Raw genomic sequence first — 57671 nt, forward strand, 5'->3', positions numbered from 1 at the left:
GGCGATGGTGCCCGCAAGACCGCCATCGCCGGCAAGCCGGCTCCTACAATTCATTCAACCACCAGCCGCCCCAACCGCTGCTTGAGCATGCGGTTCTCCGCCCGCAGTTGCTGGACTTCTTCGAGCAGGTCCAGCGCCAGGGCGACGCCCTCCCATTCCAGGTCAAGGTCGCGCCGCAGCTTGGCGGCGCGCTTGGCCAGGGTCAGCTCGTAGTCGTTGAAAACCCAGTCCCCGGGCTGAGCGCCCTGAGGTTCGAGGATGCCGTGTTCGACGATTTCGATCACGTAGACGTCCGACAGCTCGGCCGCCTCACAGAATTCTGCCATGTCCAGTTGAACGATCAGGGGACTGCTCATAGTCAGTGACTCCTTGGTTCTAAGGGATCAAAAATGCTCACGCGGATCGAACGCGGCTTTTTTCGCCAGTTCCTGCCACAGGGCCTTGATGTCATCGTCCGACTTCTTCGGCATCACGGCCTTCAGTTGCACGAACAGGTAGCCGCGCTCACCGGCCTTGTTCATCAGCCCATGGCCCTTGGCGCGCATGCGCTGGCCGTTCTGGCTGCCGGCCGGCACCTTGAGGTTGATCTTGCCGGTCAGGGTCGGCACGGCGACCTCGGCGCCCAGCGCCAACTCCCACGGTGCCAATGGCAAGGTGATGATCAGGTTCTCGCCTTCGACGTCGAATTTCGGGTGCGGTGCGAAACGGATCGTCAGGTACAGGTCGCCATTGGCCCCGCCACCCACACCCGGAGCGCCCTGGCCCTTGAGGCGAATGCGCTCGCCGTCGGTCACGCCGGCGGGGATCTTCACGTTCAGGCTTTTGCTGGTGTTGCTCACATGCTGCCCGGCCGCGTTGTACTGCGGCACCTGGAAGGTGACCTTCTTCGATTCGGTCGACAGTGTTTCTTCGAGAAAAACCCCGAGCTCCATTTCCACGTCCTGCCCTCGACGCCCGGTGCTGCGACGCGACTGTTCTCCACCACCAAAGCCTGGCCCACGGTTGCCGAATATCGAACTGAAAAAGTCCGAGAAATCGCCCGTGTCCTGGCCGCCACCACCGAAACCGCCACGGCTCTGCCAGCCCGGCGGCCCCTGGAACGGCTGGCCATGCTGGCCATAGCGGCGCAAATCATCGTACTCGGCGCGCTTGTCGGCGCTTTTCAGCGCTTCATAGGCTTCCGAGGCGTCCTTGAACCTGGACTCGGCGTCCTTTTCCTTGCTGACATCGGGGTGGTATTTGCGCGCCAGCTTGCGATAAGCGGCCTTGATCGCCTTGTCGTCTGCGGTCGGTTCCACACCGAGAATCTTGTAATAGTCTTTGAAGTCCATCGCGGGAATCACCATCCGTTATCAAGTCGCGCCACAGGCCACAGCATGCGCTTGTTTGCAGCCATTGGTCTTGCCGATCTCAAGTTTGTGACCGGGCGGCGCAGCAGAAGTTTATCGGCAGCAGGCGGGGCTTCTTGCGAGCACTCCCGCGGCTGTCCGGTTGATGCAGGGTAGTTTGGGGAGGATGTGCCATCTTTCAAGGCATTGCCTGCGAAGAATTAGCAGATAACCGGCCTTCGAATCTGGCGCGCACTGACATACACTGCGCGGCCGTTTTTTAACCGGAACCTGAAAGACATGAACAACGCATCTCCAGCCCGTGCCGTGGGTATCGACTTTGGCACGTCCAACTCCACTGTCGGCTGGCTGCGCCCCGGCGTGGAAACGCTGATCGCGCTGGAGGACGACAAGATCACCCTGCCGTCGGTGGTCTTCTTCAATATCGAAGAGCGCCGCCCGGTGTACGGCCGGCTGGCGCTGCACGAGTACCTGGAAGGCTACGAAGGTCGCCTGATGCGCTCGCTCAAGAGCCTGCTGGGTTCCAAGCTGATCAAGCACGACACCAGCGTCCTGGGCACGGCGATGCCGTTCAAGGACCTGCTCGGGCTGTTCATCGGCCAGCTCAAGAACCGCGCCGAAGCCGCCGCCGGTCGGGAATTCGAAGAAGTGGTGCTGGGCCGCCCGGTGTTCTTTGTCGATGACGATCCGATGGCCGACAAGGAAGCCGAAGACACCCTGGTCGACGTGGCGCGCAAGATCGGCTTCAAGGAAGTCTCCTTCCAGTTCGAACCGATCGCCGCGGCATTCGACTACGAGTCGACCATCGAGAAAGAAGAGCTGGTACTGATCGTCGACATCGGCGGTGGTACCTCCGACTTCTCCCTGGTGCGCCTGTCGCCAGAGCGTCGTGGCCTGGATAACCGCCAGGACGACATCCTCGCCACCGGCGGCGTGCACATCGGCGGGACCGACTTCGACAAACAGTTGAGCTTGCAAGGCCTGATGCCCCTGTTCGGCTACGGCAGCCGGATGAAGAGCGGCGCCTACATGCCCACCAGCCACCACATGAACCTGGCCACCTGGCACACGATCAACTCGGTGTACTCGCAGAAATCCCAGCTGGCCCTGGGCAGCATGCGCTACGACATCGAAGACACCGGCGGTATCGATCGCCTGTTCAAGCTGATCGAGCAGCGCGCCGGCCACTGGCTGGCGATGGAAGTGGAAGAAACCAAGATCCAGCTGACCCACGCCGACAACCGCCATGTGCCGCTGGACCGCATTGAAGCGGGCCTGAGCGTGGACTTGAGCCGTGCGCTGTTCGAGTCGGCCATCGACAACCTGCTCGAGCGGGTGCGCAACAGCGTCACCCAATTGCTGACAGACGCCGATGTACGGGTCGATCAGGTCGATACGGTGTTCTTTACCGGTGGTTCGAGCGGGATTCCGGCGCTGCGCAACAGCGTCTCGGCGATGCTGCCGAATGCGCGGCATGTGGAAGGGAACATCTTTGGCAGTATCGGCAGCGGTCTGGCGATCGAGGCTGCCAAGCGCTACGGCTCGATGGACTGATCCAGAACCGAGGTGCCTTCATCGCGGGCAAGCCACGCTCCCACAGGTCATGCGCTGTCCCTGTGGGAGCGAGCTTGCTCGCGATGGGGGCCTGCCAGGCAACAGATGCCTATCAAACCATCCCCACCTGCTTCAACTCACTCTTCAGGTACGCGTAGTAAATCGGCCCCGCCACCACCCCCGGCAGGCCGAACGCTGCCTCGAACACCAGCATCGCCAGCAGCAACTCCCACGACTTGGCACTGATCTGCCCGCCGACGATGCGCGCGTTGAGGAAGTATTCGAGCTTGTGGATGAAAATCAGGTAACCGAGCGCCGCCATGGCCACCCAGATCGACAGCGACATACCGACGATGGTGATCAGGGTATTGGACATCAGGTTGCCGATTACCGGCAGCAGGCCGAGCAGGAATGTCAGCACGATCAGGGTTTTGGTCAGCGGCAGCTTGATGCCGAACATCGGCAGGATCACCGCCAGGAAAATCCCGGTGAAAAACGTGTTGAGCAGGGAGATCTTGATCTGCGCGAACACGATGTTGCGAAACGCCTGGACCAGCAGGTGCAGGCGATCGAACAATGCGGCGGCCAGCGGTTTGCGTTTGGTCAGGTCGGGCACACGCTGCAAGGCAATGATCGCGCCCAGCACCATGCCGATCAGCAACGTCACGAACATGTGCGCTGCGTCCTTGCCCACCAGTTGCAAATCGCTGAGGTGCTTGCTGACCCATTCGCCGATCGCCACGCGAAACTCGGCTGCACTCGCCGGCAGATAGGCGTCGATGAACGGTGGCAACTGCCCGCGTGCGCGGTCGACCACGCCCATGAACTTGTCGAGGGAAGCGCCGGGGTTTTCCGCTTCGTGCAGCAGGAAGCTGATGGCGCCGGCAAAGATCAGCGACAGCACGCTGACAATCAGAGTCCCCAGCAAGGCCACTGCCAGCCAGCGCGCACGTCGCCCCTCGATCAGTCGCTGCAGTTGCGGAGTGAGCATGTTGACCAGTTCGAACACCAGCAACCCGGCGAGCAGGCTGGGCAGCAACCGCAGCGGCAGGACCAGCAGCAGCCCGCCAAAAATGATGACCCAGCTGATGACCAGCAAGACTTGACGCTGAGAAAACGTTGGCATACAGCCTCAACAACGAACGGCATAAAAAGGATTGGCAGTCTGCCAGCGATCCGGTGCGAGCACTAGGGATTGTGTGGGGCGACCTGTAGGAGCTGGCTTGTCGGGTCGCCGCATCGCAGCGATGGGCTCACCACGGTGTCCTGATACTCCGCGTCATCTTCATCGCCGGCAAGCCGGCTCCTACAGGTGCTGATTATTTTTTCTTCAGGCAGTCACTCATGAACGCCTTGCGCTCGTCACCCTTGAGGGCCTTGGTAGCGGCGTCGGCGTTGCAGGTCTTCATCTTCTCTTGCTGTGGGGTCAAGACCTTGCCGGCATCGTTTGCCGCCGGAGTGGCTTTCAGGCAGGTGCTCATGAAGGCTTTGCGCTCGTCGCCCTTGAGGCTTTTGGCCGTGGCGTCGGCGTTGCAGGTAGTCATCTTCTCTTGCTGGGCCGTGTTGGCGGCAAAGCCCTGGGAACAGAGCAGCAAACCGATCATCAACAAAGGGACGCGCATTAACTTCATGGAGTTTTCTCCTGGTCGCCACACCGAGGGGTACGGCCTTGCATTGGAGTGTAGACAACCCCTGTTACACCTTCCTGTTCTCCAGGTGACTGCGTCGATATTGCTCCGGCGTGCACCCGGCCTGGCGCTGGAACATCGCGATAAACGCCGAGCCGGTGCTATAGCCCATGTCGAAGGCGATTTCCTGAATGCTGCGCTGGCTGTCCAGCGCTTCGATCGCCGCCAGAAACCGCAGACGCTGGCGCCACTCGCCGAAACTCATGCCCAGCTCCCGCACGAACTGCCGCGCCAGGGTGCGTTCACTGACATGGATGCGTGCGGCCCATTGCGACAGGGGCCGGTTATCCCCGGGCTCGGCCTGCAACGCCTCCAGGATCCCCAGCAGTCCGGGGCTGCGGGCGTAGGGCAGATAGCACTCGTGCACCGGAGCCTGTTGCAGCTGGTCCACCAATACCTGGGCCAGACGCTGGTCGGCAACCTGCTCGGGGATTTTCACGTCGCGGGCGGCGAAGTCCTTGAGGATCGCCTTGAGGATGTCGCTGATGGCCAGGGTGCAGGCGCGCGATGGCAGATCGGCGCAGACCTTGGGTGCCAGGCAGACGGCGCGGTAGTTGACCGGCTGGTGGCTATAGAAACTATGCTCGATCTGCGGCGGCACCCACACCGCGTATTGCGGTGGCGACATGAAGCGACTGCCCTCGACGTCCATGTGCAGCACGCCGTGGGCGGCGTATTCCAGCGTCCCCCAGGGATGTCGATGGGGCGCGGCATATTCGTGGGCGTCGAAATCGGCGTAGCGGAAGTACACCGCCGAAGGCAGTTCGCTGAATTCCAGCAGGTCGATGTGTTTATTGCTCATGCTGTCCGTCATCAGGGGCCGGTTGTCTGGATCGAAGTATAGGCTTGCATCCAGACAAGCGGATAATTGCCCTTCATTAACGTTCTGGTTTTTCCCGATGCAATACGCTTATCCCCTGCTGGCCATTTTCATCTGGGCCGGCAACACCGTGATCACCAAAATGTCGGCCGGGGCGATCTTCCCCGCCGAGATCGGTTTCTACCGCTGGCTGCTGGCCGGGTTGCTGTTCACGCCCTTCATGCTCAAACCGGTGCTCGCCCATTGGCCACTGATCCGCCCGAACCTGGGCAAGGTGTTTGTCCTCGGCGTTCTCGGCATGGCGGTCTATCAAAGCCTGGCGTACTTCGCCGCCAGCCTGACCTCGGCCACCAACATGGGCATCATCCTGTCGCTGATGCCGCTGATGTCGCTCGCCATGGCGATCATCAGCCTCGGCCAGCGTCTGACCATGGGCGCGCTGGCCGGTGCGGTGCTGTCCTTCACCGGTGTCCTGGTGGTGGTGTCGTCCGGCAGCCTTGGCGCGTTGCTCGAACACGGGGTCAACCTGGGCGATGCGATGATGCTGATCGCCACCCTGGCCTACGCGGTCTACAGCACCCTGTTGAAGAAATGGCAGCTGAAACTGCCGCCGCTGGTGCTCCTGTATCTGCAAGTGCTGGTGGCGGTGGTGGTGCTGTTTCCACTGTTCCTCGCGTCACCGAAAGTCGGCCCGACCCTGCACAACATTCCGCTGGTGTTGTACGCCTGCCTGCTGGCTTCGATGGTCGCGCCACTGGCGTGGATGCAGGCCGTGGTGCGTCTGGGGCCAAGTCGGACCACGCAGTTCTTCAATCTGCTGCCGTTGATTACTGCGCTGATTGCGGCGGTGGTGCTGCATGAACAATTGGCGATGTATCACCTGGTGGGTGGGGTACTGACCCTGGGCGGGGTGATTGTTTCCGAGCGCTGGACGACGGTGTTGGGTCGTAAGGTCAATGTTGCCTGATCCGGCGCCTTCGCGAGCAGGCTCGCTCCCACAGTGGATCGCATTCCATTGTGGGAGCGTGGCTTGCCCGCGATGAACGATAACGCGGTCTAAAGCCCTGCCGCGTTCAGTCGCGCCGCATGCTCGACAAACAACCGGATCGGCTCGGCCCCCTTGCCCACCAGCCCCAGCGATTGGTTGACGATGTCGAAGTGATCCAGCGGATACTCATCGCCAATCACCGTGCCCAGATGCGAACTGTAGCGCCCGACCATGCCGTCGCAATGCCCGGCTTCACGGACGAAGGATCTGGCGAACAGCCGGCAACTGCGGTTGGTGCCGTCCAGCAGATTGCGCCCACGATCGGTAATGCCCGGTTGCAAGGTGCCGGACCAGGAGTAATAGCGCACGCCATTGACCTCTTCCGGCCCGTGACCGCCCCAGGTTTCAGGCAAGCCCTGTGGATAACGCTGGTTGAACAGCGCCACGCCGGCGGTGGTGAGGGAGTGGTGTGACGCATGGATATCCACCGGCAGCTTCGGCCCGCGGTAACCGGTATCCAGCCATCCCATCAGCGCGCCGATCACCCGCAGCAAAAAGCTCAGCAGACGACCACGCACGCTGTCATGGGGATAATGCTCGTGCAGGTAATCGGCGAGCTCCGAGCCGTGATTCGGCCCCGCCACCGACGTGACCGAAGCGATCAGGTCCGGGCGCTTGGCCGCCGCATAACGGGCGGTCAGCGAGCCCTGGCTATGGCCGATCAGGTTGACCTTGGCGGCCCCGGTCTGCCGCAGGATTTCGTCGATACGCGCCAGCAGTTGCTCGCCGCGCACTTCGTTCGAATTGAGCGGCGAGACCTGCACGGCGAACACCACCGCACCGCAGTGGCGCAGCGCCTCGACGATCCCGTACCAGTATGGATAAAGCACCAACCGGATGAACCCGAGCATTCCGGGGACCAGCACCAGCGGGTAACGCGGGGCAGAACCTTGCGACATGGGCGGACATCCTTGTGGTCGGGTGGTGACGCAAGGCGGCATGCAAGACATCCGCCAAGCATCGCCAGTGAAGATGACAAGTCTATGTCATCCACCCTACTTCAACCCCGCCACCCCCGCGACGATCAGCCCGACCGATACCAGTTTGATCACGCTGAGGCTTTCACCCAACAGCGCGAATCCGAGAAACACCGTGCCCAGCGAACCGATGGCGGTCCAGATCGGGTACGCGATGCTCACCGGCAACTCGCGCATGGCCAGGGTCAGGAAGTAGATCCCGCCCACTGCGGCCACCACCGTGATCAACGAAGGCCAGGGCCGGGTGAAGCCCTCGGCGTACTTCATGCCCATGGCGAAGGTCACTTCGAATCCGGCGGCGACCAGCAGAAACAGCCAGGCCATCTAGAACTCCCCGGCCAGCGCCAGCAAGCGCTGCTCGGCCTCGGCGGAGGATATTTCGAAGGTGCGCTCGGCGGACTCCTCACCCTCGGCAGCCACCACGGTGACATCCGTGATGCCGATGAACCCGAGCACCGTGCGCAGTAGCTTGTCGGCATGGTTCATCGCTTCCAGTTCACCTCCCGGGCCGAAACCGAAGCCGCCACGACTGGTGATGATCAGGGCTTTTTTACCCTGCACCAACGGTTGGTGCTGGGCCACGCCATTGTCCAGGGTGTGATCGAAGGTCACCCCGACCCGGACGATCTGATCGATCCAGGCCTTGAGGCCACTCGGCACGCTGAAATTGTGCATCGGCGTGGAAATCAGCAACACATCGTGGCCGAGCAGTTCGCCGACCAGTTCGTCGCTGAGCGCCAGGTCCGCCTGCATCGACAGTGGCCGAGCGTCGGGCTGCGGGTAGAACGCGGCGGCCACGAAGGCCTCGTTCACGGGCGGAATCAGCGCCCGACCGACTTCGCGCCGGGTCAACTGCGAGTGTGGATGACGGGCCTGCCAAGCCGACAGAAACACTTCCGCCAAACGCCGGGAGTGCGAACGGTCACCACGGGGGCTGGCATGAACGGCAAGAATTTTACTCATCTGTCTCTCCTCAGGGCTAGACTTAAACGGCTTGTGGCTTGCAGCTTGAAGCTCACAGCTGCTCTTATTCAAATGAGTAGAAATCAGTTTGGATGAATTGATTTCATCCATGGAGTGTTCAATGTTCGCCTCGCTGCCTCTGACCGCCCTGCGCGCCTTCGAATCCGCCTCACGCCTGTTGAGCTTCAAGGCCGCCGCCGAAGAACTGTCCGTCACGCCGACCGCGGTGTCCCATCAGATCCGCTCCCTGGAGAGTTGGCTCGGCGTGCCTTTGTTCGAGCGGCTGCCCCGCCAGGTGCGCCTGACTGATTGCGGCGAACGGCTGTTCCAGAGCCTGCACGGGGCCTTCCTCGAAGTGGCGCAAAGTGTCGATACCCTGCGCCCGCAACGCAGCAGCGCGAACTTGACGGTCTCCACCACCGCCGCCTTCGCCGCGCTGTGGCTGGTGCCACGGCTGGGACGTTTCTACGCCCGGCACCCGAACATCAGCGTGCGCCTCGATACCCATTGCGAAGTCATCGACCTGCATCAGGACGCCAGTGTCGATCTGGTGCTGCGCTACAGCCTCGACAATTACCCCAACCTGTATGGCCAGTGCCTGTTCGATGAGTCCTTCGGTGTCTACGGCTCCCCCGAGCAAGTGGCCCTGGCGTCGAGTCGCACACCGGTGCTGATCAGCGTGCGCTGGCACAATTCCAAGCTCTATGCCCACGGCTGGGAGGCCTGGTGCGCGCGATCCGGTGAAACATGGCTGAACGGCCAGCCCGCCGTGCGTGAATACGACGAAGAACACTACGCCCTGCAAGCCGCGATTGCCGGGCAGGGCCTGGTGTTGGCAAGCAATATTCTTGTGTCGGAGAGCGTGGCCAGTGGCCTGTTGTTGCCATACCGCAGGGACATCCAGGTCGATGGCGCCGGCTACAGCGCACTGTGCGTACCGGGGCGCGAGCGGCATCCGCCGGTTCGAGCGTTTTTTGCGTGGTTGCAGGAGGAGACTCAATTATCCCGCCTATTTCAAAGATAGGAACCTTCGACAACTAAGCAGAGAGTGTACTTATAAAAAACCTCTGCGCCGCCCCCGCAACTCAAACTTCTAGAGACGCCCTCAACTTTAAACCTCATTACACACCGCAGCCCTGCAAGCCAGAATACAAACCAACCAAAACATTAAAAGTAACAACATCAAAATAGACTTTATCTTTATTCAGCTTAATCTTGAGCCGCGACCAAACGATCACCAAAACTCGTTAGAAAGGATTCTATATGAACATTGAACAACGCTTGGAATTTATCAATACGCTCCCCCCTCTTAAACCAGAAGCCATTCGATCTCTTTTATCTCTCAATGAAACACCCACACCTCCACACGATAACAATGGCCCAAATGGATTTGTAACTCCCGACAGTGTGAACATATTTCTCCCGGGGTTCTCTGAAAGCCTCATATCAGATGTCAACCTCTGCAAACTGGTTATGCAGAATGCAGCCGACATAGAGTACCCGGATACCACACAACAGTTTGAATGGTATAAATACTACACAAAAGGATTAAGTGATCTGGGCTGGGTAATTCAAGCCAAAAATCTTCAGGACGTGACTATCAAGGGCATAAACCTGACAATGGACCAAGTCGCCATAGATGTAATAAAAGGACTAATTGGCAACAATGCAAACTTACTGACAAACCTCGCAAAACAAGCCATCACCGCCATCCAGGGTGATGAAAAATTGACCACGTTATTTGAATCAAATAAAAAGCTTGGAAAACAATCAAAGTTCGACATTGCCCCGGCATGGCTTGATAGCAACGGGCAAGCGAATATGGTTTTGAACACCATCGCACTGGACAATCAGGAAAGTACAACAAGCTTCCTGTTCTGGAAGACCACCAAACAATCCACCACCATAAAATCAGGAGCAATGCACACTTATCTGGACAACGCCATTTTTGACGGCTTGCGCGGAGAGCTACGCGAAGTCTTTTTGAACGACGCTAAATCGAAGATCAGGAAGCTCCCAAAACTAAAACCGGCCTAATGCCACATACAGGCCATGTTAAAGTCGACGAAACTTGTCGACTTTAACAATCGAATATATCTGGAGTCCAAAATGCCCACCTCCAATTTAGACCTCTACATTGTCAGCGGCAATATTGTTATTTTTTCTGGAGAGCACTCCGAAAAATTCAAAAATGACATTTTACATTCAAGCCTCACCGGCCATTTAGTAGCCGACACTAATAGCACCAACAGCGATGAGGTGTGGTCCACCTATACAAAAACTGTCGCAGACCTGAGCTGGGTGACCTGCAGCTTAGATCAAACCAACACTCGCTCCAGCGAAGAAAGTTTGTACACTATCTCGCTGCAAGCTTATGGCGATGTACTTTCAGAGAACGATCGACAAACACTTGACCATGCGTTTTCCGTACTGAAGGAGCAGCCCAAGGATTCGCCATCAATATTGGCCCTAACTACCCGCTTTAACGCTCACACAACTACAAGCTACCAGGATAACAAAAAAGGCGACACTTCAGAAAAAAAGACGAGCACTGGCATCCTATTGACCTTTATCAACCACGAAAAAACCGTGCACACACTGAGAATTACTATCGAGAGCGGTCAATATCTCGATATCGGCATTTTGAACAACCCTGTGCTCGATACAACCAACAAAGATGACTTTAATACCTGGCTATTATCCAGCACTTTTGACGAGTCCACGTACGAAGACCTCAGAGTTGACGTTGACGCATATCTCGATAACAGTATTACTGCCGAAATAATTCGAATCCAAGATTCTCGGTAATTTTTTGGCACCGACAAAAAGAAACCTTATACAGGCAGCACAGCACTTCGAGATACTTAGTGAAGTGCTGTAGGATCATAGAATTGGCGTCAGTACTCCACAGTCTTCGGCGCCTTGCCCGCCTTCATCTGCTCCAACAATGGCGCACATTGATTCGGCTCGCCCCCACTCGGAGCCACCAGCGCCAGCAACCCTGCCGCTGGTGCGGCGATCACGCCCAGCGCCACCATCCCGGCGCCGCGCAGTATCAGCGGCACGGCCTTGACCCCGGCATCGGGCTTGATGAACTTGCCGCGCACATACAGCGGCGAGCGCAATGAAATCAGGCGCCAGCCCTTGGATTCCGGGGTGATGGTCAGGTCCAGTTGTTCGGTCGCCATGTTCGCGGTGCCGTCGATGTAGACGATGGCGTTCTCGGTGTCGAACACAAACAGGCGAGTAGTTGCCAGGCCGGACTGGATACCGAAGTCGGCCGCCGCGCAGTTGATCTTCACTTCCTTGTCGCCAAAGATCTTGCCGACCACATAGTTGCCGACGTTCAGCCCCGCCAGTTCCATCAGTTCGCGACTGATGGCGCCATCGTTGATGATCATCTTCAAATTGCCATTGGCGCTGCCCAGCAGCTTGGCCACCGAGTTGCCGCGTCCGGTGATATCCGCGTCGCCATTGAGTTCGCCAAAACTGGTTTTCATCGGCTCAAAACCGGGGAACAGCTGTTTGAGCTTGAAACCTCGCGCCGTGAGCCTGGCCTTGCCTTCCAGGGGATCGGTATGGCCATTCAGGCGAATCTGCGCATCCAGCTTGCCGCCGGCCACGCCGAAGCGCAGCGGCTCGAGGCTGAGCACGCCATCGGTGAGCACCAGATGGGTATAAAGGTCGTTGAACGGCAGTTTTTCACTGTGCACGATGCGCTTGCCGGTGAACTCGACATCGGCGTCCATATCGCGCCAGCGATCGGTCTTGAACTCTTCGACCGGCAGCACTTTGTCCGTCGGTTGTTTACTTTCACCACCACGGGCCTTCTGCTCGGCGTTGGAGTCGGCGCCAATCAGCGGCGCGAGGTCCGCGAACAGCAATTGATTGGACAGCAATGAGCCGCTGAGTTTTGGCCGTGGCTGACTGGCCACATAAGTCAGATTGCCGTGGATGTCGCTCTCGCCGATCTTGCCGTTGAAGTCTTCATAGCGAAACTGCGCGCCACCGGTGTCATGCAGCTTGGCGACCAGGTGGCCGTCGGTGGCATAGGGGGGTGTATCCGGCAGGATCACGCCGGTCAGCGGGTAGAGGTTGCCCAGGCTGGTGCCGGCCAGTTTCAGGCGCAGGTCCAGAGCGCCGAGATTCAGCGGATCAGTCAGGGTGCCCGCCAGTTCGACGCTGGAATCAGCGATCTTCACCTGGGCCTGAAGCGGAAACGGCCGCGCCGAGTCCTGCAGCGCCAACAGCCCGCCAATCTTGCCCTGGCCCGCAAGTTTCTGGCCGTGGTACTGGCCGTTGACCTTGAGGGCGAACGCGTAATCCTGGGGGGACGAGCCCTTTTCCTGCGCGGTTTTCGCCGCTTTGTCGCCGACGATGTCGCTGAACGGAATCGGCTTGCCCAACGGATCGATCAGCACATCGAGTTGAGTCTTCAGGTTCTGGTCGTCGAGCATGACGCGGCCCTTGTCGAAACCGATCGCGCCGATATCCACCACCCAGCTGGAAGGCTCGGCGTTCGGATCTTTCGGGTCGAACTTGAACGTCCAGTTGGCGCGCCCGTCCGCCAGGCGTTGCAGCCGGGCATTCGGTTCGGTGAGGTCGATACGCGGAATCACCACCCGCTGCGCCAGCAATGCCAAGGGTGAAATACGCAGTTCTACCCGCTTGAGGGTGACCATCTGCGGCTGTTTCGACCAGTCCGGGTTGCCCAGGCTGAGATCCTCGGCCACCACGTGGGGCCACGGCACCCAGGCGCGCCAGCCGCTTTCATCGGGCTCGGACTGCCAGACCACCGACAGATTGCCGTTGATGGCAAAAGCACGGTGCAACTCTTCGGAAACTTTGGCATTGAGCGGCGGTTTGATCCGGTTCCAGTCGAAGAACACGAGGATCAATACCAGCACCACCAGCAAGGTCAGAAAAGTGGAAAGGGTCCAGACAAACGTCTTTTGGGTGCGCGTCATTGCACAGGGCTCCTGATACGACTGAGCGCCCCGACTGCGGCGCACATGTGAAACGGTGAACCGGAAGCGGCTCGCCATGAAGTCTACGACTGATAAAAACACGGCAGGTTTAATCGAAAGACCGATTTCGCCGAATTCAGCCAGTCCAATACTGACCCATCAGTCATCCAGCGTTACCGGCCCCGCACTTTTGCATGGCACAGGTGAGTCGAAAATACCCAAACCGGTGCAAGACAACTCGCCGGAAACGCCCGATCTAGAGCCTGCGCAGCAAACAATCAATTCCGTTGATTATTACCATTGCGTTTATGAACTTTTATATCGACTTATCGAGAGTAGCATTGTCCTCGTACCCACTTTTTCGCCCCCCCAAGGAGCAAACAATCATGAAACGCCAATTACTGCTTAGCCTTACCCTCTCAATGCTGGCCAGCACCGCTTTTGCACTGCCTGCCGCTGACCAGGCGACTCCTCAAGTGAAAGACAGCCGCTCCGTGTTCAGCCAGACCATCGCCGCCGATGGTTCCGACCGCACTCCTCAAGGCCAGACCCTTGCCGAAGGCGGTAACGATCGCCTGAAAGAAAAAGGCCTAATCACTCAGGATGGCTCGGACCGTACTCCACAAGGTCAGACCCTGGCTGCTGACGGTTCCGACCGCACCCCACAAGGTCAGACCCTCGCTGCCGACGGTTCCGACCGCACCCCACAAGGCCAGACCCTGGCTGCCGACGGTTCGGATCGCACGCCACAAGGTCAGACCCTCGCTGAAGGCGGTGGTGACCGTGTGATCGAACGCAACAGCGCCCTGAGCTAAGCCCCATGGCCGCCCAGAAAAAAAGCCCAATCCCCGGATTGGGCTTTTGACTTTCCAGCGGTCCGCTTGATCGATATCACATTTCCCCGCTTGATCCCCCACAGGCGTTCGACGCCGGCAAAGCCGATTTGCTAGAGTGCGCCGCGTCCCGTCCAGAAAAACACCCTTGCGATGCTGCCCCGCGCCGAACAGAAACAACAAACCCGTAACGCCCTGATGGACGCTGCCCGGCGCCTGATGGACGGCGGCCGAGGATTCGGCAGCCTGAGCCTGCGTGAAGTCGCGAAAACCGCCGGTATCGTACCGACCGGTTTCTACCGTCATTTCGCCGATATGGATGAACTGGGCCTGGTGCTGGTCAGCGAAGTCGGCCAGACCTTCCGCGAAACCATTCGCCTGGTACGACACAACGAATTCGTGATGGGCGGCATCATCGATGCCTCGGTGCGGATCTTTCTCGACGTGGTCAGTGCCAACCGTTCGCAGTTCCTGTTTCTCGCCCGCGAGCAATACGGCGGTTCGCTGCCGGTGCGCAAGGCCATCGGCCGCTTGCGTGAAGGCATCAGTTCGGACCTCGCGGCGGATTTGTCATTGATGCCCAAGCTGCAGCATCTGGGCATCGCCGACCTGAGCGTCATGGCGGACCTGATCGTCAAAAGCGTGTTCGCCACCCTGCCGGACATCATCGATCCGCCCGCCGAGGCCTTGCCCGAACACCTGACGCCCCAGGCTAAAATCACCCAGCAGTTGCGGTTTATCTTTATCGGCCTCAAACATTGGCAAGGGCTTGGCAGCACCGAATAAACCTGCGGGAGCTTCATCGCCTCAACTTGGTGCGCAAATCAAAAACAGCGCACCAACTTCATCCAAAACCCCTTCCCCTCGCAACTTATCCGACCCATCCCACAGCCATTTCCTACACATCGCGTCGATTGGCAAGCCCCTTGCTCTAGCCTGAGCAATGTCCATTGCTGGAGCCTTCCGATGCTGGTGATTCACCGCAGAATCGACCCTCAACCCGTTTGGGCCGCCGAACTGCACCTGACGTTCGAAGCCCGCAGCAAAAGCCGTTTGCGCTGTTTCAGTGCCGAGGGCGAAGACGTCGGAATGTTTTTGGAGCGCGGCCAGCCGCCGTTGTTTGACGGCGAATGCCTGCGAGCCGAAGACGGGCGGATCGTGCGTGTCTGCGCCCGTCCCGAACAATTGCTGCACGTGACCTGCGCCAACGCTTTCGAACTGACCCGTGCGGCCTATCACCTGGGCAACCGCCATGTCGCCCTGCAAGTTGGCGACGGCTGGTTGCGCCTGCTCGACGACTACGTGCTCAAGGCCATGCTCGAACAACTCGGTGCCGTTGCCGTGAACATCGAAGCGCCGTTCCAGCCGGAACACGGTGCCTATGGCGGCGGCCACCATCATTCGCGCCACGGTGATGAAGACTTCAACTACGCGCCGAAACTGCACCAGTTCGGCGTACGCCCATGAACCCGGCCTGGGCGCTGTTGCGCCTGGCCAGTCCGCAATTGCCGATTGGCGGCTACAGCTACTCCCAGGGGCTGGAAATGGCCGTGGATAACGGCCGCGTTCATGACCCCGACAGCGCCCGACGCTGGATCAGCGATCAACTGCTGTTGAACCTGGCGCGTTTCGAAGCGCCATTGCTGCTGGCTCATTGCGTGGCTGCAACGGCAGAAAACTGGGACGAACTGCTGCAACGCTGCGAAGAACACCGCGCCAGCCGCGAAACCCGCGAACTGCATCAGGAGAGCCGGCAGATGGGCTACTCGTTGCAGCAATTGCTCAATGGCTTGCCGGAACTCGACGCTCCTGCTCGCGCATTTCTCCAACAACGCGCCGAGCCCCATCTGGCCCTGGGTTGGGCGTTGGCCGCGCGCGCCTGGCAGATCAACCCGCAGGACGCCCTGGCCGCGTGGCTATGGAGCTGGCTGGAAAACCAGTTGGCGGTGTTGATGAAAACCTTGCCATTGGGCCAGCAAGCCGCCCAGCGCCTGACCAGCGAACTGTTGCCGCTGCTTCAACAAGCCCAACACAACGCCACGCAAATCGATCCCGACCATTACGGCAGCGCCGCTTTCGGCCTGTCCCTGGCGTGTATGGCCCATGAGCGCCAATACAGCCGTCTGTTCCGTTCCTAGGGCCCCTTGTTTTGGAGAATCACATGAACACACAACCCCTGCGCGTCGGCATCGGCGGCCCGGTCGGCTCCGGCAAAACCGCGCTGACCCTGGCCCTGTGCCTGGCCCTGCGCGAGCGCTACAACCTGGCCGTCGTCACCAACGACATCTACACCCGCGAAGACGCCGACTTTCTGGTGCGCAACCAAGCCCTGGCGCCGGAACGCATCATCGGCGTGGAAACCGGCGGCTGCCCGCACACGGCCATCCGCGAAGACGCCTCGATCAACCTCGAGGCCGTGGATCAACTCAATCGCCGTTTTCCGGGGCTGGATTTGATCCTGGTGGAGTCCGGTGGCGACAACCTCTCCGCGACCTTCAGCCCGGAACTGTCCGACCTGACCATCTACGTGATCGACGTTTCGGCCGGCGACAAGCTGCCGCGCAAGGGCGGGCCGGGGATCTGCAAGTCCGACCTGCTGGTGATCAACAAGATCGACCTCGCGCCTCTGGTAGGGGCGTCGCTGACGCTGATGGACAGTGACACCACGCGCATGCGCAACGGCAAGCCGTTCGTGTTCAGCAACCAGAAAACCGGCCAGGGTCTGGAACAGATCATCGCCTTCATCGAACGCCAGGGTTTGCTGACCGCGGCCTGATCACGATTTCAACAAGGAAGCTTACCCATGACACTCAAACGCATTCTCGGCGCCCTGGCCCTGCTGCTGACGCCGGCCCTCGCCTTCGCCCATCCGGGGCACGGCGACAATGGCTTGGTCGCTGGTATCAGCCATCCGATCGGTGGTCTCGATCATTTGCTGGCGATGCTCGCGGTCGGTCTGTGGGCGGCGCAACAGCAAGGTGCTGCACGTTGGGCGCTGCCGTGCACGTTCGTTGGCACCATGTTGATCGGCGGGATGTTGGGTTTTGAAGGGTTGAACCTGCCGGCGCTGGAAAGCGGGATTGCTGCTTCCGTCCTGGCTTTGGGCCTGGCGGTTGCGTTGGCAGTGCGTCCACCGTTGGTGTTGGCAGTGGGTGCGACGGCGTTGTTTGCGTTGTTCCATGGCGTGGCGCATGGTCTTGAGCTGCCGGCCATGTCGAGTCCATGGGCGTATGCCGCAGGGTTTGTCGCGGCGACAGCGGTGTTGCATGCGGCGGGTTATGTGCTGGTGCGGGTGTTGCCGCAGGCTGCAGCGCCGTTGGTTCGTCTGGCGGGTGCAGCCTCGGCGGCGACCGGGGTGTGGTTGCTGGCGGGCTAGTTCTCCAGTACCTGAACTGGCCTCATCGCGGGCAAGCCCGCTCCCACAGGGTTTCTGGTGTGAATGAAATCCATGCCACACAGCAAACTACTGTGGGAGCTGGCTTGCCAGCGATGGCGGCCGGACAAACACCACAACTCTCAGGCCTGCTAACATGTCGCGCAATCGCCCCTGCCGTGACGACGCCAGCCAATGCCGCCTGTTTCCCGCTCCGCTTCCCAGCCTCAATTGACCGCCCTGTTCACCTCGGTGCAACAGCACTTCCTGAACGTCATCGTGCCGCTCTGGCAAGGTCCGGGCTGGAATGCCGACATGGCGCTGCCCTATGAGGCGCTGGATGCCGAACACCGGCCGCTGCCACCGCAACGCTACCGGGCCATGGCCTGTGCACGGCAGTTGTACCTGTTCGCCAGCCTGATCGGTCAGGTGCCGGGCGCCGAAGAGCGCGCCGCCGCGTTGTTCCGCTCCTTGCAGCGACACTTCCACGACGCCGAGCATGGCGGCTGGTTCTACAGCGTCGATGCACAGGGCGCACCGCTGGATCAGCGCAAGGACCTCTATACCCACGCCTTCATCCTGTTCGCCTGCGCCCATTACTGGGACAAGGTCCGCGAGCCATTGGTCGAGTCGGTACTCAACGCCTCGCTGGAAGTGATTGCGCAGCGTTTCGCCACGGACGACGGTCTGTACGAAGCCACGCTCGACCGCGACTGGGCATCGCTGGGCAGCGGCCCGTTGCAAAACCCGTTGATGCACCTGGCCGAAGCGTTCCTCGCCACCCTGTCGGTGCGTGAAGACCTCGACGTGCAGCAGGCGCTCGTCGAGTTATGCACAGCCATGCACGCGCGCTTCATCGATCCGCAACGTGGCGTGTTGATGGAGAAGCCGTTGGGATCTGTGGACAACTGGTTCGAACCAGGCCATCAGTTCGAATGGTATTTCCTGCTGGAATCCTCGGCGCTGTTACGCCAGTCGACGCTGCATGCCGATCTGGAGCGGGCTTTCGCCTTTACCGAGCAAATGGGCGTCGATCAACAGACTGGCGCCGTGCGGGCGATGCTCGACTTCGCCGCGGATGGCAGCGTGCGGGACGCCACGCAGCGCATCTGGGCGCAGGCCGAATACCTGCGCGCACTGACGCTGCGACCGGACAGCGAAGCCGATGTTTTGCGCCAGTTGCAGGCGTTGCAGCAACGTTCGCTGCACGCAGGCGGGTGGTACGAATGCCGTGATGAGCACGGTGAAGTCAGCCGCCGCGACATGCCGTCGACCACGCCTTATCACCTGGCGACCTGTTACCGCGGGTTGGCGGAGTACCTCGACTGATGTCGAGGTGCACTCCCATCACTCAATCCACTTGCGATCCCCGGTAAAGCTGATGGTCAGCCATCGCGCAGCGTCCGGTTCGCCGAGCTTTGCGGATATTTCCTCGCGCAGGCTGTCCAGTTGCCCCACACCGTCCAGCCAGTAATCCTTCGGCAATACGATGTGAATCTCGATGAAGCAGGCCCTGCCGTGTTTCTGCACGTAGGAGATGTAATCGTCGAAACCATGCTCGACCTTCGCCACCTCCATCACCTGACGCACCTTGTCGTCCAACTGATCCGGGACGATCCCCAACACATCGCGCAAGGCCGGCCCGAGGATTTTGAACGCCGGAGGAAGCATGCCCAAGGCCAGCAGGATCAGAATCATCGGATCGACATACACCGCCCACTTGTCGTAACCCTGAGTCTTGAGCAGCAACGCGATGAGGAAACTCACCAGCAGCCCCGCCGACAGCATCGCGTCCACCAGCCAACTGATGTTGTCGAACCGGATCAGCGATGAATTGAGCGTGCGATTGCGATGGCGGACGTAGAAGAAATAAATGAACTCAACGACAGTGAAGAACGCCGCGTAGAAGATCACCAGACCGAGTTCAACCTCGCGGCCACCGCTGATGATGCCGAACACACCGTTGAGAAAGGCATAAATGGCGACCAGGAATATGAAACAGCCTTCGATCACCAGCACCATGGGCTCCAGATGCCAGGAACCGAACTGGAAGCGTTGATTGCTTTCCTTGGCGATCAGTCGGGCGGTGATCAGCATCAGCACCTTGATGAAAGCCGCGATCAACGAAAAAAAGCCATCAAACAGGATGGATTGAGCGCCCGACACAAACCCGGTGATGATCCCGGCGAATGTCACGGCGAGCATCAGGAAGGTCGATTGCTTGAGCAGCGACTGCTCGCCTCGATTACTCACTGGATCTCCTCTAATACCTCTAGACCGCCGGGTGTGGCGGGCTGCTTGAGGGAGGAGTCTAGCTGATGTCCTGCACCGGCTGCGCCGACGCCATCGCGAGCAAGCTCGCTCCCACAGTGGGTCAAGGTGCACACAAATTGTGTGGACGACACAAAATCCTGTGGGAGCGAGCTTGCTCGCGATTGGCCGTGACTCGGTCTTAAGACTTACGCTCGATAGCAAACCCGGCCCAGGTCTGGCTCACAGGCATCAGCTCCAGGCTGTTGATATTGATGTGCGCCGGCGCATTGAGCACCCAGAAGATGGTGTCAGCGATGTCCTGCGGCTGAATCGGCTCGGCGCCGGCGTAAGTGGCGTTGTAGCGCTCCTGGTCACCGGCAAAACGCACCAGCGAGAACTCGCTCTCGCACAGGCCCGGCTCGATGTTGCTGACCCGTACGCCCGTGCCTTGCAGGTCGCAGCGCAGGTTCAGGGAGAACTGTTTGACGAACGCCTTGGTCGCGCCATAGATGTGGCTGCCCGGGTACGGATAGTTGCCGGCGATGGAACCCAGGTTGACGATACCGGCCCCACGCCCATGGGCGATCAGGCGTGGCAACAGCAGGCGGGTGCTGTACATCAGGCCCTTGACGTTGGTATCGACCATGGTGTCCCAGTCGTCCAGGTCGCACTTGGGCGCAGGATCGACACCCAGGGCCAGCCCGGCGTTGTTGATCAGCCCGCGCAGCTTGGCAAAGGATGGCGGCAGATTGGCAATCGCCTCCTCCATGGCCTTGCGATCACGCACATCGAGCACCAGGCCATGGACTTCGGTCTGCTTCGACAGCTCGGCGCACAGCGCATTGAGGCGCTCTTCACGACGGCCTGTCAGCACCAGTTTCCAGCCGGCCTCGGCAAAACGACGGGCACAGGCTTCACCAAAACCGGAGGTCGCGCCGGTAATAAACAGGGTGTTGGACATCGTGTTCTCCTTGCTTCGGCTGATCGCCAGCCATTGGAATAGAAAATCAGCAGGCAGCATGCCCGGCCTTGCCCATAGCGGCAACCGCACTTTCTGTATAAAAAACAACCAATCCTCGCAAACCCTTTACCCGCTTGGCCTACAGCCATGTGCGCGCACGTTATCCACAGGCCGGTCCACAGTCTTTGGGGGCAAGTGGAAAAGCTGCAAGCCGCTATCCACAAGGCTTTGCGCGGTTTTTTGAAACTTTTTTGCTTGACCCTCGATAGCCTGCCGTGTAGCCCCTGGCGATTTTCATGACTGACGGGTCAAACCGACGATGGCGCCAAGCCAGTAACCACGGCCTTCAGCCGGGTCTTTCCAGAGTTTAACCACAGACTTATCCACAGGCTTGTCCACGCCGATTTCACTCACTTTCATCACCAATAAAAAGGTTGACAAAGCGTCCCTCAAGTTGCGCAAAAGCGCCTGATCAAAAAACAACCATCACTCTGCACGCCACGGGTTTAAAGGCCTGCAGCCAGCTACTCCCACGTTATTCACAGCCGGTTCCACAGCAAACGGGGACAAGTCAAAACCGTGACAAAACAATTATTTGCAGCGGCTTTATGTCGCGGTTCAGGAGCTTGGGAATATTGTTTTCCACAATTTCCTGTGGGAGCGAGCCTGCTCGCGATGGGCGTCAACGATAACGAGAACATTCTGGATAAATGCGTTGTCCTGGGGATCTTCGCGAGCAGGCTCGCTCCTACAGGGGATTTGCGGTGTTTGGGGGGATGTAAAAAAGCCCCGACGCTTGCGCACCGGGGCTTGTGTATAACCACTAAAACTCAGTGCCCGCCAAGATAGGCGTTACGCACATCCTCGTTGACCAGCAGTTCCTTGCCGCTACCGGTCATGCGGATTTCGCCGTTGACCATCACGTACGCCCGGTCCGACAACCGCAAGGCGTGGTTGGCGTTCTGCTCCACCAGGAAGATGGTCATGCCGGTCTTGGCCAGTTCCCGCAGGGTCGCGAAGATCTGTTTCACCACGATCGGCGCCAGGCCCAGGCTCGGCTCATCGAGCAGCAACAACTTCGGCCGGCTCATCAGGGCGCGGGCGATGGCGAGCATCTGCTGCTCGCCGCCGGACATGGTCATCGCCCGCTGGGTACGCCGCTCTTCGAGCCGCGGGAACAGCTCGAACATGCGCTGCATGTCCTCCTTGGCGTATTTGTCACCGATCGGGATGGTGCCCATCAGCAGGTTTTCCTCGACGGTCATGTCGGGGAACACCCGCCGCCCTTCCGGCGATTGCGCGATGCCGTTGGAGGCGATGTAGTGGGACGACTTGTGGGTAATGTCCACGCCCTGGTAGAGGATCTGCCCGTCCGCCGCCCTTGGCTGACCGAAGATCGACATCAACAGGGTCGACTTGCCGGCGCCGTTGGAGCCGATCAGGCTGACGGTTTCCCCTTCGTTGATGTGCAGCGAGACTTTCTTCAGGGCCTGGATCGGCCCGTAGAACACGTCCAGGTTCTTGAGTTCGAGGATGGGTTGGCTCATAGCACCACTTCCTCTTCATCGGCGCCCAGGTAGGCCGCAATCACTTTCGGGTCGTTGCGAATCGCATCGGGTCCGCCCTCGGCGATGACGATGCCGTGGTCCAGCACCACGATGTGGTCGGAAATACTCATCACCATGCCCATGTCGTGTTCGATCAGCACCACGGTCAGATCGTGCTCGTCGCGCAGCAGCCGGATCATCGCGCTCAGCGCTTCGGTTTCCTGAGGGTTGAGGCCGGCGGCCGGTTCGTCGAGGCAGATGATCTGCGGACGGGTGCACATGGCCCGGGCGATTTCCAGGCGGCGTTGCTGGCCGTAGGACAGCTCGCCAGCCAGGCGGTTGGCGCAGTCCACCAGGTCCACCACTTCCAGCCAGTAGAACGCGTGGTCGAGCGCATCGCTTTCGGCCTTGCGATAGCCCTTGGTATTGAGGATGCCGGCGAGCATGTTGCGGTTGACCCACATGTGCTGCGCCACCAACAGGTTTTCCAGCACCGACATTTCCTTGAACAGGCGAATGTTCTGGAACGTCCGCGCCAGCCCGGCACGGTTCACCAGGTGGGTGCCGCCGAACATCTTGTAGCGGAGCCGGCTGATGAAGCTTTTGGGCGAGACGAAATCGGTCGGTTTGAACGATTCGCCGAGCAACTTGATGACGTTGGTCTGCTCGCCACGCACATTGAGTTCGATCTTGCCGCCGGAGGCTTTGTAGAAACCGGTCAGGCAGTTGAACACCGTGGTCTTGCCGGCGCCATTGGGGCCGATAAGGGCGAAGATCGAGTTGCGCTTGACCTGCAGGCTGACGTCATTCAACGCCTTGATGCCGCCGAAGTGCATCATCAGCTTTTCGACACTGAGTACGACTTCGCTCATGGCGCTACTCCTTTACGCGGGGTCACACCGGTACGGCTGATCCGAATCAGGCCGCGCGGTCGCCAGATCATCATCAACACCATCAGGATGCCGAACAACAGCACGCGGTATTCGGCGAAACCACGCAGCAGCTCCGGGGCCACGGTCAATACGAAGGCCGCGATGACCACACCGATGGTCGAGCCCATGCCGCCGAGTACCACGATGGCGAGGATCAGGGCCGATTCGAAGAAGGTGAACGAGGTCGGGTTTACAAAACCCTGGTAGGTGGCGAAGAACACCCCGGCCAGACCGGCCGTCGAGGCACCGATGGTGAACGCCGAGAGCTTGACCAGCACGTGGTTCAGGCCCATGGAACGGCAGGCGATCTCGTCTTCACGCAGGGCTTCCCAGGCGCGGCCTACAGGCATGCGGGTCAGGCGATGCTTGATGTACAGCACGGCCAGTACCACCAGGAACAGCACCGCGTAGATGAAGTAGTACTTCACGTCCGGGTTGTAGGTGAGGCCAAAGAACTCATGGAAGGGCACGCCACCATCCTTCGCTCGCTTGCCGAATTCCAGGCCGAAGAAGGTCGGCAGCGGTGCCGGCATGCCGTTCGGGCCGCCAGTCAGCGACAACCAGTTGTTGAGGATCAGGCGGATGATTTCACCGAAGCCCAGGGTCACGATCGCCAGATAGTCACCGTGCAGTCGCAGCACCGGGAAACCGAGGATGCAACCGGCCAGGCCGGCGGTGATCGCCGCCAGCGGCAGCACCGTCCAGAAACCCAGGCCCAGGTATTGATAACCGAGCGCCAGACCGTAGGCACCGATGGCGTAGAACGCCACGTAACCGAGGTCGAGCAGGCCGGCCAGGCCGACCACGATGTTCAGCCCAAGCCCCAGCAGCACATAGATCAGCCCGAGGATGACCACGCCCAACAGGTAGGAGTTGGAGAAAAACGGGAACACCACGGCGATCACGATGACCAGCGGGATGATCCAGCGCAGCCGCGACTTGTAGTCGGGCGCCAGCACATGCACGCCGGAGCCTGTCGATTCAAAGCCTTCGAGGATTTTCAGGCCCTTGGGTGTCTGCAGGAACATGCTCAAGGCAAAGCGGCCGGCCATGACGATCGCCACGATCCACGCCACCCGGGTGGTTTCCAGGTTGAAGCCATAGCCATCGAGAACGACGCCGACAATCGGCCCGAACACAATCAGGGCAATGAGGCCGGCAAGAATCGCGTCAACCAGACTTTTTTTGATATCAATGGTTTTTTTAGTGGTTGAAGACATCGCTTACACCTTCGACACAAGAGGACGGCCGAGCAGGCCTTGAGGCCGAAAGACCAGAACGAGGACCAGCAGCGAGAAGCTGAAAACGTCTTTGTAGTCCGAGTTCACCAGACCGGAAAACAGCGACTCGGAAATGCCGAGAATGATCCCGCCGAGCATCGCGCCGGGCAGTGAGCCAATCCCGCCGAGCACCGCGGCGGTGAACGCCTTGATCCCGATGATGAAGCCGGCATAGAAGTCGAATGTGCCGTAGTTCATGGTGATCAGCACGCCGGCCAGGGCCGCCATCGCTGCACCGATGATGAACACGTAGGAAATCACCCGGTCGGTGTTGATCCCCAGGATCGAAGCCATCTTGCGGTCTTGCTGGGTTGCACGGCACATGCGGCCGAGCTTGGTGTACTTGATGATGTAGGTCAGCAGGCCCATCCCGACAAACGCGGCGATCAGGATGAAGACCTTGGTGTAGGTCAGCTGAACGAAACCGGTACCGATCTCAACGCGCCAGGCACCCGTAAGCAAAGTCGGAACGCCTTGTTGCTTCGCGCCCTGGGCGATCTGTGCGTAGTTTTGCAGGATCAGGGAAATACCGATGGCGCTGATCAGCGGTGCCAGGCGGGTGGAGTTACGCAGGGGTTTGTAGGCGACACGCTCGATCACCCAGCCATACACCGCCGTGACGACGATGGTGAAGATCAGTGTGCCAAGCATCAGCAGCGGGAAAGATTCGATACCGAAGTAAGCCAGCAGAGCCAGACTGATCGCCGCGAGGTAAGCGGAGATCATGTAAACCTCGCCGTGGGCGAAGTTGATCATGCCGATGATGCCATAGACCATTGTGTAGCCGATGGCGATCAGGCCATAGACCGACCCGAGGGTCAGGCCATTGACCAGTTGCTGCAGGAAAATACCATCCATAACGCAATCTCACGCAATGAGAACCTGCACATGTGGCTGTGCGGTTCTTCTAAGGAAAATACAGATATACGTCGGAGCAATGTCAGTCACGATCAGGCCGCCCCCCTGTAGGAGCTGGCTTGCCAGCGATAGCGGTGTATCAGCCAACATGGATGTCGACTGATCTGGCGCCATCGCGGGCAAGCCCGCTCCCACAAGGGAACTGTGGGGTTCAGCCGATCGGGTCAGCCCTTACTTCTGTTTTTCCAGCTGGTGGTATTTGCCGTCCTTGTCCCACTGGTAAACCACGTAGTCGGAGATTTTCAGGTCGCCCTTGCTGTCCCAGGTCTTCTCGCCCATGACGGTCTTGACCGGGTTTTTCTTCAGCCATGCCGCCGCGTCTTCGCCCTTGTTGGACTTGGCGCCGTTGAAAGCTGCAGCCAGGGTCTGCACCGAAGCGTAGGCGTACAGGGTGTAGCCTTCAGGTTCGGTACCGGCCTTGCGGAAGGCGTCTACCACAGCCTTGCTGTCTGGCAGCAGGCGTGGGTCGGCGCCGAAGGTCATCAGCACGCCGTCAACGAATTGCGGACCGCCAGCGGTGGTCACCAGTTCGTCGGTCACGATGCCGTCGTCGGACATGAACTTGACGTCCTTGAGGCCTTGCTCACGCAGTTGGCGCACCAGAGGACCGGCTTCCGGGTGCAGACCACCGAAGTAGACGACGTCAGCGCCGGCACCGCGGATCTTGGTCACGATGGTGCTGAAGTCTTTCTCGCCACGGGTCAGGCCTTCATACAGCACAGGCGTTACACCGCGCTTGACCAGTTGAGCCTTGGTGGCATCCGCCAGGCCTTGGCCGTAGGTGTCCTTGTCGTGCAGCACGACCACTTTCTTGCCCTTGAGCACGTCGACGATGTAGTCGCCGGCCACGATGCCTTGCTGGTCGTCACGCCCGCACATACGGAACATGGCGCTCAGGCCGCGCTCGGTAACGGCCGGGTTGGTGGAGCCCGGGGTGATGGCGATGATGCCCGCTTCGTCATAGATCTCGGAGGCCGGGATGGTCGACGAGGAGCAGAAGTGACCGACCACGCCGGCGACTTTCTGGTTGGTCAGGTCCTTGGCGACCGTCACGGCCTGCTTCGGTTCGCAGGCGTCATCGCCCTTGACCAGGACGATTTTTTCCCCGTTCACGCCGCCCGACGCGTTGACCGCATCGGCCGCCGCCTGTGCACCCTTCATGTACTGTTCGCCAAATGCCGCGTTGGCGCCGGTCATTGGTCCCGCTACGCCGATCTTGATGTCAGCCTGAGCAAACGCAGAAACACCCAACACAGTTGCCACTGCGAGGGCCAGAAAACCTTTCTTGTAAAACGTCTGGGACATGAGGTGGTGCTCCATGGTTTTTTTAATTGGCACTGCGACTTCACTGAATGCTCAGAGCAAGGGCCGTGCCATCGGTTTTTTATTCTGAAAAAAGTCGCTGCTTTCTTGTTATTTCGACTGTTTCGGACCCATTTTCATTGGGCGTGCAACCGTCTAAACCGCGGCAGGTAAAACCATTATTTTTTTGAGGCGCAACCCGCATGCGCCATCATTGCAACCGCGCCTTTAAACGAAGTGCAACCAGCCTGTAACAACGTGCGTCACCGAAGTGCACACTGCTGGTGCGGGACTGCTACAACCCGCACCACTACAGGCTAGCTGCTGATCGAAAAAGCGCCGCTTTCCACTGCAAAAATCAACCTTCAGATCACGATCCGCAGGCACTGGCCTGCGTGATACAGCGAGAATCCCGCCTCGTACAGACAGCTGCGCAACCCCACCCCGGCCAGTGGCTGCATGGGCGCAAAGGGAATCGGTAGCGCTTGAGGATTTCCGTTACACAGGTAATCGGCGAAGGCCTTGCCGACCACCGTTCCCGTGGTCACGCCCCGGCCGTTATAGCCGGTGACTGCCACCAAACCGGGCGCCGGCTCGAACAGACGCATCAAATGATCGGGGGTGAAGGCGATGCAACCGGTCCAGGTGCACTCCCACTCCACCTGTTTGAGGTAGGGGAAATAGTGCTGCTGCACCCGGTCGGCCCAGGCCTTGAGAAACCAGGCCGGCTTCTGATTGCCATTGCCGAGGCTGCCCAGCAGCAGGCGCCCGTCTTTATCCCGACGAATACTGCTCAGGACCTGACGGGTATCCCAGGAACCCTGGCCGCCCGGAAGAATTTGCTGCGCAGCCTCTTCGGTCAGCGGCACCGAGGCCACCTGATAGTAATAACCGGGGAAGAAATTGCGCCGCAGCTCTGTCCAGTCGCCTTCGGTGTAGGCATTGGAGGCAATCACCACTTTCTCGGCCATGACCGAACCCTGGGCGGTTTGCACCGACCAGCGCTGGCCCTGGCGTTCGAGCCGGGTAACCGGGGAATGATCGAACAACTGACCACCCAGACCGATGGCTGCCTTGGCCAGCCCCGTGGTGTAGGCCATCGGGTTGAGCGTGCCGGCACGGCGATCGAGCAGCGCGGCGGCGATCTTTTTCGTGCCGGTTGCTTGCTCGCAGGCCTGACCGGTGAGCAATTCCACCGGTGCGCCGCGACGCTTCCATTGCTCTTCCCGACTGCGCAGATCGGCTTCGCCACGGGCGTTGTGCGCCATGTGCAGCGTGCCTTCGCGGCGCAACTGGCAATCGATGTTGTATTTATCCACAAGGCTGAACACCAGGGACGGCGCCGCACCCAGCATGCGGTTGAGCTGGCTGCCGACTTCGCTGCCAAACCCGGCCTCGATCTCGTCCGGGGGAATCCACATCCCGGCATTGACCAGCCCGACGTTGCGCCCCGAGCCACCGTGGCCGGCGCGATGGGCTTCGAGCACACAAACACTCTTGCCTTGTTCCAGCAGATGCACCGCCGCCGACAGACCGGTAAACCCGGCGCCGATGACGCAGACATCCACCGTGACCTCACCCTTGAGGGCCGAATTGTCCGGCCTTTGCGGCGTCAGTTTTTCCCACAGACACTCTTCGCGTAACGGCATTGCCAGACTCCAGGCAGAAACCTAACAAACAAAAACAACGCATCGCTGGCAAGCCAGCTCCCACAGGGTTTGTGTACACCTTGTAGGAGCTGGCTTGCCAGCGATGAGGGCCTATCAGTCAAACGTGATCCCTTGAGCCAACGGCAACTCCAGCGAATAGTTCACGGTGTTGGTCTGGCGGCGCATGTAGCCGCGCCATGCATCGGAGCCGGACTCGCGACCGCCGCCGGTTTCTTTCTCGCCACCGAACGCACCGCCGATTTCCGCGCCGCTCGGGCCGATGTTGACGTTGGCGATGCCGCAGTCGCTGCCCACCGCCGACATGAACTGCTCGGCTTCACGCACGTCGGTGGTGAAGATGCACGAGGACAGGCCTTGTGGCACGGCATTGTTCAGGCGCAGGGCTTCCTGGAAGTCGCTGTAACCGACCACGTACAGGATCGGGGCGAAGGTTTCGTGGCACACCACGTCGCTCTGCTCCGGCATTTCGACGATCGCCGGCGACACGTAGTAGGCGTTCGGGAATTGATCCTCGAGCTGACGCTTGCCGCCGAAGACCCTGCCGCCTTCGCTCAGGGCCTGCTCCAGCGAATCCTGCATGTTGTCGAAGCTTTGCTTGTCGATCAGCGGGCCGACCAGGTTGCCTTCCAGCGGATGGCCGATACGTACTTTCGAGTACGCGGCCTTCAGGCGGGTGACGATTTCTTCCTTCACCGATTCATGGGCGATCAGGCGACGCAGGGTGGTGCAGCGCTGACCGGCGGTGCCGACGGCGCTGAACAGGATCGCGCGAACGGCCATGTCCAGGTCGGCGCTCGGGCCGAGGATCATGGCGTTGTTACCGCCCAGTTCGAGAATGCTGCGGGCAAAGCGCGCGGCCACTTTCGGCGCCACTTCGCGGCCCATGCGGGTGCTGCCGGTGGCGCTGATCAGCGCAACGCGCGGGTCATCCACCAGGGCTTCGCCGGCATCGCGGCCACCGATGACCACCTGGCACAGGTGCGCAGGGGCATCGCTGAAATTCTTCACCACGCGGTCGAACAGTGCCTGGCAGGCAAGTGCCGTGAGCGGAGTCTTTTCCGACGGTTTCCACACCACAGGGTTGCCGCACACCAGCGCCAGCGTGGTGTTCCACGCCCAGACCGCGACCGGGAAGTTGAAGGCACTGATCACGCCGACGACGCCCAGCGGGTGCCAGGTTTCACGCATGTGGTGGCCAGGACGCTCGGAGGCGATGGTCAAACCGTACAGTTGACGGGACAGGCCGACGGCGAAGTCGCAGATGTCGATCATTTCCTGAACTTCACCCAGGCCTTCCTGGGTGATCTTGCCGGCTTCCCAGGACACCAGCTCGCCGAGGTCTGCCTTGTATTCGCGCAGCACTTCACCGAATTGACGCACCAACTCACCACGGCGCGGTGCCGGGACCTTGCGCCACAGTTCGAACGCATGATCTGCGCGACTGATGTGCTGCTCGACTTCAGCCGCGCCTTCCCAGTTCACAGCGGCAATCGTGCTGCCATCGATCGGCGAATGCACCGGCACTTTGCCGTTCTGGTACAGGGCCGGATTCACACCTAGACGATCAAGCAATGCGGCAACCATGGGTCACTCCTCAAGCAAAAGACAGAACACGTGCAGCCGGAAATTCACGGCTGATCAGACCTGTAGTTTTAGCTGCCCGGAGGTTACTCAACAAACGACCATTAAGAGAGATATCATTCCGTTTATTCATGCTGTGCATTGCTGGCAATAAAGAGACAAGAACCAAGGACCGCCCATGCTGAATAAACGCTACTTGCCATCGATCGCTGCGTTGCAGTGCTTCGAGGCCGTCACCCGGCATTTGAGCTTCACCCGGGCCGCCGAAGAGCTGAACCTGACCCAAAGCGCCGTGAGCAAACAGGTCGCGCAACTCGAAGAGCTGCTGCAGCACCTGCTGTTCCGTCGGGTGCGCCGCCGCCTGCAGATGACGCCAGCCGGCGATCTGTACCTGGTTGAGGTGCGAAAAATCCTTACCCAGGTGGAGATGTCGACCCATTACCTGCGTTCCTACGGTGGCGAAACCGAAGTCCTGCGGGTTTCGACGCCTCCTACTTTCGGTGCACGCTGGCTGGTACCGCGCCTGAAAGGCTGGCGCCTGCGGCATCCATCGATTCACCTGGACCTGTGCAGCGAGCAGGAAGCCGACGATCTGCTGCAAGGGCGCAGCGACCTGGCGTTCTACTTCGGCCAGGGTTCGCGGCCCGGCACCGAGTGCCTGAAGCTATTCGGCGAAGAGCTGGTGCCCGTATGCGCCCCCGGCAGCCTGCCGGACACGCCGTTCACCGACCCGACGCAACTGACCGACCTGGTCCTGCTGCAAAACGCCTCGCGCCCCCAGGCGTGGCATGACTGGTTCGATCACCAGGGTTATCACACCGAGCACAGCTACCACGGCCCGCGTTTCGAAACCTTCTATATGTGCATCCGCGCCGCCCAGGTTGGCTGCGGCGTGGCGTTGTTGCCACGCTTTCTGGTGGAAGAGGAACTGGCTGACGGCAAGCTGGTCATTCCCTGGCAGCATGCAATGCCCAGTACCGACGCCTATTACCTGGCGTACCCGGAGCATTCGGCGGAAGTGCCCAAGGTGCGGGACTTCGTGAAGTGGATGCTGGAGCAGATCGATAGCCCTGAGATGTCGCAAATTTAGGGGTGCACGCCGTACCTGTGGGAGCTGGCTTGCCAGCGAAGGCGTAATACCGGACAAAATTGATTTTGAATGTGCCGACCTCTTCGCGGGCAAGCCCGCTCCCACAGGGATCTAGAGTGATCCAAGAAATCGCTGGCAATCCAGCCCTCTGATATGCGCCACTAGCGCCACTGATCAATACCGCTGCGCTGGAGATTCCCGTTATGAGCGAGAGTGTATTTGCCGATCGCATCGTGCAGAACCTGCTCGACACCGACTTCTACAAGCTGACCATGATGCAGGCGGTGCTGCACAACTACCCCAACGTCGAAGTCGAATGGGAGTTTCGTTGCCGTAACAGCGAGGACTTGCGCCCCTATCTGGCGGAAATCCGTTTCCAGATCGAGCGCCTGGCCGAACTGAGCCTGAGCGCCGATCAATTGAGCTTTCTGGAGCGCATCAGCTTCCTGAAGCCGGATTTCCTGCGTTTTCTAGGGTTGTTTCGCTTCAACCTGCGCTACATCCACACCGGCATCGAAAACGGTGAGCTGTTTATCCGCCTGCGTGGCCCCTGGCTGCATGTAATCCTGTTCGAAGTGCCCCTGCTGGCGCTGGTCAGCGAGGTGCGCAACCGCTATCGCTACCGTGAAATCGTACTGGAGCAGGCCCGCGAGCAGCTCTACCGCAAGTTCGACTGGCTGAGCGCCAACGCCAGCAGTGATGAATTGTCCGAGTTGCAGGTGGCCGATTTCGGCACCCGTCGCCGTTTTTCCTACCGAGTGCAGGAAGAAGTGGTGAATGTGCTCAAGCACGATTTCCCCGGACGCTTCGTCGGCACCAGCAACGTGCACCTGTCCAGGGAACTGGACATGAAACCCCTGGGGACCATGGCCCACGAGTGGATCATGGCGCACCAGCAACTCGGCCCGCGGCTGATCGACAGCCAGATCGCCGCACTCGATTGCTGGGTCCGCGAATACCGGGGCCTGCTGGGGATTGCCCTGACCGACTGCATCACCATGGATGCCTTCCTCGGCGATTTCGACCTGTTTTTCGCCAAGCTTTTCGACGGTTTGCGCCACGACTCGGGCGACCCGGTGGTTTGGGCGGAAAAAGCCATCGCCCACTATCACAGGCTCGGCATCGACCCGATGAGCAAGACGCTGACCTTCTCCGACAGCCTGACCCTGCCCAAGGCCCTGGAGATATTCCGGGTGCTGCGCGGTCGGATCAATGTCAGCTTCGGCATCGGCACCAACCTGACCTGTGACATTGCGGGTGTCGAACCGATGAGCATCGTGCTTAAAATGACCGCCTGCAACGGCCAGCCGGTGGCGAAGATCTCCGACGAGCCAGGCAAGACGCACTGTAAAGACCCGAATTTCGTCGCCTACCTGCGACACGTTTTCCAGGTTCCTGCCGCCCTTTCAAGTACATCAAGCAAGGAGTGAATTCATGCAAGCCGTACAGCGTGAGATTGCTGAACAGCTCAAGGTCCAGCCGCCATTCGCCGACGAAGCCGCCCTCGAGGCTGAAGTCGCCCGGCGGGTGACCTTCATTCAGGACTGTCTGGTCAACTCCGGGCTCAAGACCCTGGTGTTGGGCATCAGTGGCGGTGTCGACTCCCTGACCGCCGGCCTGCTGGCCCAGCGCGCCGTGCGTGAACTGCGCCAGCGCAGCGGCGACGCCGCCTACAAATTCATCGCCGTGCGCCTGCCCTACGAAACCCAGTTCGATGAGCACGACGCCCAGGCATCGGTGGACTTCATCAAGCCGGACGAGCGCCACACCGTGAACATCGGCCCGGCGGTCAAGGCCCTGGCCAATGAAGTGGCGGCCTTCGAAGGCAAACATGCGGTGTCGGTGGATTTCGTGCTCGGCAACACCAAGGCGCGCATGCGCATGGTCGCCCAGTACACCATCGCCGGCGCGGCCCATGGCCTGGTGATCGGCACTGATCACGCGGCGGAAGCGGTGATGGGGTTCTTCACCAAGTTCGGTGACGGCGCCTGCGACCTGGCGCCACTGAGTGGCCTGGTGAAAAACCAGGTCCGCGCCATCGCCCGCAGCTTCGGCGCGCCGGAGTCGTTGGTGGAAAAAGTCCCGACCGCCGACCTCGAAGACCTGTCGCCCGGCAAACCGGACGAAGCGTCCCATGGCGTGACCTATGCCGAGATCGATGCGTTCCTGCACGGCAACCCGGTACGCGAGGAAGCGTTCAAGATCATTTGCGATACGTACAACAAGACCCATCACAAGCGGGTTATGCCGTTTGCGCCTTGATTGGTGATTGAATGAAAAAGCCCGCTGAAGTGTTGAGCTTCAGCGGGCTTTTTCTTTGGCCAGAACATGCGTCGATGCTTCTGGCCTCATCGCGGGCAAGCCCGCTCCCACAGGATTTCAGGTGTTCACAAAAATTGTGTCCGACACAGAACCTTGTGGGAGCGTGGCTTGCCCGCGATGAACGATGACGCGGTGTGCCTGTTTACTTCAGGGTCACGGTGCCTTTCATCATCGAGATGTGGCCCGGGAACGAGCAGAAGAACCCGTACTTTTCACCGGCCGCGAGCTTGGACACATCGAAGGTCACCGAATCGGTTTCGTTGGCGCCGATGATCTTGGTGTGGGCGATCACGCGGGCGTCGCCTTCCTTCAGGTAGTTCTTGTCGATGCCGGCGCTCAGGCCATCGGTGGCGATCGGCTGCATGTCGGCTTCTTTACTCAGCACCCAGTTATGGCCCATGACGTTCTTCGGCAAGCTGCCGGAGTGCTTGAGTTCCACGGTAAACGTCTTGCAGCTCTTGTCGATTTCAATGGCCTTCGTGTCGAAAGACATCTGGTCGGTGGAGTCGACAGTGACTTTGCACTCTGCAGCCATCAGTTGGCTGCTGGCCAGTGTCAACAGGGATACCGCAACAAGTTTGGCAAACATGGTGAATCTCCAAGGCAGGGTTAACGAAATCGCGAATGGACAGAAGACTGCCTGAAAACTTCGCAAGTTCATATGACTTGAATCAAAAATTGTATACAACTTTCGGGCTATGAGCCCGATGCAAACTATCTAACGGCCAAGTGTCTGGTCCGGGCCTATCATCAGGCCGTCCCCCTTCAAATGGAACATCTGTCATGTCGATCAACAGTCTGTTGTGCAGTTTGCTGGCCGCCTACGCTTGCGGCGCCAGCGGTACGTACGAAACCCGGGAACACCAAGTCTAGCCCTTGGAGTACGGTGCGCCTGGCTTTACTCTGTGGCCTTGATCGACCATGGAGCAAGGCATGTCTTTAACATCCGTCTGTGTATTTTGTGGCGCCAGCACCGGCACCAACCCGGCTTACCGCGAAGCCGCCGTGGCCCTTGGCCGGGCTCTGGCCGAACGCAAGCTGACTCTGGTTTATGGCGGCGGCGCCGTGGGCTTGATGGGCATCGTCGCCGACGCGGCCCTGGCGGCCGGCGGTGAAGTGATCGGCATCATCCCGCAAAGCCTCAAGGACAAGGAAATCGGCCACAGCGGCCTGACCCGCCTGGAAGTGGTCGATGGCATGCATGCGCGCAAGGCACGGATGGCCGAGCTCAGCGATGCCTTTATCGCCCTGCCCGGTGGCCTTGGCACCCTCGAAGAATTGTTCGAAGTCTGGACCTGGGGCCAGCTCGGCTACCACGGCAAACCGCTGGGTTTGCTGGAAGTGAACGGTTTCTACAGCAAACTCACCGGTTTTCTTGATCACATCGTCGGCGAAGGCTTCGTTCGCGCGCCGCACCGTGACATGCTGCAGGTGAGCGAATCGCCGCAAACACTGCTCGACGCTCTCGATAGCTGGCAGCCGAGCGTACCGCCGAAGTGGGTCGAGCAAAAACCCGACTAACGACTCGGCACCGATACAGGGCAGAATACGCGCCGCTCAACCTCACCTTCGACCCCAGAGGATCGCCCATGGCTAAACCCAATTATTCCTTCGCCAAACGTCAGAGAGACTTGGCCAAGGAGCAGAAGAAAGAGGAAAAGCTTCAGCGCAAGAAAGCTACAGCTGAAGAAGAAGCCGCCGCACTGAACCCGGAAGCAGAAGGTGAAGTGGCCGCAGAAAGTGATGTTGAAGCACCGAAAGATCAGGCGCCCGACGCCTGAGACCCTCAGGGCCCGATGATCTGATCAGGCCCACCGGATCCTCTGTAGGAGCGAGCCTGCTCGCGATGGTCGTTAACGATGACGCGGGAAACCGGGAGAATCGCGGTGCCCTAGCGTTTTTCCCGAGCAAGCTCGCTCCTACAGTGGATCGTTGTCAGTCCAGTGGCATCACGGTGACCCGCACTTCCGGGTCGTGATTACCGCCCCCCAGAATCACCCCCCGCAACGGCGAAACATCGGAGAAATCGCGGCCCCAGGCCAGGGTGATGTGCTCCAGTGCCGGCTGCACATTGTTGGTCGGATCGAAGTCCACCCACCCCAGCACCGGACAAAACACCGAGACCCAGGCGTGCGATGCATCAGCACCGATCAATCGCGGCTGGCCCGGTGGTGGCTGGGTCAGCAGGTAGCCGCTGATGTAGCGCGCCGCCAACCCTCTGGAACGCACGCAGGCGAGCATCAGGTGAGCAAAGTCCTGGCAAACCCCGCGTCGACGCTCCAGCACTTCTACCAGCGGCGTCGCCACTTGGGTCGCCTCGGCATCGAAGGTGAACTCGCTGAAGATTTTCTCCATCAGCGCCTGCAAGCCGAGCAACAACGCTCGACCGGGCGGAAAACAGCTTTGCGAGAACTCGACGAAGTTTTTCTTCAAATGCACATACGGCGATTCAAACCGGTATCGGCAGGCTTCGAGCAACTCGGGTGACAGCGCTTGGCTGCTGTAGGTCAGCGCGCCACGGGTCTGTTCCCACGCCGGTGACAGATTGAAGTCCAGCGCAGGTCGGGGCAGCACTTCAATGGTCAGGCTGGCATTGACCAGCAATTCATCGTGAGGACGCTCGAATGCCAGCCGGGTCAGCGGATTGCCGAAGACATCCAGCTCATCGCGGCGCGAGGTCGGCTGCGGGCTGATCTGCAGTTGCCGGTCGGTGCAGCGCTGCCAGGCACAAGGTCGCGGCCACAAATGCGCCAGTTGCTGAGCCAGGGACACCGGGCTGTCGTAGTGATAATGGGTGTCGTGGAAAATCTGGTAGTGAGCGCTCATCAGACGGACACCGTGCGCTGACTGACATCGTCGACATGGGCGAAATGCCGCAACGCCAGGCGATCGGACACCTGCCCGCTGGCGTCGGCGATCTCTTGCAGCAGTGCGGCCAGCCCCCCGATCGCGGCGCGAACACTGGCGTCGCCGAACAGCGGGTTCTCCAGGCAGCCGAGATCGAATCGCGCCAGTCGCTCGACCAATTGCGGCAGCGCTGCTTCGCGCGGCACGCCAAAGTCATCGTTGAGGCGCTTGAGGGTGCGGGTCACCAGTTTCAACTGGAACAACACGGCGTGAGGGTTCTGCTCATCGAGCAACAGCAGGTCGAGCACCGGGATCAACTGCGCCACCGCCAGGTATCGAGACCGGTAGGTGATGCTGCTGTTGCCCAGTTCCAGCAGCCATTCCAGCCCGGCCTGGTCGAAAGCCCCGGCGCCCCGAAGGAACGCCGCCAGGCTGCCGCTGAGAAATTGCAGGCGCTCGATCCGCCGGCCAATCATCAGGAAACGCCAGCCTTCGTCCCGGGTCATGTCGTCCAGGGCAAAGCCCGACAACGCCGCCAGGGACATCACCAGCCGGTTGAGGAAGTCCAGCAACTCGCCGAAATCCGGCTCTTCGGTTTCCAGCTCCATGGCTTCGCGCTGCAACTCCACCAATGCCTGCCAGTTTTCCCGCGAGAGCTTGCCGCGCACCTGGGATGCGGCCCACTGCAGGCGTTGCAGGTTGGAACGCAGGCTGAACGGCCAGTCATCGCCGAGCAACGCCGCCAACAGGCGCTCGGGCAACTCGCCCTCCTCGGGCAGCAACATCAGCCGTTCGCCGAGATCCACCGCGGCCTGCAGGGCTTGCGGGTCGTCGCCGTCGACATAGCGCGCCAGCATGATGCGCAGCAAACGGGCACTGTCATCGCAACGTTCGCAGTAACGACCGAACCAGAACAGGTTTTCCACCACCCGCGACGGCAGGTACGGATCGCGCCGCACCAGGTCATGCACACCGATGTTGCGCTGGGCCTTCCATTGTTCGCCGCTGGGCGCACGCTCGCCCAGCACCCAGGTGTCCTTGCTGGCGCCACCGCGTTGCATCGACACCACTTCGGCATCGGCTTGCGCGGCGACCCGGGTCAAGCCACCGGGCAGTACCCGATACCCCTCGCGGCTGGCCACCGCATACACGCGCATGCCGATGGCGCGGGGTTGCAGCTGACCGTCCTCGGCTTGCCAGATCGGCGCCTGGGACAATTGAGCAAGTTCTTGCGCGACATAGGCGTATGGCCGAGCCTGCATGCGCTCGGCGAGTTCCTGGCGCTGTTTTTCACTCAGATCACGGCCAAATACCGGTGCAAAGCTTTGAGACGGAAACGCCGGTTTGATCAGCAGCTCCGGCAGCTTTTCCAGGGCCTGGGCCAATACCGGCGCTTCGCCGCACCACCAGGTGGCGATGGACGGCAGAATCAGTTCTTCGCCAAACAGGAATTGATTGATCTTCGGCAGGAAACCCAACAAGCCCGGTGATTCCAGTACACCGCTGCCGAGAGCGTTGGCCACCAGCACCCGCCCCTGGCGCACCGCTTCCAGCAGGCCCGGCACGCCGAGGGCCGAATCGGTGCGCAACTCCAGCGGATCGCAGAAATCGTCATCGAGACGACGCATGATCGCGTGGACCCGACGCAGGCCACTCAGGGTCTTCAGGTAAACCGTGGCGTCGCGCACCGTCAGGTCGCCGCCCTCCACCAGCGGATAACCGAGCTGGCGAGCCAGATACAGATGCTCGAAATAACTTTCGTTGAAACGCCCTGGTGTCAGCAGCACCACCAACGGCGCGTCCCCGTCACTCGGGGCCTGCCGGGCCAGGGTTTCCTGCAAGGTGCGGAAGAACCCGGCCAGGTGCTGCACTTTCAGATCGCGGTACAGCTCGGGAAAGGCTCGGGATACGATCGTGCGGTTTTCCAGCGCATACCCGGCTCCCGACGGCGCCTGGGTACGATCCGCCGTCACCCACCAGCGGCCATCGGGTGTGCGCGCCAGATCTACCGCATACAGATGCAGAAAGGCTCCGTCGGGCGGACTGATGCCCTGGCAGGGCCATAGGAAGTTGTTATGGCCGAATACCAGCTCCGCCGGCAGCAGCCCCTCGGCAATCAATCGTTGCGGACCGTAAAGGTCAGCGAGCACGGCATTGAGCAAGCGCGCCCGCTGAGCGATGCCGGCCGACAACTGCTGCCACTCGTCAGCCGCGATGACATGGGGCAATAGGTCCAGCTCCCATGGCCGGTCCGCGCCCTTGGGGTCGGCATAGACGTTATAGGTAACGCCGTTTTCCTGGATTTGCCGGGTCAGCAACGCCTGACGCTGCACCAACTGCGCCGGCGTGCTGCGTTGCAACTGCTCGAACAGTCGGCGCCAGTGCGCGCGCACGGCGCCACTGTCGTCGAGCAGTTCGTGATAGGTGCCCGCCGTGAGCGGGTAGCGGTCTAGCAGGTCAGGCATGGAAAGCTCGGCAGACAGCAATGAACGGTCAGACTAGCGCAGGCTCGTGACGCCCGGATAGACGAAAAACCCGGGCGTCGCGGACGGTCTAGAAACGTCGCAAATCGAGCGTCATCGGCAACTCGTCGTTAATGTCCGCAATCGGTACAGGAATTTTCCCCGGCGTGTGTCCGATACGGAAGAACCGCGCCATACGCCGGCTCTCCGCTTCATTGGCGTTCACCGGCAAGCTGTCGTAGTTGCGCCCGCCCGGGTGGGCGACGTGGTACTGGCAACCGCCCAGCGAGCGCTGCATCCAGGTGTCGAGCAGGTCGAACACCAGCGGCGCATGGACCGGAATGGTCGGTTGCAGACAGTTGGCCGGTTGCCACGCACGAAAGCGCACACCCGCGACGAATTCCCCTACACGTCCGGTCGGCTGCAAGGGCACCGGAATGCCGTTGCAGGTCAACAGGTAACGCTGAGGCGGCAAGCCACTGAGCTTGACCTGCAAGCGCTCCAGCGACGAGTCTACGTAACGCACCGTGCCGCCCATGCCGCCCTCTTCGCCCAGCACATGCCAGGGCTCGAGCGCCTGGCGCAGTTCCAGCGCAATGCCACTGACGGCGTAATCGCCCACCTTGGGAAAACGGAACTCCAGGTGCGCGGCGAACCATTCGGCCCGCACCGGATAACCGGCGGCATTGAGGTCGACGATGACATCGGCGAAGTCTTGCTCGATAAAATGCGGCAACAGGAAGCGATCGTGCAGCTCCGTGCCCCAGCGCGCCAGTTTCGGCGGTGCGTAGGGCTCGCGCCAGAACCGCGCGACCAGCGCCCGCAGCAACAGCTGTTGCGCCAGGCTCATGCGCGCATGGGGCGGCATCTCGAATGCACGCAGCTCCAGCAACCCGAGGCGCCCGGTGGCACCGTCCGGCGAATAGAGCTTGTCGATGCAGAACTCGGCGCGGTGGGTGTTGCCGGTGACATCGATCAGCAGGTTGCGCAGCAGTCGATCCACCAGCCATGGCGGACATTCTTCACCCACTTCAGGCATCTGTGCGAAGGCGATTTCCAGTTCATACAATGCATCGTTGCGCGCTTCGTCGACACGCGGTGCCTGGGATGTCGGACCGATGAACAACCCGGAAAACAGGTAGGACAGCGACGGATGGTTGTGCCAGTAACTGATCAGGCTGCGCAGCAGATCCGGGCGACGCAGAAACGGCGAGTCCCCCGGTGTCGCGCCACCCAGCACGAAATGGTTGCCGCCGCCCGTGCCGGTATGCCGGCCGTCGATCATGAATTTCTCGGTGGTCAGCCGGGTCTGGCGCGCTTCTTCGTAGAGGAACTCTGTGCGCTCGACCAGCTCATCCCAGGTCGCGGACGGCTGCACGTTGACCTCGATCACCCCCGGGTCCGGGGTGATGCGGAAATTGCCCAGGCGCGGATCGCTCGGCGGCTCATAGCCCTCCAGCAACACCGGACACATCAGCTCTTGCGCGGTGGCTTCGATGGCCGTGACCAGTTCGAGGTAGTCCTCGGCCCGCTCCAGCGGCGGCATGAACAGGTACAACCGGCCTTCCCGCGCCTCGGCACAGAACGCCGTACGGGTCAGCCAGTCGGCGGATTCGTCGACCTTCGGTGCGCGCTCTTGCAGCTCGGCGAGCTCGCCCTGGCTTTGCAGTTGTGCGGTGTCGGGCAGCGGCGGGAAGTCTTGATTCGGGTCTTGCGGATGAATGAACGGATACTCCGCCGCTTTCACCCAGGGTTGCGAACCCAGCGGCAAGCGATAACCCAGCGGCGAGTCCCCCGGCACCAGTCGGCAGTGCTCGTCGCGCAGATACCAGCGGCCGCTCTGCCATTGATCGCCCTTGGCGGTGCGCGCCAGCGGCAGGACCTGGCCGATGACCTTGTCCAGGCCTTGGCTGAAGACTTTGCGCAGACGCGCACGCTCCATGGGTTCTTCAAGACGCGAATCTTCGGCGCTGACGTTCTGCGGCAACATGCCTTCACGCCAGAGGTAATAGAAATTGTCTTCGTAGGCTGGAAACACAAATCGCGTCGGAATTTTCAAACGCTCGGCGACGCTCGCCAGAAAACGCCCGGCCAGCGCGTCATCGGCGCCGTAGTCTTGCTGTTCGTCGGCGATCAGCGCGCTGTTGTGCCAGATCGGCACGCCGTCACGGCGCCAGTAGCAATTGAGCGACCAGCGCGGCAGTTGCTCGCCGGGATACCACTTGCCCTGCCCGAAATGTACCAGCCCCTGGGGCGCGTAGTGCTTGCGCATGCGCTGGAACAGTTCGGCGGACAACCGTCGTTTATCCGTCCCCAGTGCGGCGGTGTTCCACTCGGCGCCGTCCGGGTCATCGATGGACACAAAGGTCGGCTCGCCCCCCATGGTCAGGCGTACATCGCCTTCAAGCAGGTCCGCATCGATCTGCCGGCCCAGGGCCTGAATCGCCTGCCACTGATCGTCGGTGTAGGGCTTGGTGACCCGCGGGGCTTCCCAAATCCGCTCCACCGACATTTCGTGGCTGAATTCACACTCGCACGGTTCCACCAGGCCACTGATCGGCGCCGCAGAGGAGGGATCGGGACTACAGGCCAACGGAATGTGTCCTTCACCGGCAAACAGCCCGGACGTCGCGTCCAGGCCGATCCAGCCGGCACCGGGCAAGTACACCTCGCACCAGGCATGCAGATCGGTGAAATCCACTTCGGTGCCGGACGGACCGTCGAGACTCTTGACGTCGGCGGTCAACTGGATCAGGTAACCCGAGACGAACCGTGCCGCCAGCCCCAGATTGCGCAACAGCTGCACCAGCAACCACGCGGAGTCGCGGCACGAACCGCAGGCGTGTTCAAGGGTGTGTTCAGGCGTCTGGACGCCCGGCTCCATGCGGATCAGGTAGTCGATGTCGTCGCTCAGGCGCTGGTTGAGCGCGACGAGAAAATCCACGGCGGGCAACGGGGTGCAGTCGATGCCGTCGAGATAGGCCTTGAACTTCGGCGTCAGGGGCAGGGTTTCCAGGTACGGCGCCAGTTCCTTGCGCTCATCGGCGGCATAGGCGAAGGGAATTTGTTCCGCGTAGGGTTCGAGGAAGAAGTCGAACGGATTGAAAATCGCCATTTCTGCCAGCAGATCGACTTCGATCCGCAGCTCTTCGGTTTTCTCCGGGAACACCAGCCGCGCCAGGTAATTGCCCTGAGGGTCCTGCTGCCAGTTGATGAAGTGCTGTTCGGGGGAGACTTTCAACGCATAGGACAGAATCCGCGTGCGGCTGTGAGCGGCGGGACGCAGGCGAACGATCTGCGGGCCGAGCTCGACAGCGCGGTCATAGCGGTAATGCGTGACATGGTGCAATGCGACATGAATCGACACGGCGTGCCTCCTGCGAGCCTTGAGCGTATGGGAAAGCGCGCAAGACTTATGCCATCCAGTGGCGCTGGCGCTTTCCCCCGTTACAGGAGGCAGTACAGCACCAAAATCGGGCGATGCGAGGAAATGGGTTGAGGTAGTTGCGCCTTAATGTGGCGAGCAGTTGCTGAAAGGTTGAATGAGCCGGCCTCATCGCTGGCAAGCCAGCTCCCACAGGTTTATCTGCCGCTCACAATACTGTGGCCATTGAAGATCCTTGTGGGAGCTGGCTTGCCAGCGATGAGGCCTATGGCTTCAACACATTTCCTATGCCTGAAAATGCAAAACGCCAACCCGAAGGTTGGCGTTCTGTTCAGCTCAAGCGCGGTTTAGCGCGGCACGACCGGCTTGCGAGCCGGCTTCGGCCCCTTGCCCTTGGCCGCGTCCTTGCGCTCCTTGGCCGCCTGCTGGTTACGGGCGAACGCCGCAGCCTTGGCTTGCTCACGCTTGTCCCACGGGTTGCCGCCATCGCTGGCGCGCGGTGGCAGGCCGGTGTGCTGGGTGAGGATCTTGGTGGTCTTTTCTCCTGCAACCTTGTGGCTGCCGGCCGGCGTCGAGTTCTTGCGACGGGCGCTCTGGTAGCTGTCGGTCGACGGCTGGTGCAACGGGATAAGCTGGTTCTTGCCAGGCCCGATCAGGTCGGCGCGGCCCATGCGGGTCAGCGCTTCACGCAGCATCGGCCAGCCTTTCGGGTCGTGATAACGCAAGAACGCCTTGTGCAGGCGACGCTGCTCTTCGCTCTTGACGATGGTCACCGCGTCAGACTTGTAAGTGACCTTGCGCAGCGGGTTCTTGCCCGAGTGGTACATCGCGGTGGCGGTGGCCATCGGCGACGGGTAGAACGCCTGCACCTGGTCGGCACGGAAGCCGTTGCCCTTGAGCCACAAGGCCAGGTTCATCATGTCTTCATCGGTGGTGCCCGGGTGGGCGGCGATGAAGTAAGGAATCAGGTACTGCTCCTTGCCCGCTTCCTTGGAGTACTTCTCGAACATGCGCTTGAACTTGTCATAGCTGCCGATGCCCGGTTTCATCATCTGGTTGAGCGGACCTTCCTCGGTGTGTTCCGGGGCGATCTTCAGGTAGCCACCGACGTGGTGGGTCACCAGTTCCTTGACGTACTCCGGCGACTCGACCGCGAGGTCATAGCGCAAGCCGGAAGCGATCAGAATCTTCTTCACACCCGGCAATTCACGGGCACTGCGGTACAACTGGATCAGCGCCGAGTGGTCAGTGTTCAGGTTCGGGCAGATGCCAGGGAACACGCACGATGGCTTGCGGCACGCGGATTCGATTTCCGGGCTCTTGCAGGCGATGCGGTACATGTTCGCGGTCGGGCCGCCGAGGTCGGAGATCACGCCGGTAAAACCCGGGACTTTGTCACGAATCTCTTCGATTTCGCGAATGATCGACTCGTGGGAACGGTTCTGGATGATCCGGCCTTCGTGCTCGGTGATCGAGCAGAAGGTGCAGCCGCCGAAGCAGCCACGCATGATGTTCACCGAGAAGCGGATCATGTCGTAGGCCGGGATCTTCTCCTTGCCGTACGCCGGGTGCGGAATGCGCGCATAAGGCATGCCGAACACGTAGTCCATTTCTTCGGTGGTCATCGGAATCGGTGGCGGGTTGAACCAGACGTCGACTTCGCCATGCTTCTGTACCAGCGCACGGGCGTTGCCCGGGTTGGTTTCCAGGTGCAGCACGCGGTTGGCGTGGGCGTAGAGCACCGCGTCATTGCGGACCTTCTCCACCGACGGCAAACGGATCACGGTCTTGTCGCGGGTCATGCGCGGGCTGGCCAGGATCTGTACGACCTTGGCTTCCTGCGGGTCTTCAACCGGGCCCTTTTCCTGCTCGATGGCGCAGGCTTGGGTGTCCTGGGTGTTGACGTACGGGTTGATGATCTTGTCGATCTTGCCCGGACGGTCGATGCGCGTGGAGTCGACTTCGTACCAGCCTTGCGGCGTGTCACGACGGATGAACGCGGTGCCGCGCACGTCGGTGATGTCTTCGATCTTGTGACCGTAGGACAGGCGCTGGGCAACCTCGACGATGGCCCGCTCGGCGTTGCCGTACAGCAGGATGTCGGCGCTGGCGTCGATCAGGATCGAGTTGCGCACCCGGTCCTGCCAGTAATCGTAATGCGCGATGCGGCGCAGGGACGCTTCGATGCCGCCAAGTACGATCGGCACATTTTTGTAGGCTTCCTTGCAGCGCTGGCTGTAGACCAGACTGGCGCGGTCCGGACGCTTGCCGGCCATGCCACCCGGCGTGTAGGCGTCGTCGGAACGGATTTTCTTGTCCGCGGTGTAGCGGTTGATCATCGAGTCCATGTTGCCGGCCGCGACACCGAAGAACAGGTTCGGCTCGCCGAGCTTCATGAAGTCGTCTTTGGACTGCCAGTTCGGCTGGGCAATGATCCCGACGCGGAAGCCCTGGGACTCCAGCAGCCGGCCGATGATCGCCATGCCGAACGACGGGTGATCGACGTAGGCATCACCGGTGACGATGATGATGTCGCAGGAATCCCAGCCGAGCTGATCCATCTCCTCCCTGCTCATGGGCAGGAACGGCGCTGGCCCGAAACATTCGGCCCAGTACTTGGGATAGTCAAATAACGGCTTGGCTGCTTGCATGTCGATAACCGGTGTTGGCTTTCATTGAATTTCGCGGGCGCGGAATATAGCACATTTTTTGACCAATTCCGACGACTGTGGTCGGAAATTGCGTCGACCCCATCGCGAGCAAGCGCGCTCCCACAGGGTTCTGTGTGATACCAAAATAGCAGGTACACCATAAATCACTGTGGGAGCGGGCTTGCCCGCGATGGGGCCGGGTCAGACGATGAAAAACTTACTCGTCGTCGTCGAAGTTATAGCTACCCGGCGCCAGGTTCTCGAAACGGGTGTACTTACCGATGAACGCCAGGCGGATAAAACCGATCGGGCCGTTCCGCTGCTTGCCGATGATGATCTCGGCAATGCCCTTGTGCTCGGTTTCCGGGTGATACACCTCGTCTCGGTAAACGAACATGATCACGTCGGCGTCCTGCTCGATCGCTCCGGATTCCCGGAGGTCGGAGTTGATCGGACGTTTGTTCGGCCGCTGCTCCAGGGAACGGTTGAGCTGGGACAGCGCCACCACCGGGCAGTTGAATTCCTTCGCCAGGGCTTTCAAGGAACGCGAGATTTCGGAAATCTCGTTGGTCCGGTTGTCACCGCCGGAACCTGGAATCTGCATCAACTGAAGGTAGTCGATCATGATCAGGCCGATGTCACCGTGCTCACGCGCCAGGCGTCGGGTACGCGCACGCATTTCCGATGGGCTGATACCGGCGGTGTCGTCGATGAACAGCTTGCGGTCATTGAGCAGGTTGACCGCCGAGGTCAGGCGCGGCCAGTCGTCATCTTCCAACTGACCGGAACGCACCTTGGTCTGGTCGATCCGGCCGAGGGACGACAGCATACGCATGACCAGCGATTCGCCTGGCATCTCGAGGGAATACACCAGAACAGCCTTGTCGCTGCGCAGTACGGCGTTTTCCACCAGGTTCATCGCGAAGGTGGTTTTACCCATCGACGGACGACCGGCGACGATGATCAAGTCAGCCGGCTGCAGACCGCTGGTCTTCTCATCAAGGTCGGTATAGCCAGTGGACAGGCCGGTAATGGCGTTGTCTGTGTTGAACAGCGTGTCGATGCGATCGATGGCTTTGGTCAGCAAATCGTTCACGCCCACCGGGCCACCGGTTTTCGGCCGGGCCTCGGCAATCGCGAAGATCTGGCGCTCGGCTTCGTCGAGAATCTCTTCGGCGGTGCGACCTTCCGGGTTGAAGGCGCTGTCGGCGATCTCGGTGCTGATGCCGATCAGTTGGCGCAACGTCGCGCGTTGACGGACGATCTGCGCATAAGCCTTGATGTTGGCGACGGACGGGGTGTTTTTCGCCAGTTCGCCGAGGTAACCGAGGCCACCCACTTGCGACGTCTGACCTTCCTTGTCCAGTTGTTCGGCAAGGGTCACGACGTCAATCGGGGAGTTCTGATCCGCCAGCTTGGCGATCGCACGGAAAATCAGACGGTGGTCATGTCGATAGAAATCGCCGTCGGAGACTTGATCGAGCACGCGCTCCCAGGCGTTGTTGTCCAGCATCAGACCACCGAGTACAGCCTGTTCGGCTTCGATGGAATGCGGCGGCACTTTCAGCGCGGCGGTTTGCAGATCGTATTGCTCAGGAGCGGAGATTTCGTTCATGGCCACTTGGAATCAGATGTAAAAACGGGGATGCCAGAAAGACAAAGGGCACGACCTGTAAACAGGATCGTGCCCGATGTTACCGGCAAGCACCCGAGGGTGCCAGCCGACAAGTGCTGCTTAAGCTGCTACCACGACAACGCGTACGGTGGCTTCAACTTCGGCGTGCAGGTGCACGGCTACGTCGAATTCGCCTACGTTGCGGATGGTGCCGTTCGGCAGACGAACTTCGCTCTTCTGCACTTCAACGCCGGAGGCGGTCAGTGCGTCAGCGATGTCGTGAGTACCGATCGAACCGAACAGCTTGCCTTCGTCGCCAGCGGTGGCAGTGATGGTCACTTCCAGCTCGGCCAGTTGGGCAGCGCGGCTTTCAGCCGAAGTTTTACGATCTGCTGCTGCTTTTTCCAGCTCTGCACGACGCTCTTCGAACGCAGCCAGGTTGGCTGGGGTCGCAGCGGTAGCTTTGCCGTAAGGCAGCAGGTAGTTACGACCGTAACCAGCCTTAACGTTCACTTTGTCACCCAGGTTGCCCAGGTTGGTGACTTTTTCCAGAAGGATCAGTTGCATGTGAAAATCCTCTTAACTTTTAACCTTCACCGTTCGCGTTATCGGCATCTTTCGGTGCCGAACGACCGCGAAAATCAATCAGGCTGTCGACGATGGCCAGGACCACCAGCAACGGATAGATCAGTTGCATGAACAGCAACAGCGTCACGTACAACCCCACCAGCCAGAACCTGGCCAGTCGCTTCTGCGCCACCAGCCCGTGAATCAGGGCCAGCCCGGCGAACACCAGCGGTACGCTGCACAACGGCGTCAACATGGCCATCTGCGAACCGAGATTCGGCCCCAGAAGCATGCACGCCAGCAGCAACATCGCCGGCAACAGCGGGAAGCGGATGGCGCGAAACTCGCGACCAAAACCGCCCGGGTTATACAACAACGCCTGCCAGTAGCGCCCGACAAGCAGGCTCAGCAAGCTGACGATTTGCAACAACGCCGCAATCAGGCCGGTCAGGACCGGTGCAATCAGGGACGCGAAACGCGCTTGTTCGTCTACCGACAACTTCTGGTAGACGTCACCGAGTAGCGACGGCATGACTTTTATCAAAGCCTGCGCCAGCATCTCGATCTGGGGAGCAAAAGCTGTCCCCAACACCACTGAAAACACCACTCCCATCGCTATGCTGACCAGCAGCACGCGGTTCCAGGACTCGCTTGCGCGCAAAACCAACGCAAGGCTCGCAGACCCCAGCAGCACCAGAAGTGCCCGTGGGTCGTCGGAGTAAAGCCACCAGATCAATGCCGGCAGCAGTCCCAGAGCAAGAACGCCCAGGGCGTCCTTCAATCCGCGCCGCAGGAGCACAAGGCATCCGGCGGCAGCACCCAACCAATACAACAACGGCAATGCCGCACATCCAGCCACTACCAGAGTGGCCTGCACACGGCCCCGCATGATGAACTCAGCTAAGGCACGCATACATTCAATCCTTTGCTACGTGTCGACTGCCCGGTCTCAGCGGCCGTGGCTGTCGGTGTAGGCCAGCAGGGCCAGGAAGCGGGCGCGCTTGATAGCGGTGGCCAGCTGACGCTGATAACGAGCTTTGGTACCGGTGATGCGGCTTGGAACGATTTTGCCGGTCTCGGATACGTAGGCTTTCAGAGTGTTGAGATCTTTGTAATCGATCTCTTTCACGTCTTCAGCGGTGAAGCGGCAGAATTTACGACGACGGAAGAAACGTGCCATTTGATAGGCTCCTTAAAAGGTCCGTGGATTACTCGTCAGCGTTATCGCTGTTGTCGCTGTCATCACTGTCAGCGCTTTCAGCGCCTTCGTGCTCAGGACGGTCGCGACGCTCACGGCGCTCACTGCGGTTTTCTTCAGCCTTGAGCATCTCGGATTGGCCGGTAACGGCTTCTTCGCGACGGATGACCAGGTTACGGATCACTGCATCGTTGTAGCGGAAGTTGTCTTCCAGCTCGGCCAGGGCCTTGCCAGTGCACTCAACGTTCAGCATCACGTAGTGAGCCTTGTGAACATTGTTGATTGCGTAGGCCAGTTGACGACGGCCCCAATCTTCCAGACGGTGGATTTTGCCGCCGTCTTCTTCGATCAGCTTGGTGTAACGCTCAACCATGCCGCCGACTTGCTCGCTTTGATCCGGGTGGACCAAAAAGATGATTTCGTAATGACGCATGAATGCTCCTTACGGGTTGTAGCCTGCCGCTCAAAAGCGGTCAGACAAGGAGTGAATGACACTTATGGACTTGCGTGGGTAAGGCACATGAATGCCTGCCGTCACAGCAAGGGGCGCAATTGTAGAGAAGGGGCGAAGGAGGCGCAAGGTAATTGGTGATTAATTGAGCAGCCGCCATTTACCACACCCCGTTGGAGCCGGCTTGCTGGCGATCGATGCGATTGGGTATGTCAGACACACCGAGGTGCATGGATCGCCAGCAAGCCGGCTCCTACAGGCTGGATCAGGGCTTCTTGGCAGCAGCCTTGGCTTTGACACTGCGCTGACGCTGCGCTTCGAACAGGCAGACACCGGTTGCAACAGAAACGTTGAGACTGCTGACGCTCCCCCCCATCGGCAGGTTCACCAGGTAGTCGCAATGTTCGCGGGTCAGGCGACGCATGCCTTTGCCTTCGGCACCCATGATCAGGATGGTCGGGCCGGTCAGGTCCTGGTCATACAGGCTGACCTCAGCCTCGCCAGCCGTACCGACAACCCACAAGCCGCGCTGCTGGAGTTTTTCCAGGGTGCGCGCCAGGTTGGTCACGGCAACCAGCGGAATCACTTCCGCCGCGCCGCAGGCGATTTTTCGCACAACCGGCGTCAGCGTCGCCGACTTGTCCTTCGGCACGATCACTGCCAGCGCACCCGCCGCATCAGCCGAACGCAGGCAAGCGCCAAGGTTGTGCGGATCGGTCACACCGTCGAGCACCAGCAACAACGGCGCGCCGTCGGTGCGATCGAGCAACTCGTCGAGCATCGCCTCGCCCCAGACCTGGCTCGGACTCACGTCCGCGACCACACCCTGGTGCACGCCTTCAACCCAGGCGTCCATTTCGCGGCGCTCGGCCTGGCCGACCTGGACCCGGTTTTCGTTGGCCAGCTCGATCAGCGTCTGGACCCGAGGGTCATTGCGACCTTCGGCCAGCCAGATCTGCTTCACGCGTTTCGGGTGATGACGCAACAACGCCTCTACAGCATGTACGCCGTAGATCTTTTCCAACTGACTCATGGCTTGGCCTTAGGTTTACGCGCCCCGCCACTCTTGGCTGGAGCCGAGCCCGCTTTTGGCGGACCTTTACGATGTTTGCTCGGTTTGGCTGGCTTGCCGCCGACGGCCTTCTCAGGCGTCGACCGACTGGTCTTTCCCCCAGACGCCGCTTTACCGCCGCTTTTCGCACCGGCCAGCAACGCCTGTTTCATTTCACGACTCTTGCGCACTTCGGCATTTTTCGCCGCCGCATCGCTCGGGCGATAGGCTTCGACAGCCTTTTCCTTGGCAGGACGACGACCGGTTTTCGCCGGGGCCGGCTCTGCTTCCGATTTTTTGGAAGACGCGGCAGGTGCTGCGGTTTCAGTGCCACGCTTCTTGCGACCGATCGGCGCGCTGATGGTTGTTTCGGCCATCTCGAAGTCGATCTTGCGCTCGTCGAGATCGACGCGCATGACCCGCACTTCAACGGTGTCGCCAAGGCGGAAGCTGCGACCGGTACGCTCACCGGCCAGGCGGTGGTGCACAGGATCGAAGTGGTAGTAATCGCCCGGCAGCGCGGTGACGTGCACCAGGCCCTCGACGTAGATATCGGTCAGCTCGACGAACAGGCCAAAACCGGTCACCGCGGTGATCACGCCCGGGAACGACTCGCCCACGCGATCTTTCATGAACTCGCACTTGAGCCAGTTCACCACGTCGCGGGTCGCTTCGTCGGCACGGCGCTCGCTCATCGAGCACTGCTCGCCGAGCTGCTCCAGAGCCGCTTCGTCGTACGGATAAATGCGCGCTTTCGGAATGGTCATCGCGCCGGCACGGCGAACGTGCGGTGTGTTCTGCTTCGAATGGATCACACTGCGAATCGCCCGGTGCGTGAGCAAGTCCGGGTAGCGGCGGATCGGCGAAGTGAAGTGCGTGTACGCCTCGTAATTCAGGCCGAAGTGGCCCTGGTTATCGGCGCTGTACACCGCCTGGCTCAACGAGCGCAGCATGACGGTCTGGATCAGGTGGAAATCCGGACGATCCTTGATACCGGCCAGCAATGCTTGGTAATCCTTCGGCGACGGACCGTCCTTGCCTTTGTGCAGGGACAGGCCGAGCTCGCCGAGGAAGGCGCGCAGCTTTTCCAGACGCTCCGGCGGCGGACCGTCGTGAACGCGGTAGAGCGCAGGGATTTCGTGCTTCTTCAGGAACTCGGCGGTGGCCACGTTGGCCGCCAGCATGCATTCCTCGATCAGCTTGTGCGCATCGTTGCGCACGGTCGGACGGATTTCGGCGATTTTGCGCTCGGTACCGAAAATGATCCGGGTTTCCTGAGTTTCGAAATCGATCGCGCCACGCACGTGACGTGCCGCCAGCAACACCTTGTACAGCGAGTACAGCTGCTTGAGGTGCGGTACCACGTCGGTGTACTCGCCGCGCAGCTTGCGCCCTTCGGTAGCTTTCGGCGTTTCCAGCATCGCGCTGACCTTGTTGTAGGTCAGGCGGGCATGGGAGTGAATCACTGCTTCGTAGAAGCAGTAGTCAGTCATTTCGCCGGATTTGGAGATGGTCATCTCGCAAACCATAGCCAGACGATCGACTTGTGGATTCAGCGAGCACAGGCCGTTGGACAGCTGCTCAGGCAGCATCGGAATTACGCGCTCAGGGAAGTACACCGAGTTACCGCGAACCTGCGCTTCAGCATCCAGCGCCGAACCGAGCTTCACATAACTGGATACGTCGGCAATCGCCACGTACAGCTTCCAGCCACCCGAGAACAGGCGCAGCTTGCCCGGACGGGCTTCGCAGTACACCGCGTCATCGAAGTCGCGAGCATCTTCGCCGTCGATGGTGACGAACGGCAGATGACGCAGGTCGATGCGCTTCTCTTTGTCTTTCTCTTCGACTTCCGGCTTGAGCTTGCCGGCTTCCTTGAGCACGGCGTCAGGCCAGACGTGAGGAATGTCATAGGTACGCAGGGCGACGTCGATTTCCATGCCCGGCGCCATGTAGTTGCCCACGACTTCAACCACGTCGCCTTGCGGCTGGAAGCGTGGCGTCGGCCAGTGAGTGATCTTCACTTCAACGAACTGACCGATCTGCGCGTTGGCATTGCGGCCCGGCGTCACCAGCACTTCCTGCTGGATTTTCGGGTTATCGGCAACCACGAAGCCGATGCCGCCCTCTTCGAAGTAGCGACCGACGATCGTTTCGTGAGCGCGAGACACCACTTCGACGATCATGCCTTCACGGCGACCACGACGATCCAGACCGGAAACACGCGCCAGGGCACGGTCACCGTCGAACACCAGACGCATCTGCGCCGGGCTCATGAACAGGTCGTCACTGCCGTCGTCCGGCACCAGGAAGCCGAAACCGTCGCGGTGACCGCTGATGCGGCCCAGGATCAGGTCGAGCTTGTCCACCGGCGCATAAGTGCCGCGACGGGTGTAGATGAGTTGAGCATCGCGCTCCATGGCGCGCAGGCGGCGGCGCAGGGCTTCGATCTGGTCTTCAGTGGTCAGACCAAACTCTTCGACCAGTTGCTCGCGGTTAGCGGGCGAACCTCGATCAGCAAGATGCTGAAGGATCAGTTCGCGGCTAGGAATGGGGTTTTCATATTTTTCCGCTTCACGAGCGGCCTCGGGATCGAGGGACTGCCAATCGGCCATTAGAGAGTTTTCACCTTGTCTATATGCGGGTTAGTTTGGCATAGGCGTAATGAAACGGGAAATTTCAGGCTAAGGGAGCCCTTCTAAAGCCCTTTATCGACACTGCAAAGCTGATTTGAAGACCACTGGCGAAATTTTCCAGGTTTTTTTGATGCTGGGGGTTTACAGTTAAAAAGACGCTCCGTATAGTGCGCGCCATCGACGACGGCAACGTTGCCGATACTGCCCAGATGGTGAAATTGGTAGACACGCCAGCTTCAGGTGCTGGTGACCGCAAGGTCGTGGAAGTTCGAGTCTTCTTCTGGGCACCAATTTCGAGCTTGAGATTAGATCAATTTCAAGGCTCACACAAAAACCCGCGAAAGCGGGTTTTTGCATTTTCGGCCGCTGGTTTATTAATTTTTAAAATCAGGGGTTTACAGATCAAAATGCTCTCCGTATAGTGCGCCACATCAACAGCGGCAACGCTTACGATGAATGCCCAGATGGTGAAATTGGTAGACACGCCAGCTTCAGGTGCTGGTGACCGCAAGGTCGTGGAAGTTCGAGTCTTCTTCTGGGCACCAATTCAAATTCAAGGTTACGACCTTGAGTTTCACAAAAACCCGCGAAAGCGGGTTTTTGCGTTTCTGCCTTCTAAAAAACAGCACACCCCCCTCTGTAGGAGCGAGCTTGCTCGCGAAGAACCTTCAAACAACGCATTTTTTCAGTCAGCACGCGTCATCGTTCACGCCCATCGCGAGCAGGCTCGCTCCTACAGGATTTATCGAGGCATTTGAGAAACAATATCGTTTATCATTGTTGCAAGTTTTTGCAATGTGACAGTGAGGAACCCTGCGAATGATGTTTCGAAATACCCTGCGCCGTGGCTTGACCGTTACCCTGCTCGGCCTGGCACTCGCCACTCCCCTCACCCAAGCCGCCGACCCGGTGTCCCTGACCCTCTACAACGGTCAGCACAAAGAAGTCGGTGACGCAGTCGCCAAAGCCTTCGAAGCCAAGACCGGCATCCACGTCAATGTGCGCAAAGGCAGCAGCAACCAGCTCGCCAGCCAGGTCGTCGAAGAAGGCGATCGCTCCCCCGCCGACGTGATCTACACCGAAGAGTCGCCGCCACTGAATAAACTGGGCGAGCAAGGCCTGCTGGCCAAGACGGATGACGCCACGCTGGCCGTTCTGCCCAAGGAATACGTCGCCAGTAACGGCACCTGGATTGGCGTGACCGCCCGGGTGCGCGTCGTTGCGTTCAACCCCAAGCTGATCGATGAAAAAGACCTGCCGACCTCGGTGATGGAGTTCGCCGATCCGAAATGGCAAGGCAAGGTCGGCTTCGTGCCTACCAGCGGCGCTTTCCAGGAACAAGCGGTGGCGATCATCAAGGTCCACGGCATGGACGCCGCCGAAGAATGGCTGACCGGCCTGCGCGCATTCGGCAAGACCTACAGCAACAACATGGTTGCATTGAAAGCCGTGGAAAATGGCGAAGTGGCTACGGTACTCGTCAACAACTACTACTGGTTCGCCCTGCAGCGTGAAAAAGGCCAGCTCGATTCGAAGCTGCACTACTTCACTGGCGGCGACGTCGGCGGACTCATCACGGTTTCCAGCGCTGCGGTGCTCAAATCCAGCAAACACCCAAAAGAAGCCCAGCAATTGCTCGCCTACATGGCCAGCGAGGAAGGCCAGCGCGTGATCACCCAGACCACCGCCGAATACCCGCTGCACAAAGGCATGGCATCGGATCGCGGGCTCAAGCCATTCAGCGAACTGGAAGCACCGAAAGTCACGCCTGCCGACCTCGGCAACGCCGAAGAAGCGCTGGACCTGGAACGTGACGTTGGCCTGAATTGATGGCTGCCTCACCGTCCCCGCATCACACGTACGCGCCGCGGCGCAAGCGGCCGTCCATATGGCTGATCTTGCCCGTGTTGTTGCTGGTGGCGCTCAGCCTCCTGCCTCTGCTGTATGTCGGCCTGAAGGCCTGGCAAGCAGGCTGGGCACAAGCACTGCATTTGCTGTGGCGACCTTATGTGTTCGGCTTGCTGCGCAACACACTGGCATTGATGATTGGCGTCACCGTGGCTTGTGGGGTAATCGGCCTGTCGCTGGCCTGGTTGCTGGAGCGCAGCAACCTGGCGGGCCGACGATTGTGGGGCGTAATCCTCTGCTTGCCATTCGCCGTTCCCGCCTTTGTCAGCAGCTTCACGTGGGTATCCCTCAGCGCTCATTTCGAGGGCCTTGGCGGGGCCATCCTGGTGATGAGCCTGTCCAAATACCCGCTGATTTTCCTGCCCGTGGCGGCAACGCTGCGCAACCTTGACCCGTCCCTCGAAGAGTCCGCGCGCACGCTGGGGCAGAACCGCTGGGGCGTATTCTTCAAGGTCACCCTGCCCCTGCTCTGGCCATCACTTCTCGCCGGTTCGTTGCTGATTGCCCTGCACATGCTGGTGGAGTTCGGCGCCCTGTCGATCATCGGCCTGCAAACCTTCACCACGGCGATCTATCAGCAGTTCGAGCTGGAGTTCAGCAATGCCAATGCAGCGATGCTCTCCGCCGTACTGCTGATGTTGTGCCTGACGCTGCTGTGGCTGGAGCTGCGCGTGCGCGGCAAGGGTCGGCACGTGCGCACCGGCCAGGGTGCGGCGCGACGCGCGGAACAGGTGCAACTGGGGCCGTGGGCCGTGGCGGGACAGCTCTACTGCCTGCTGCTGGCAGTCGTTGGCAGCGGGATTCCGCTGGGCATGCTGGCCTACTGGCTGGCTGTAGGATCGTCGGCAGCCTTTCCCATGGTGGCAATCGGCGAAGCCCTGCTGTCCTCCCTCGCACTGTCACTGGGTGGCGCCGCACTGTGCCTGGTGCTGGCGGTGCCGGTCGGCCTGCTGGTCGTGCGCTACAAAGGCCAACTGGCGATCTGGGCCGAGCGCCTGCCGTATCTGCTGCATGCGTTGCCGGGGTTGGTCATTGCGCTGACCCTGGTGTATTTCGCCCTGCACTACGTGCCGATGCTTTACCAGACGTCCACCTTGCTGCTGATCGCCTATGCCCTGCTGTTTCTGCCGCTGGCCCAGGCGCCGATTCGCACCGCCCTGAACAAGGCTGCGCCGCAGCTTGAGGAGGCGGCACGCACGTTGGGCGCCTCGTCGTTCAGTGCCTTCTGCCGAGTGACGCTGCCGATTATTTTCCCGGCGCTGGGAGCGGCTTTTGCCCTGGTTTTTCTGGATGCGATGAAGGAACTGACGGCGACCTTGCTGTTGAGTCCAACCGGGCTCAATACACTGGCAACGGAAGTCTGGGCGCATACCGCGAACGTGGAGTTTGCGGCGGCGGCGCCTTATGCGGCGTTGTTGATAGTGGTGTCGGGGTTGCCGGTCTATTTGCTGACGACGCGGATGTATCTGAGTCGCTGAAATCACTATCGCGGGCAAGCCCGCTCCCACAATGTTCCTCTGTGAACACATAATTTGTGCACGACAGTTATCCCTGTGGGAGCGGGCTTGCCCGCGATGGCGTCAGATGCGCCAACACCTTACGCCCTGAACTGCCCCAGGCTCGCCTTCAGCTGCGCCGCCAGACCATCGAGCACCTTGCCGCTCGCCGTGGTCTCCACGACTGCCTGCGCAGCTTTTTCGGCCTGGGCGTGGATGGTCTGGACCCGCCCGCGCACTGCCTGCGCGCCCTGCGCCTGATGCGCCGCAGCCTGGGTAGCCAGACCGATCGCCGCATGGACCTGCTCGACGGACGCCTGCACCGACTGCTGCAACCGCGCACTGTCACGCAGCACCAGCAACCCCTCATTGGCCTGGCGCCCGGCCTGACCGATTGCCGCCACCGCTTCACGCGCGCCTTGCTGCAGCGCCACGATGTGCGCCTGAATATCACCGGTGGAGCTCTGCGTCTTGCTCGCCAGCGCCCGCACCTCATCCGCCACCACGGCAAAGCCGCGCCCGGTCTCGCCGGCACGCGCCGCCTCGATCGCCGCGTTGAGCGCCAGCAGGTTGGTCTGCTCGGCGATGCCGTGAATCACCGTCAGCACCACCTCGATCTGCTCACTTTGTTGCGCCAGGCGCTCGATGACTTGAGCCCCGGTGTTGACCTGACCCGCCAGCTCCTCGATCAGGCTGCCGACCTTCGCCGAGGTCCGGGTGTTTTCATCGGTGGCCTGGCGAATGTCCACCACCTGCTTCAGCGCCGCCTGCATGGCGTGGCTTTCCGACTGCGCCTCATCCGCCATTTGCGACAGCGCTCGCAAACTCTCCGCCACCTCGTCGCGCTGCATGCCCGCCGCCGCATCCGCACCGGCGTTGCGCAAGGTCATGGCGCCGATCTCCACACCGGTACGCTGAGCCACATCGCCCGCCTCGCGCACGATCGGCTGCAACTTATCCACAAAGCGATTGACCGCCGAGGCCATGTCGCCGATTTCGTCCTTGCTGCTGATCTGCACGCGCTTGGTCAGATCGCCCTCGCCCGCCGCCAGGTCATCCATGGCAACAATCAGCATTTTCAAGCGATTGACCACTCGACGACCGAGCACCACCGCCAGCAACAGCAGGACACCAAACCCCACCACGGCCAGGCACACGCCGATGCGCCAGCGCAATGTCGCGGCGGCTTCCTGGACGGTGCTGGTAGTGTTGGCTTTCATTTCTGCCGCGGTGGCCTGCGCTGACTGCAGGCGCGCACGCATGGCCGTTGCACTGTCGGCTGCTGCGCCCTTGAGGCTGTCGCCGACCAGTTGATCGCTGCTGGCGATCAGGGCCGAGAAGCGCTTGTCGAGGGCTGCGAGATCAGTCTCCACCGAAGCAGTCGAGACCCCCATCAGGACTTTGCCGATTTCCACGCCATTGGGGTTGATCGAGGCCTCGATGTAGAAAACCGAAGGATCGTTCTTCGCCGCATCCAGCACCTTGTCGAGCGCCCGCTCGCCCTGGCCTTTTTCCAGCAACGCCTTGTTGATCGGGTTTTCCCGATTGAGATAGCGCGTCAGGTGCTGACCGGTGGCGTCGTCATACACCACGAACAGCACATTGGGATTGCGCTGGGCCCGGCGGGCGAATTCGGACAGTGTCGGAACGTCGTTGTCCCACATGGCGCGGGGTGCGACCGAAGCCAGAAGCTGCGCCATATCATTGGCGGAGTCCTTCAGGTCCTTTTCCAGGGTCGAACGCAATTGCGCCTGTTCTTCTTCAAGGCGCGAGGACAAACCGGCCGTGAGGCGCTGGCGCGTACTGGTAGAGAGGCTGTCCAGACTGGACGTGACTTCGCGCCCGGCCTGCTCGAGCTCGGCAGAGAGCTTTTGGCTGTCCGCCCCCAGACGCAGGCCGAGATCGGCTTCCAGCGCAGTCACCGTGCTCCGGGTCAGAGCAACAGCCACCAGCACCTGCACCAAAAGGGCGATACC

General features: G+C 60.4%; 51 protein-coding genes and 2 tRNA genes (1 of these 53 running past the window's edge). 21 read left to right on the forward strand and 32 right to left on the reverse strand.

The annotated features are described in order from the left end of the window. Positions 1-50 precede the first annotated feature (50 nt). Together EI969_RS27500 and EI969_RS27505 are read right to left on the reverse strand one after the other, a co-directional pair. Positions 51-356: a chaperone modulator CbpM gene (locus tag EI969_RS27500; protein ID WP_160390480.1), complete on the reverse strand. Its 306-nt coding sequence runs from the start codon at positions 354-356 to the stop codon at positions 51-53. A 27-nt stretch (positions 357-383) separates the two neighbouring features. After that, positions 384-1331, reverse strand: a complete 948-nt coding sequence (locus tag EI969_RS27505; RefSeq protein ID WP_160390481.1) for a DnaJ C-terminal domain-containing protein — start codon at positions 1329-1331, stop codon at positions 384-386. Between the two features lie 297 nt (positions 1332-1628). On the opposite strand from EI969_RS27505, the gene EI969_RS27510 reads away from it, so the two are divergent. After that, positions 1629-2903, forward strand: coding sequence for an Hsp70 family protein (locus EI969_RS27510; RefSeq protein WP_160390482.1), 1275 nt, complete (start codon positions 1629-1631; stop codon positions 2901-2903). Positions 2904-3015: 112 nt separating this feature from the next. Here the strand turns inward: EI969_RS27510 and EI969_RS27515 are convergent, their stop codons facing one another. The 3 genes from EI969_RS27515 to EI969_RS27525 all read right to left on the reverse strand — a co-directional run bounded on the left by EI969_RS27515 (position 3016) and on the right by EI969_RS27525 (position 5393). Then, the gene (locus EI969_RS27515; protein ID WP_160390483.1) at positions 3016-4029 is read right to left on the reverse strand and encodes an AI-2E family transporter; all 1014 of its coding nucleotides are present in this window, start codon (positions 4027-4029) and stop codon (positions 3016-3018) included. Between the two features lie 193 nt (positions 4030-4222). Beyond that, positions 4223-4534, reverse strand: a complete 312-nt coding sequence (locus EI969_RS27520) for a PsiF family protein (RefSeq protein ID WP_160390484.1) — start codon at positions 4532-4534, stop codon at positions 4223-4225. A gap of 64 nt (positions 4535-4598) precedes the next feature. After that, positions 4599-5393 carry a helix-turn-helix transcriptional regulator gene (locus tag EI969_RS27525; RefSeq protein WP_160390485.1) on the reverse strand — a complete coding sequence of 265 codons (795 nt, stop codon included), beginning with the start codon at positions 5391-5393 and terminating at the stop codon, positions 4599-4601. A 97-nt stretch (positions 5394-5490) separates the two neighbouring features. Between EI969_RS27525 and EI969_RS27530 the strand changes: the two genes are divergently transcribed. Beyond that, positions 5491-6378: a DMT family transporter gene (locus EI969_RS27530; protein WP_160390486.1), complete on the forward strand. Its 888-nt coding sequence runs from the start codon at positions 5491-5493 to the stop codon at positions 6376-6378. 89 nt (positions 6379-6467) lie between these two features. Here EI969_RS27530 and EI969_RS27535 read toward each other — a convergent pair whose 3' ends face one another. The 3 genes from EI969_RS27535 to EI969_RS27545 form a co-directional block, all read right to left on the reverse strand. Beyond that, a complete protein-coding gene (locus tag EI969_RS27535; RefSeq protein ID WP_160390487.1) occupies positions 6468-7358 on the reverse strand; it encodes a triacylglycerol lipase in 891 nt (296 codons plus the stop codon). A 96-nt stretch (positions 7359-7454) separates the two neighbouring features. Then, positions 7455-7760, reverse strand: coding sequence for a multidrug efflux SMR transporter (locus tag EI969_RS27540; protein ID WP_160390488.1), 306 nt, complete (start codon positions 7758-7760; stop codon positions 7455-7457). Then, positions 7761-8399 carry an FMN-dependent NADH-azoreductase gene (locus EI969_RS27545; RefSeq protein ID WP_160390489.1) on the reverse strand — a complete coding sequence of 213 codons (639 nt, stop codon included), beginning with the start codon at positions 8397-8399 and terminating at the stop codon, positions 7761-7763. Positions 8400-8508: 109 nt separating this feature from the next. Between EI969_RS27545 and EI969_RS27550 the strand changes: the two genes are divergently transcribed. The 3 genes from EI969_RS27550 (at position 8509) to EI969_RS27560 (ending at position 11207) form a co-directional block, all read left to right on the forward strand. After that, complete coding sequence (locus EI969_RS27550; RefSeq protein ID WP_160390490.1) at positions 8509-9423, forward strand: LysR substrate-binding domain-containing protein; 915 nt, start codon at positions 8509-8511, stop codon at positions 9421-9423. A 239-nt stretch (positions 9424-9662) separates the two neighbouring features. Continuing rightward, the gene (locus EI969_RS27555) at positions 9663-10436 is read left to right on the forward strand and encodes a hypothetical protein (RefSeq protein ID WP_178120859.1); all 774 of its coding nucleotides are present in this window, start codon (positions 9663-9665) and stop codon (positions 10434-10436) included. A 72-nt stretch (positions 10437-10508) separates the two neighbouring features. Next, the gene (locus EI969_RS27560; protein WP_160390491.1) at positions 10509-11207 is read left to right on the forward strand and encodes a hypothetical protein; all 699 of its coding nucleotides are present in this window, start codon (positions 10509-10511) and stop codon (positions 11205-11207) included. An 89-nt stretch (positions 11208-11296) separates the two neighbouring features. Here the strand turns inward: EI969_RS27560 and EI969_RS27565 are convergent, their stop codons facing one another. Continuing rightward, positions 11297-13366, reverse strand: coding sequence for an AsmA family protein (locus EI969_RS27565; RefSeq protein WP_160390492.1), 2070 nt, complete (start codon positions 13364-13366; stop codon positions 11297-11299). Between the two features lie 386 nt (positions 13367-13752). Between EI969_RS27565 and EI969_RS27570 the strand changes: the two genes are divergently transcribed. From EI969_RS27570 to EI969_RS27600, 7 genes are all read left to right on the forward strand, one after another. Next, positions 13753-14181, forward strand: a complete 429-nt coding sequence (locus EI969_RS27570) for a hypothetical protein (RefSeq protein ID WP_160390493.1) — start codon at positions 13753-13755, stop codon at positions 14179-14181. 171 nt (positions 14182-14352) lie between these two features. Further along, entirely contained in the window at positions 14353-14985 is a 633-nt protein-coding gene (locus tag EI969_RS27575; protein WP_160390494.1) for a TetR family transcriptional regulator, read from the forward strand. 180 nt (positions 14986-15165) lie between these two features. Further along, the gene (ureE, locus tag EI969_RS27580) at positions 15166-15666 is read left to right on the forward strand and encodes an urease accessory protein UreE (protein WP_160390495.1); all 501 of its coding nucleotides are present in this window, start codon (positions 15166-15168) and stop codon (positions 15664-15666) included. After that, the gene (locus EI969_RS27585; protein ID WP_160390496.1) at positions 15663-16337 is read left to right on the forward strand and encodes an urease accessory protein UreF; all 675 of its coding nucleotides are present in this window, start codon (positions 15663-15665) and stop codon (positions 16335-16337) included. The genes ureE and EI969_RS27585 overlap by 4 nt, the downstream gene beginning before the upstream one ends. Positions 16338-16360: 23 nt before the next feature. After that, the gene (gene ureG / locus EI969_RS27590; protein WP_160390497.1) at positions 16361-16975 is read left to right on the forward strand and encodes an urease accessory protein UreG; all 615 of its coding nucleotides are present in this window, start codon (positions 16361-16363) and stop codon (positions 16973-16975) included. Positions 16976-17002: 27 nt separating this feature from the next. Continuing rightward, positions 17003-17575: a HupE/UreJ family protein gene (locus tag EI969_RS27595; RefSeq protein ID WP_160390498.1), complete on the forward strand. Its 573-nt coding sequence runs from the start codon at positions 17003-17005 to the stop codon at positions 17573-17575. Positions 17576-17767: 192 nt separating this feature from the next. Continuing rightward, the gene (locus EI969_RS27600; RefSeq protein ID WP_160390499.1) at positions 17768-18901 is read left to right on the forward strand and encodes an AGE family epimerase/isomerase; all 1134 of its coding nucleotides are present in this window, start codon (positions 17768-17770) and stop codon (positions 18899-18901) included. An 18-nt stretch (positions 18902-18919) separates the two neighbouring features. Here the strand turns inward: EI969_RS27600 and EI969_RS27605 are convergent, their stop codons facing one another. From EI969_RS27605 to EI969_RS27650, 10 genes are all read right to left on the reverse strand, one after another. After that, positions 18920-19825 (reverse strand): cation transporter, encoded by a 906-nt coding sequence (locus tag EI969_RS27605; RefSeq protein ID WP_160390500.1) that lies wholly within the window; start codon positions 19823-19825, stop codon positions 18920-18922. 199 nt (positions 19826-20024) lie between these two features. Next, positions 20025-20786: an SDR family oxidoreductase gene (locus EI969_RS27610; RefSeq protein WP_160390501.1), complete on the reverse strand. Its 762-nt coding sequence runs from the start codon at positions 20784-20786 to the stop codon at positions 20025-20027. Positions 20787-21080: 294 nt separating this feature from the next. After that, entirely contained in the window at positions 21081-21269 is a 189-nt protein-coding gene (locus tag EI969_RS30695) for a hypothetical protein (protein ID WP_256678374.1), read from the reverse strand. Positions 21270-21616: 347 nt separating this feature from the next. Next, complete coding sequence (locus EI969_RS27620) at positions 21617-22333, reverse strand: ABC transporter ATP-binding protein (protein WP_160390502.1); 717 nt, start codon at positions 22331-22333, stop codon at positions 21617-21619. Further along, a complete protein-coding gene (locus EI969_RS27625; RefSeq protein ID WP_160390503.1) occupies positions 22330-23205 on the reverse strand; it encodes an ABC transporter ATP-binding protein in 876 nt (291 codons plus the stop codon). Before EI969_RS27625 ends, EI969_RS27620 begins: the two co-directional genes overlap by 4 nt. Next, complete coding sequence (gene livM / locus EI969_RS27630) at positions 23202-24485, reverse strand: high-affinity branched-chain amino acid ABC transporter permease LivM (RefSeq protein ID WP_110660053.1); 1284 nt, start codon at positions 24483-24485, stop codon at positions 23202-23204. Before livM ends, EI969_RS27625 begins: the two co-directional genes overlap by 4 nt. A 3-nt stretch (positions 24486-24488) precedes the next feature. Continuing rightward, positions 24489-25403, reverse strand: a complete 915-nt coding sequence (locus EI969_RS27635) for a branched-chain amino acid ABC transporter permease LivH (protein ID WP_160390504.1) — start codon at positions 25401-25403, stop codon at positions 24489-24491. 231 nt (positions 25404-25634) lie between these two features. Beyond that, positions 25635-26768: an ABC transporter substrate-binding protein gene (locus EI969_RS27640; protein WP_160390505.1), complete on the reverse strand. Its 1134-nt coding sequence runs from the start codon at positions 26766-26768 to the stop codon at positions 25635-25637. Positions 26769-27130: 362 nt separating this feature from the next. Then, on the reverse strand, positions 27131-28414 hold the full coding sequence (locus EI969_RS27645; protein WP_150714595.1) for an FAD-binding oxidoreductase: 1284 nt from the start codon (positions 28412-28414) through the stop codon (positions 27131-27133). Between the two features lie 114 nt (positions 28415-28528). Next, a complete protein-coding gene (locus tag EI969_RS27650; protein WP_160390506.1) occupies positions 28529-30019 on the reverse strand; it encodes an aldehyde dehydrogenase family protein in 1491 nt (496 codons plus the stop codon). A 175-nt stretch (positions 30020-30194) separates the two neighbouring features. Here EI969_RS27650 and EI969_RS27655 point away from each other — a divergent pair, with 175 nt between their 5' ends. From EI969_RS27655 to nadE, 3 genes are all read left to right on the forward strand, one after another. Next, positions 30195-31106 (forward strand): LysR family transcriptional regulator, encoded by a 912-nt coding sequence (locus EI969_RS27655; RefSeq protein ID WP_150813606.1) that lies wholly within the window; start codon positions 30195-30197, stop codon positions 31104-31106. Between the two features lie 203 nt (positions 31107-31309). Continuing rightward, complete coding sequence (gene pncB, locus EI969_RS27660) at positions 31310-32536, forward strand: nicotinate phosphoribosyltransferase (RefSeq protein WP_160390507.1); 1227 nt, start codon at positions 31310-31312, stop codon at positions 32534-32536. 4 nt (positions 32537-32540) lie between these two features. After that, complete coding sequence (gene nadE, locus EI969_RS27665) at positions 32541-33368, forward strand: ammonia-dependent NAD(+) synthetase (protein WP_160390508.1); 828 nt, start codon at positions 32541-32543, stop codon at positions 33366-33368. Between the two features lie 202 nt (positions 33369-33570). On the opposite strand, the gene azu is transcribed toward nadE, so the two are convergent. Continuing rightward, on the reverse strand, positions 33571-34017 hold the full coding sequence (gene azu / locus EI969_RS27670) for an azurin (RefSeq protein WP_007973294.1): 447 nt from the start codon (positions 34015-34017) through the stop codon (positions 33571-33573). 344 nt (positions 34018-34361) lie between these two features. On the opposite strand from azu, the gene EI969_RS27675 reads away from it, so the two are divergent. Beyond that, positions 34362-34949, forward strand: coding sequence for a TIGR00730 family Rossman fold protein (locus EI969_RS27675; protein ID WP_160390509.1), 588 nt, complete (start codon positions 34362-34364; stop codon positions 34947-34949). Between the two features lie 68 nt (positions 34950-35017). Beyond that, complete coding sequence (locus EI969_RS27680; protein ID WP_110660080.1) at positions 35018-35209, forward strand: hypothetical protein; 192 nt, start codon at positions 35018-35020, stop codon at positions 35207-35209. Positions 35210-35363: 154 nt separating this feature from the next. Here the strand turns inward: EI969_RS27680 and EI969_RS27685 are convergent, their stop codons facing one another. The 11 genes from EI969_RS27685 to rnr all read right to left on the reverse strand — a co-directional run bounded on the left by EI969_RS27685 (position 35364) and on the right by rnr (position 52270). After that, positions 35364-36254: a transglutaminase family protein gene (locus EI969_RS27685; RefSeq protein WP_160390510.1), complete on the reverse strand. Its 891-nt coding sequence runs from the start codon at positions 36252-36254 to the stop codon at positions 35364-35366. After that, positions 36254-38740, reverse strand: a complete 2487-nt coding sequence (locus EI969_RS27690) for a circularly permuted type 2 ATP-grasp protein (protein WP_160390511.1) — start codon at positions 38738-38740, stop codon at positions 36254-36256. The genes EI969_RS27685 and EI969_RS27690 overlap by 1 nt, the downstream gene beginning before the upstream one ends. A gap of 88 nt (positions 38741-38828) precedes the next feature. Continuing rightward, a complete protein-coding gene (locus EI969_RS27695; RefSeq protein WP_160390512.1) occupies positions 38829-42104 on the reverse strand; it encodes a transglutaminase family protein in 3276 nt (1091 codons plus the stop codon). Positions 42105-42469: 365 nt separating this feature from the next. Continuing rightward, the gene (locus tag EI969_RS27700; protein WP_160390513.1) at positions 42470-44773 is read right to left on the reverse strand and encodes a YgiQ family radical SAM protein; all 2304 of its coding nucleotides are present in this window, start codon (positions 44771-44773) and stop codon (positions 42470-42472) included. A gap of 217 nt (positions 44774-44990) precedes the next feature. Continuing rightward, positions 44991-46388: a replicative DNA helicase gene (gene dnaB, locus EI969_RS27705; RefSeq protein WP_034149637.1), complete on the reverse strand. Its 1398-nt coding sequence runs from the start codon at positions 46386-46388 to the stop codon at positions 44991-44993. A 120-nt stretch (positions 46389-46508) separates the two neighbouring features. Continuing rightward, positions 46509-46955, reverse strand: a complete 447-nt coding sequence (rplI, locus tag EI969_RS27710; RefSeq protein WP_046039839.1) for a 50S ribosomal protein L9 — start codon at positions 46953-46955, stop codon at positions 46509-46511. A gap of 19 nt (positions 46956-46974) precedes the next feature. Beyond that, complete coding sequence (locus EI969_RS27715; protein WP_160390514.1) at positions 46975-47868, reverse strand: hypothetical protein; 894 nt, start codon at positions 47866-47868, stop codon at positions 46975-46977. A 36-nt stretch (positions 47869-47904) separates the two neighbouring features. Next, positions 47905-48135 (reverse strand): 30S ribosomal protein S18, encoded by a 231-nt coding sequence (rpsR, locus tag EI969_RS27720; RefSeq protein WP_002551829.1) that lies wholly within the window; start codon positions 48133-48135, stop codon positions 47905-47907. A gap of 28 nt (positions 48136-48163) precedes the next feature. Next, complete coding sequence (gene rpsF / locus EI969_RS27725; RefSeq protein WP_003217491.1) at positions 48164-48586, reverse strand: 30S ribosomal protein S6; 423 nt, start codon at positions 48584-48586, stop codon at positions 48164-48166. 283 nt (positions 48587-48869) lie between these two features. After that, a complete protein-coding gene (rlmB, locus tag EI969_RS27730; RefSeq protein ID WP_160390515.1) occupies positions 48870-49637 on the reverse strand; it encodes a 23S rRNA (guanosine(2251)-2'-O)-methyltransferase RlmB in 768 nt (255 codons plus the stop codon). After that, positions 49634-52270 carry a ribonuclease R gene (gene rnr / locus EI969_RS27735; RefSeq protein ID WP_160390516.1) on the reverse strand — a complete coding sequence of 879 codons (2637 nt, stop codon included), beginning with the start codon at positions 52268-52270 and terminating at the stop codon, positions 49634-49636. Before rnr ends, rlmB begins: the two co-directional genes overlap by 4 nt. 224 nt (positions 52271-52494) lie before the next feature. On the opposite strand from rnr, the gene EI969_RS27740 reads away from it, so the two are divergent. From EI969_RS27740 to EI969_RS27755, 4 genes are all read left to right on the forward strand, one after another. Next, positions 52495-52581: transfer RNA gene (locus EI969_RS27740), tRNA-Leu, on the forward strand. 168 nt (positions 52582-52749) lie between these two features. Next, positions 52750-52836, forward strand: a tRNA-Leu gene (locus EI969_RS27745). A gap of 274 nt (positions 52837-53110) precedes the next feature. Further along, positions 53111-54121 (forward strand): extracellular solute-binding protein, encoded by a 1011-nt coding sequence (locus tag EI969_RS27750; RefSeq protein ID WP_160390517.1) that lies wholly within the window; start codon positions 53111-53113, stop codon positions 54119-54121. Continuing rightward, positions 54121-55677, forward strand: a complete 1557-nt coding sequence (locus tag EI969_RS27755) for an iron ABC transporter permease (protein WP_160390518.1) — start codon at positions 54121-54123, stop codon at positions 55675-55677. Before EI969_RS27750 ends, EI969_RS27755 begins: the two co-directional genes overlap by 1 nt. 119 nt (positions 55678-55796) lie before the next feature. On the opposite strand, the gene EI969_RS27760 is transcribed toward EI969_RS27755, so the two are convergent. After that, a protein-coding gene (locus EI969_RS27760; RefSeq protein WP_160390519.1) for a methyl-accepting chemotaxis protein crosses the window boundary here: on the reverse strand, positions 55797-57671 show its 3' portion. 60 nt of this gene lie beyond the right edge of the window; the window shows 1875 of its 1935 coding nt (coding positions 61-1935); the start codon falls outside the window, past its right edge; the stop codon is at positions 55797-55799.

This window comes from Pseudomonas sp. PB101, from assembly GCF_009764265.1.
GTDB lineage: Bacteria > Pseudomonadota > Gammaproteobacteria > Pseudomonadales > Pseudomonadaceae > Aquipseudomonas.

Bases quoted from the DNA above. Each gene is read 5' to 3' on its own strand.
- EI969_RS27500 (WP_160390480.1), bottom strand. From the start codon at position 356: ATGAGCAGTCCCCTGATCGTTCAACTGGACATGGCAGAATTCTGTGAG.
- EI969_RS27505 (WP_160390481.1), bottom strand. From the start codon at position 1,331: ATGGACTTCAAAGACTATTACAAGATTCTCGGTGTGGAACCGACCGCA.
- EI969_RS27510 (WP_160390482.1), top strand. From the start codon at position 1,629: ATGAACAACGCATCTCCAGCCCGTGCCGTGGGTATCGACTTTGGCACG.
- EI969_RS27515 (WP_160390483.1), bottom strand. From the start codon at position 4,029: ATGCCAACGTTTTCTCAGCGTCAAGTCTTGCTGGTCATCAGCTGGGTC.
- EI969_RS27520 (WP_160390484.1), bottom strand. From the start codon at position 4,534: ATGAAGTTAATGCGCGTCCCTTTGTTGATGATCGGTTTGCTGCTCTGT.
- EI969_RS27525 (WP_160390485.1), bottom strand. From the start codon at position 5,393: ATGAGCAATAAACACATCGACCTGCTGGAATTCAGCGAACTGCCTTCG.
- EI969_RS27530 (WP_160390486.1), top strand. From the start codon at position 5,491: ATGCAATACGCTTATCCCCTGCTGGCCATTTTCATCTGGGCCGGCAAC.
- EI969_RS27535 (WP_160390487.1), bottom strand. From the start codon at position 7,358: ATGTCGCAAGGTTCTGCCCCGCGTTACCCGCTGGTGCTGGTCCCCGGA.
- EI969_RS27540 (WP_160390488.1), bottom strand. From the start codon at position 7,760: ATGGCCTGGCTGTTTCTGCTGGTCGCCGCCGGATTCGAAGTGACCTTC.
- EI969_RS27545 (WP_160390489.1), bottom strand. From the start codon at position 8,399: ATGAGTAAAATTCTTGCCGTTCATGCCAGCCCCCGTGGTGACCGTTCG.
- EI969_RS27550 (WP_160390490.1), top strand. From the start codon at position 8,509: ATGGAGTGTTCAATGTTCGCCTCGCTGCCTCTGACCGCCCTGCGCGCC.
- EI969_RS27555 (WP_178120859.1), top strand. From the start codon at position 9,663: ATGAACATTGAACAACGCTTGGAATTTATCAATACGCTCCCCCCTCTT.
- EI969_RS27560 (WP_160390491.1), top strand. From the start codon at position 10,509: ATGCCCACCTCCAATTTAGACCTCTACATTGTCAGCGGCAATATTGTT.
- EI969_RS27565 (WP_160390492.1), bottom strand. From the start codon at position 13,366: ATGACGCGCACCCAAAAGACGTTTGTCTGGACCCTTTCCACTTTTCTG.
- EI969_RS27570 (WP_160390493.1), top strand. From the start codon at position 13,753: ATGAAACGCCAATTACTGCTTAGCCTTACCCTCTCAATGCTGGCCAGC.
- EI969_RS27575 (WP_160390494.1), top strand. From the start codon at position 14,353: ATGCTGCCCCGCGCCGAACAGAAACAACAAACCCGTAACGCCCTGATG.
- ureE (WP_160390495.1), top strand. From the start codon at position 15,166: ATGCTGGTGATTCACCGCAGAATCGACCCTCAACCCGTTTGGGCCGCC.
- EI969_RS27585 (WP_160390496.1), top strand. From the start codon at position 15,663: ATGAACCCGGCCTGGGCGCTGTTGCGCCTGGCCAGTCCGCAATTGCCG.
- ureG (WP_160390497.1), top strand. From the start codon at position 16,361: ATGAACACACAACCCCTGCGCGTCGGCATCGGCGGCCCGGTCGGCTCC.
- EI969_RS27595 (WP_160390498.1), top strand. From the start codon at position 17,003: ATGACACTCAAACGCATTCTCGGCGCCCTGGCCCTGCTGCTGACGCCG.
- EI969_RS27600 (WP_160390499.1), top strand. From the start codon at position 17,768: ATGCCGCCTGTTTCCCGCTCCGCTTCCCAGCCTCAATTGACCGCCCTG.
- EI969_RS27610 (WP_160390501.1), bottom strand. From the start codon at position 20,786: ATGTCCAACACCCTGTTTATTACCGGCGCGACCTCCGGTTTTGGTGAA.
- EI969_RS27620 (WP_160390502.1), bottom strand. From the start codon at position 22,333: ATGAGCCAACCCATCCTCGAACTCAAGAACCTGGACGTGTTCTACGGG.
- EI969_RS27625 (WP_160390503.1), bottom strand. From the start codon at position 23,205: ATGAGCGAAGTCGTACTCAGTGTCGAAAAGCTGATGATGCACTTCGGC.
- livM (WP_110660053.1), bottom strand. From the start codon at position 24,485: ATGTCTTCAACCACTAAAAAAACCATTGATATCAAAAAAAGTCTGGTT.
- EI969_RS27635 (WP_160390504.1), bottom strand. From the start codon at position 25,403: ATGGATGGTATTTTCCTGCAGCAACTGGTCAATGGCCTGACCCTCGGG.
- EI969_RS27640 (WP_160390505.1), bottom strand. From the start codon at position 26,768: ATGTCCCAGACGTTTTACAAGAAAGGTTTTCTGGCCCTCGCAGTGGCA.
- EI969_RS27645 (WP_150714595.1), bottom strand. From the start codon at position 28,414: ATGCCGTTACGCGAAGAGTGTCTGTGGGAAAAACTGACGCCGCAAAGG.
- EI969_RS27650 (WP_160390506.1), bottom strand. From the start codon at position 30,019: ATGGTTGCCGCATTGCTTGATCGTCTAGGTGTGAATCCGGCCCTGTAC.
- EI969_RS27655 (WP_150813606.1), top strand. From the start codon at position 30,195: ATGCTGAATAAACGCTACTTGCCATCGATCGCTGCGTTGCAGTGCTTC.
- pncB (WP_160390507.1), top strand. From the start codon at position 31,310: ATGAGCGAGAGTGTATTTGCCGATCGCATCGTGCAGAACCTGCTCGAC.
- nadE (WP_160390508.1), top strand. From the start codon at position 32,541: ATGCAAGCCGTACAGCGTGAGATTGCTGAACAGCTCAAGGTCCAGCCG.
- azu (WP_007973294.1), bottom strand. From the start codon at position 34,017: ATGTTTGCCAAACTTGTTGCGGTATCCCTGTTGACACTGGCCAGCAGC.
- EI969_RS27675 (WP_160390509.1), top strand. From the start codon at position 34,362: ATGTCTTTAACATCCGTCTGTGTATTTTGTGGCGCCAGCACCGGCACC.
- EI969_RS27680 (WP_110660080.1), top strand. From the start codon at position 35,018: ATGGCTAAACCCAATTATTCCTTCGCCAAACGTCAGAGAGACTTGGCC.
- EI969_RS27685 (WP_160390510.1), bottom strand. From the start codon at position 36,254: ATGAGCGCTCACTACCAGATTTTCCACGACACCCATTATCACTACGAC.
- EI969_RS27690 (WP_160390511.1), bottom strand. From the start codon at position 38,740: ATGCCTGACCTGCTAGACCGCTACCCGCTCACGGCGGGCACCTATCAC.
- EI969_RS27700 (WP_160390513.1), bottom strand. From the start codon at position 44,773: ATGCAAGCAGCCAAGCCGTTATTTGACTATCCCAAGTACTGGGCCGAA.
- dnaB (WP_034149637.1), bottom strand. From the start codon at position 46,388: ATGAACGAAATCTCCGCTCCTGAGCAATACGATCTGCAAACCGCCGCG.
- rplI (WP_046039839.1), bottom strand. From the start codon at position 46,955: ATGCAACTGATCCTTCTGGAAAAAGTCACCAACCTGGGCAACCTGGGT.
- EI969_RS27715 (WP_160390514.1), bottom strand. From the start codon at position 47,868: ATGCGTGCCTTAGCTGAGTTCATCATGCGGGGCCGTGTGCAGGCCACT.
- rpsR (WP_002551829.1), bottom strand. From the start codon at position 48,135: ATGGCACGTTTCTTCCGTCGTCGTAAATTCTGCCGCTTCACCGCTGAA.
- rpsF (WP_003217491.1), bottom strand. From the start codon at position 48,586: ATGCGTCATTACGAAATCATCTTTTTGGTCCACCCGGATCAAAGCGAG.
- rlmB (WP_160390515.1), bottom strand. From the start codon at position 49,637: ATGAGTCAGTTGGAAAAGATCTACGGCGTACATGCTGTAGAGGCGTTG.
- rnr (WP_160390516.1), bottom strand. From the start codon at position 52,270: ATGGCCGATTGGCAGTCCCTCGATCCCGAGGCCGCTCGTGAAGCGGAA.
- EI969_RS27750 (WP_160390517.1), top strand. From the start codon at position 53,111: ATGATGTTTCGAAATACCCTGCGCCGTGGCTTGACCGTTACCCTGCTC.
- EI969_RS27755 (WP_160390518.1), top strand. From the start codon at position 54,121: ATGGCTGCCTCACCGTCCCCGCATCACACGTACGCGCCGCGGCGCAAG.